At 68.4% G+C, this 54,827-nt stretch carries 54 protein-coding genes and 1 tRNA gene (1 of these 55 only partly in view); 31 read left to right on the forward strand and 24 right to left on the reverse strand.

All coding sequences use genetic code 11. The annotated features are described in order from the left end of the window. Both AC5YGJ_RS08580 and AC5YGJ_RS08585 read left to right on the forward strand, forming a co-directional pair. Window positions 1-1,559, forward strand: partial view of a TonB-dependent receptor gene (locus tag AC5YGJ_RS08580; RefSeq protein WP_249843287.1) — the 3' portion only. 1,237 nt of this gene lie to the left of the window's left edge; 1,559 of the gene's 2,796 nt are visible here — the last part of the coding sequence; its start codon lies off the left edge, out of view; it ends in the stop codon at window positions 1,557-1,559. A gap of 106 nt (window positions 1,560-1,665) precedes the next feature. Then, window positions 1,666-3,087, forward strand: coding sequence for a basic amino acid/polyamine antiporter (locus tag AC5YGJ_RS08585; protein ID WP_496186275.1), 1,422 nt, complete (start codon window positions 1,666-1,668; stop codon window positions 3,085-3,087). A gap of 88 nt (window positions 3,088-3,175) precedes the next feature. Here the strand turns inward: AC5YGJ_RS08585 and AC5YGJ_RS08590 are convergent, their stop codons facing one another. The 8 genes from AC5YGJ_RS08590 to leuS all read right to left on the reverse strand — a co-directional run bounded on the left by AC5YGJ_RS08590 (window position 3,176) and on the right by leuS (window position 10,464). Beyond that, entirely contained in the window at window positions 3,176-4,186 is a 1,011-nt protein-coding gene (locus tag AC5YGJ_RS08590) for an alpha/beta hydrolase (protein WP_496186276.1), read from the reverse strand. Between the two features lie 89 nt (window positions 4,187-4,275). Beyond that, window positions 4,276-4,352: transfer RNA gene (locus AC5YGJ_RS08595), tRNA-Asn, on the reverse strand. A gap of 22 nt (window positions 4,353-4,374) precedes the next feature. Continuing rightward, window positions 4,375-4,845, reverse strand: a complete 471-nt coding sequence (gene rlmH, locus AC5YGJ_RS08600; RefSeq protein WP_005418108.1) for a 23S rRNA (pseudouridine(1915)-N(3))-methyltransferase RlmH — start codon at window positions 4,843-4,845, stop codon at window positions 4,375-4,377. A gap of 64 nt (window positions 4,846-4,909) precedes the next feature. Next, window positions 4,910-5,323 carry a ribosome silencing factor gene (rsfS, locus tag AC5YGJ_RS08605; RefSeq protein WP_107231122.1) on the reverse strand — a complete coding sequence of 138 codons (414 nt, stop codon included), beginning with the start codon at window positions 5,321-5,323 and terminating at the stop codon, window positions 4,910-4,912. Window positions 5,324-5,381: 58 nt separating this feature from the next. Next, window positions 5,382-6,047 carry a nicotinate-nucleotide adenylyltransferase gene (gene nadD / locus AC5YGJ_RS08610; protein ID WP_107231123.1) on the reverse strand — a complete coding sequence of 222 codons (666 nt, stop codon included), beginning with the start codon at window positions 6,045-6,047 and terminating at the stop codon, window positions 5,382-5,384. 3 nt (window positions 6,048-6,050) lie between these two features. Then, window positions 6,051-7,088 (reverse strand): DNA polymerase III subunit delta, encoded by a 1,038-nt coding sequence (holA, locus tag AC5YGJ_RS08615; RefSeq protein ID WP_496186277.1) that lies wholly within the window; start codon window positions 7,086-7,088, stop codon window positions 6,051-6,053. A gap of 12 nt (window positions 7,089-7,100) precedes the next feature. Further along, window positions 7,101-7,685: an LPS-assembly lipoprotein LptE gene (locus tag AC5YGJ_RS08620; protein ID WP_249843282.1), complete on the reverse strand. Its 585-nt coding sequence runs from the start codon at window positions 7,683-7,685 to the stop codon at window positions 7,101-7,103. Window positions 7,686-7,821: 136 nt separating this feature from the next. Beyond that, a complete protein-coding gene (leuS, locus tag AC5YGJ_RS08625) occupies window positions 7,822-10,464 on the reverse strand; it encodes a leucine--tRNA ligase (protein WP_409460316.1) in 2,643 nt (880 codons plus the stop codon). Between the two features lie 312 nt (window positions 10,465-10,776). On the opposite strand from leuS, the gene AC5YGJ_RS08630 reads away from it, so the two are divergent. Further along, window positions 10,777-11,013 carry a hypothetical protein gene (locus AC5YGJ_RS08630; protein ID WP_496186278.1) on the forward strand — a complete coding sequence of 79 codons (237 nt, stop codon included), beginning with the start codon at window positions 10,777-10,779 and terminating at the stop codon, window positions 11,011-11,013. 36 nt (window positions 11,014-11,049) lie between these two features. On the opposite strand, the gene AC5YGJ_RS08635 is transcribed toward AC5YGJ_RS08630, so the two are convergent. After that, a complete protein-coding gene (locus tag AC5YGJ_RS08635) occupies window positions 11,050-11,640 on the reverse strand; it encodes a DUF998 domain-containing protein (RefSeq protein ID WP_496186279.1) in 591 nt (196 codons plus the stop codon). Window positions 11,641-11,764: 124 nt separating this feature from the next. Here AC5YGJ_RS08635 and trxA point away from each other — a divergent pair, with 124 nt between their 5' ends. The 5 genes from trxA (at window position 11,765) to AC5YGJ_RS08660 (ending at window position 17,443) form a co-directional block, all read left to right on the forward strand. Then, window positions 11,765-12,622 (forward strand): thioredoxin, encoded by an 858-nt coding sequence (gene trxA, locus AC5YGJ_RS08640; RefSeq protein WP_249843278.1) that lies wholly within the window; start codon window positions 11,765-11,767, stop codon window positions 12,620-12,622. 107 nt (window positions 12,623-12,729) lie between these two features. Then, window positions 12,730-14,430: a FecR family protein gene (locus AC5YGJ_RS08645; RefSeq protein ID WP_496186280.1), complete on the forward strand. Its 1,701-nt coding sequence runs from the start codon at window positions 12,730-12,732 to the stop codon at window positions 14,428-14,430. Further along, window positions 14,427-16,049: a CHASE2 domain-containing protein gene (locus AC5YGJ_RS08650; RefSeq protein ID WP_496186281.1), complete on the forward strand. Its 1,623-nt coding sequence runs from the start codon at window positions 14,427-14,429 to the stop codon at window positions 16,047-16,049. Before AC5YGJ_RS08645 ends, AC5YGJ_RS08650 begins: the two co-directional genes overlap by 4 nt. 178 nt (window positions 16,050-16,227) lie before the next feature. After that, a complete protein-coding gene (locus AC5YGJ_RS08655; protein ID WP_107231131.1) occupies window positions 16,228-16,680 on the forward strand; it encodes a DUF4442 domain-containing protein in 453 nt (150 codons plus the stop codon). 46 nt (window positions 16,681-16,726) lie between these two features. Beyond that, on the forward strand, window positions 16,727-17,443 hold the full coding sequence (locus AC5YGJ_RS08660; RefSeq protein WP_496186282.1) for a hypothetical protein: 717 nt from the start codon (window positions 16,727-16,729) through the stop codon (window positions 17,441-17,443). An 8-nt stretch (window positions 17,444-17,451) separates the two neighbouring features. Here AC5YGJ_RS08660 and AC5YGJ_RS08665 read toward each other — a convergent pair whose 3' ends face one another. Next, the gene (locus AC5YGJ_RS08665; RefSeq protein WP_496186283.1) at window positions 17,452-18,765 is read right to left on the reverse strand and encodes a hypothetical protein; all 1,314 of its coding nucleotides are present in this window, start codon (window positions 18,763-18,765) and stop codon (window positions 17,452-17,454) included. Between the two features lie 76 nt (window positions 18,766-18,841). Here AC5YGJ_RS08665 and AC5YGJ_RS08670 point away from each other — a divergent pair, with 76 nt between their 5' ends. From AC5YGJ_RS08670 to rnfB, 9 genes are all read left to right on the forward strand, one after another. After that, window positions 18,842-19,525: a DUF502 domain-containing protein gene (locus AC5YGJ_RS08670; RefSeq protein ID WP_111204456.1), complete on the forward strand. Its 684-nt coding sequence runs from the start codon at window positions 18,842-18,844 to the stop codon at window positions 19,523-19,525. After that, window positions 19,522-20,307 (forward strand): queuosine precursor transporter, encoded by a 786-nt coding sequence (locus AC5YGJ_RS08675; RefSeq protein ID WP_249843272.1) that lies wholly within the window; start codon window positions 19,522-19,524, stop codon window positions 20,305-20,307. The genes AC5YGJ_RS08670 and AC5YGJ_RS08675 overlap by 4 nt, the downstream gene beginning before the upstream one ends. Before the next feature lie 94 nt (window positions 20,308-20,401). Beyond that, window positions 20,402-22,342 (forward strand): DUF885 domain-containing protein, encoded by a 1,941-nt coding sequence (locus AC5YGJ_RS08680; RefSeq protein WP_496186284.1) that lies wholly within the window; start codon window positions 20,402-20,404, stop codon window positions 22,340-22,342. 16 nt (window positions 22,343-22,358) lie between these two features. Further along, window positions 22,359-23,429: a serine hydrolase domain-containing protein gene (locus AC5YGJ_RS08685; RefSeq protein ID WP_496186285.1), complete on the forward strand. Its 1,071-nt coding sequence runs from the start codon at window positions 22,359-22,361 to the stop codon at window positions 23,427-23,429. Continuing rightward, window positions 23,426-23,830, forward strand: coding sequence for an SMU1112c/YaeR family gloxylase I-like metalloprotein (gene gloA2 / locus AC5YGJ_RS08690; protein WP_496186286.1), 405 nt, complete (start codon window positions 23,426-23,428; stop codon window positions 23,828-23,830). The genes AC5YGJ_RS08685 and gloA2 overlap by 4 nt, the downstream gene beginning before the upstream one ends. 139 nt (window positions 23,831-23,969) lie before the next feature. Next, window positions 23,970-24,413: a DUF2147 domain-containing protein gene (locus AC5YGJ_RS08695; protein ID WP_107231139.1), complete on the forward strand. Its 444-nt coding sequence runs from the start codon at window positions 23,970-23,972 to the stop codon at window positions 24,411-24,413. A 102-nt stretch (window positions 24,414-24,515) separates the two neighbouring features. Beyond that, complete coding sequence (gene metG / locus AC5YGJ_RS08700; protein ID WP_496186287.1) at window positions 24,516-26,582, forward strand: methionine--tRNA ligase; 2,067 nt, start codon at window positions 24,516-24,518, stop codon at window positions 26,580-26,582. 70 nt (window positions 26,583-26,652) lie between these two features. Further along, window positions 26,653-27,243 (forward strand): HAD family hydrolase, encoded by a 591-nt coding sequence (locus AC5YGJ_RS08705; RefSeq protein WP_107231141.1) that lies wholly within the window; start codon window positions 26,653-26,655, stop codon window positions 27,241-27,243. 25 nt (window positions 27,244-27,268) lie between these two features. Further along, a complete protein-coding gene (rnfB, locus tag AC5YGJ_RS08710; protein ID WP_249843267.1) occupies window positions 27,269-27,682 on the forward strand; it encodes an Rnf electron transport complex subunit RnfB in 414 nt (137 codons plus the stop codon). Window positions 27,683-27,751: 69 nt separating this feature from the next. Here rnfB and AC5YGJ_RS08715 read toward each other — a convergent pair whose 3' ends face one another. Continuing rightward, on the reverse strand, window positions 27,752-28,099 hold the full coding sequence (locus tag AC5YGJ_RS08715; RefSeq protein ID WP_049426796.1) for a RidA family protein: 348 nt from the start codon (window positions 28,097-28,099) through the stop codon (window positions 27,752-27,754). Window positions 28,100-28,291: 192 nt separating this feature from the next. Here AC5YGJ_RS08715 and mprF point away from each other — a divergent pair, with 192 nt between their 5' ends. Continuing rightward, window positions 28,292-30,856: a bifunctional lysylphosphatidylglycerol flippase/synthetase MprF gene (gene mprF, locus AC5YGJ_RS08720; protein WP_249843266.1), complete on the forward strand. Its 2,565-nt coding sequence runs from the start codon at window positions 28,292-28,294 to the stop codon at window positions 30,854-30,856. Window positions 30,857-30,938: 82 nt separating this feature from the next. Here the strand turns inward: mprF and AC5YGJ_RS08725 are convergent, their stop codons facing one another. The 4 genes from AC5YGJ_RS08725 to AC5YGJ_RS08740 all read right to left on the reverse strand — a co-directional run bounded on the left by AC5YGJ_RS08725 (window position 30,939) and on the right by AC5YGJ_RS08740 (window position 33,807). Then, complete coding sequence (locus tag AC5YGJ_RS08725) at window positions 30,939-32,285, reverse strand: virulence factor family protein (RefSeq protein ID WP_496186288.1); 1,347 nt, start codon at window positions 32,283-32,285, stop codon at window positions 30,939-30,941. Window positions 32,286-32,363: 78 nt separating this feature from the next. After that, complete coding sequence (locus AC5YGJ_RS08730; RefSeq protein ID WP_309334543.1) at window positions 32,364-32,981, reverse strand: DUF998 domain-containing protein; 618 nt, start codon at window positions 32,979-32,981, stop codon at window positions 32,364-32,366. Beyond that, entirely contained in the window at window positions 32,978-33,172 is a 195-nt protein-coding gene (locus AC5YGJ_RS08735; RefSeq protein ID WP_249843264.1) for an oxidoreductase-like domain-containing protein, read from the reverse strand. The genes AC5YGJ_RS08730 and AC5YGJ_RS08735 overlap by 4 nt, the downstream gene beginning before the upstream one ends. A 32-nt stretch (window positions 33,173-33,204) precedes the next feature. Then, a complete protein-coding gene (locus AC5YGJ_RS08740) occupies window positions 33,205-33,807 on the reverse strand; it encodes an HD domain-containing protein (RefSeq protein WP_249843263.1) in 603 nt (200 codons plus the stop codon). 228 nt (window positions 33,808-34,035) lie between these two features. On the opposite strand from AC5YGJ_RS08740, the gene AC5YGJ_RS08745 reads away from it, so the two are divergent. After that, window positions 34,036-35,178, forward strand: a complete 1,143-nt coding sequence (locus tag AC5YGJ_RS08745; protein ID WP_496186289.1) for a transglutaminase domain-containing protein — start codon at window positions 34,036-34,038, stop codon at window positions 35,176-35,178. A 6-nt stretch (window positions 35,179-35,184) separates the two neighbouring features. Here AC5YGJ_RS08745 and AC5YGJ_RS08750 read toward each other — a convergent pair whose 3' ends face one another. Next, window positions 35,185-35,520, reverse strand: a complete 336-nt coding sequence (locus tag AC5YGJ_RS08750; RefSeq protein ID WP_249843261.1) for a zinc ribbon domain-containing protein YjdM — start codon at window positions 35,518-35,520, stop codon at window positions 35,185-35,187. A 180-nt stretch (window positions 35,521-35,700) separates the two neighbouring features. On the opposite strand from AC5YGJ_RS08750, the gene AC5YGJ_RS08755 reads away from it, so the two are divergent. The 3 genes from AC5YGJ_RS08755 (at window position 35,701) to AC5YGJ_RS08765 (ending at window position 37,779) form a co-directional block, all read left to right on the forward strand. Next, window positions 35,701-37,062, forward strand: coding sequence for an Hsp70 family protein (locus tag AC5YGJ_RS08755; RefSeq protein WP_249843260.1), 1,362 nt, complete (start codon window positions 35,701-35,703; stop codon window positions 37,060-37,062). Between the two features lie 229 nt (window positions 37,063-37,291). Continuing rightward, the gene (locus AC5YGJ_RS08760) at window positions 37,292-37,585 is read left to right on the forward strand and encodes a YkgJ family cysteine cluster protein (RefSeq protein ID WP_106551109.1); all 294 of its coding nucleotides are present in this window, start codon (window positions 37,292-37,294) and stop codon (window positions 37,583-37,585) included. A gap of 11 nt (window positions 37,586-37,596) precedes the next feature. Next, complete coding sequence (locus AC5YGJ_RS08765; protein ID WP_005410566.1) at window positions 37,597-37,779, forward strand: hypothetical protein; 183 nt, start codon at window positions 37,597-37,599, stop codon at window positions 37,777-37,779. Between the two features lie 49 nt (window positions 37,780-37,828). Here the strand turns inward: AC5YGJ_RS08765 and AC5YGJ_RS08770 are convergent, their stop codons facing one another. From AC5YGJ_RS08770 to AC5YGJ_RS08780, 3 genes are read right to left on the reverse strand one after another with little or no spacing between them, the layout of a single operon-like run. Beyond that, on the reverse strand, window positions 37,829-38,710 hold the full coding sequence (locus AC5YGJ_RS08770) for a DUF4097 family beta strand repeat-containing protein (RefSeq protein ID WP_496186290.1): 882 nt from the start codon (window positions 38,708-38,710) through the stop codon (window positions 37,829-37,831). 11 nt (window positions 38,711-38,721) lie between these two features. Beyond that, window positions 38,722-39,255 carry a hypothetical protein gene (locus tag AC5YGJ_RS08775; RefSeq protein WP_496186291.1) on the reverse strand — a complete coding sequence of 178 codons (534 nt, stop codon included), beginning with the start codon at window positions 39,253-39,255 and terminating at the stop codon, window positions 38,722-38,724. Beyond that, window positions 39,252-39,830: an RNA polymerase sigma factor gene (locus AC5YGJ_RS08780; RefSeq protein WP_032965935.1), complete on the reverse strand. Its 579-nt coding sequence runs from the start codon at window positions 39,828-39,830 to the stop codon at window positions 39,252-39,254. Before AC5YGJ_RS08780 ends, AC5YGJ_RS08775 begins: the two co-directional genes overlap by 4 nt. Window positions 39,831-39,955: 125 nt before the next feature. On the opposite strand from AC5YGJ_RS08780, the gene AC5YGJ_RS08785 reads away from it, so the two are divergent. Both AC5YGJ_RS08785 and AC5YGJ_RS08790 read left to right on the forward strand, forming a co-directional pair. After that, entirely contained in the window at window positions 39,956-40,135 is a 180-nt protein-coding gene (locus tag AC5YGJ_RS08785; protein ID WP_309334577.1) for a hypothetical protein, read from the forward strand. A 36-nt stretch (window positions 40,136-40,171) separates the two neighbouring features. After that, window positions 40,172-40,765, forward strand: coding sequence for a mechanosensitive ion channel family protein (locus tag AC5YGJ_RS08790; RefSeq protein WP_249843256.1), 594 nt, complete (start codon window positions 40,172-40,174; stop codon window positions 40,763-40,765). 512 nt (window positions 40,766-41,277) lie between these two features. Here the strand turns inward: AC5YGJ_RS08790 and AC5YGJ_RS08795 are convergent. Together AC5YGJ_RS08795 and AC5YGJ_RS08800 are read right to left on the reverse strand one after the other, a co-directional pair. Next, entirely contained in the window at window positions 41,278-41,544 is a 267-nt protein-coding gene (locus AC5YGJ_RS08795) for a DksA/TraR family C4-type zinc finger protein (protein WP_496186292.1), read from the reverse strand. A gap of 106 nt (window positions 41,545-41,650) precedes the next feature. Beyond that, window positions 41,651-42,208: a DUF2058 domain-containing protein gene (locus tag AC5YGJ_RS08800; RefSeq protein ID WP_309340155.1), complete on the reverse strand. Its 558-nt coding sequence runs from the start codon at window positions 42,206-42,208 to the stop codon at window positions 41,651-41,653. 61 nt (window positions 42,209-42,269) lie between these two features. Here AC5YGJ_RS08800 and AC5YGJ_RS08805 point away from each other — a divergent pair, with 61 nt between their 5' ends. The 3 genes from AC5YGJ_RS08805 to AC5YGJ_RS08815 are packed head-to-tail and all read left to right on the forward strand — an operon-like array spanning window position 42,270 to window position 45,139. After that, complete coding sequence (locus AC5YGJ_RS08805) at window positions 42,270-42,770, forward strand: M48 metallopeptidase family protein (protein ID WP_309340153.1); 501 nt, start codon at window positions 42,270-42,272, stop codon at window positions 42,768-42,770. A gap of 47 nt (window positions 42,771-42,817) precedes the next feature. Then, on the forward strand, window positions 42,818-43,516 hold the full coding sequence (locus AC5YGJ_RS08810) for an RNA pseudouridine synthase (protein WP_496186293.1): 699 nt from the start codon (window positions 42,818-42,820) through the stop codon (window positions 43,514-43,516). A gap of 33 nt (window positions 43,517-43,549) precedes the next feature. Continuing rightward, entirely contained in the window at window positions 43,550-45,139 is a 1,590-nt protein-coding gene (locus tag AC5YGJ_RS08815) for a phospholipase D family protein (protein WP_496186294.1), read from the forward strand. A 3-nt stretch (window positions 45,140-45,142) separates the two neighbouring features. Here AC5YGJ_RS08815 and AC5YGJ_RS08820 read toward each other — a convergent pair whose 3' ends face one another. Then, window positions 45,143-46,219, reverse strand: a complete 1,077-nt coding sequence (locus AC5YGJ_RS08820; protein ID WP_496186308.1) for an HDOD domain-containing protein — start codon at window positions 46,217-46,219, stop codon at window positions 45,143-45,145. A gap of 277 nt (window positions 46,220-46,496) precedes the next feature. Between AC5YGJ_RS08820 and AC5YGJ_RS08825 the strand changes: the two genes are divergently transcribed. After that, window positions 46,497-47,594, forward strand: coding sequence for a Glu/Leu/Phe/Val dehydrogenase dimerization domain-containing protein (locus AC5YGJ_RS08825; RefSeq protein WP_107231160.1), 1,098 nt, complete (start codon window positions 46,497-46,499; stop codon window positions 47,592-47,594). Between the two features lie 44 nt (window positions 47,595-47,638). Here AC5YGJ_RS08825 and AC5YGJ_RS08830 read toward each other — a convergent pair whose 3' ends face one another. Next, entirely contained in the window at window positions 47,639-50,485 is a 2,847-nt protein-coding gene (locus tag AC5YGJ_RS08830) for a S8 family serine peptidase (RefSeq protein WP_496186295.1), read from the reverse strand. Window positions 50,486-50,667: 182 nt separating this feature from the next. Here AC5YGJ_RS08830 and AC5YGJ_RS08835 point away from each other — a divergent pair, with 182 nt between their 5' ends. From AC5YGJ_RS08835 to AC5YGJ_RS08845, 3 genes are all read left to right on the forward strand, one after another. Beyond that, a complete protein-coding gene (locus AC5YGJ_RS08835; RefSeq protein WP_249843249.1) occupies window positions 50,668-51,843 on the forward strand; it encodes a thiolase family protein in 1,176 nt (391 codons plus the stop codon). A 122-nt stretch (window positions 51,844-51,965) separates the two neighbouring features. After that, window positions 51,966-52,307, forward strand: coding sequence for a hypothetical protein (locus tag AC5YGJ_RS08840; protein ID WP_004153024.1), 342 nt, complete (start codon window positions 51,966-51,968; stop codon window positions 52,305-52,307). A gap of 123 nt (window positions 52,308-52,430) precedes the next feature. Continuing rightward, window positions 52,431-52,841, forward strand: coding sequence for a hypothetical protein (locus tag AC5YGJ_RS08845; RefSeq protein WP_496186296.1), 411 nt, complete (start codon window positions 52,431-52,433; stop codon window positions 52,839-52,841). Window positions 52,842-53,123: 282 nt separating this feature from the next. Here the strand turns inward: AC5YGJ_RS08845 and AC5YGJ_RS08850 are convergent, their stop codons facing one another. Continuing rightward, on the reverse strand, window positions 53,124-54,761 hold the full coding sequence (locus tag AC5YGJ_RS08850) for an acyl-CoA dehydrogenase family protein (protein WP_249843247.1): 1,638 nt from the start codon (window positions 54,759-54,761) through the stop codon (window positions 53,124-53,126). Between the last annotated feature and the right edge of the window lie 66 nt (window positions 54,762-54,827).

A 54,827-nucleotide genomic window follows, 5' to 3' on the forward strand; every position in this document is an offset into this window, starting at 1 on the left:
GCCTGCGCTACAGCGCGTGGGACGTCGGCCCGCGCGTGACCGACAACACCAACGAGTTCAACCGCTTCCTGGTGGGTGCCAAGGGCAACTGGGGCGACTGGAGCTACGACACCGCCTACCTGCATTCGGGCACCGACCTGGTCAACAAGCGCACCGGCTTCCTGCGTTACAGCTCGGTGCTGTGCGCGCTGGGCAACCCGAACTGCGCCGGCGGTACCTGGCGAATCGGCGACAACGCCAACCTGAACTCGCAGGCACTGTACGACTACATCTCGCCGACCATCAGCGCGCGCGCCAAGTCCAGCCTGGACATGTTCGACTTCACCGTGTCGCGCAGCCTGGCCGACCTCAAGGGTGGCCCGCTGGGCCTGGCCATCGGTACCGAGTGGCGCAAGACCAGCAACAGCCTGACCCCGCAGACCTACACCGACCAGGGTGACATCATCGGCCTGGGCTACTCGGCCTACGACGGCACCCAGAACGTGTACGCCGGCTACGTCGAGTTGTCCGCGCCAGTGCTGGAACAGCTGGAACTGTCCGGCGCGGTGCGTTACGACAAGTACGAAAGTGGTGAAGGCAAGGCCACGCCGAAGCTGGGCGTGAAGTGGACCCCGGCCGACTGGATCGCACTGCGCGCCAGCTATGCCGAAGGCTTCCGCGCGCCGAACCCGGCCGAGAACGGTGACGGTGGCCTGGCTGCCTTCTCCAACGCCCGCGATCCGGTGCGCTGCGCCATCAGTGCCGACGAGTGCACCCCGCGCTCGATCGCGATCATCACCCGCCCGAACAAGGACCTGAAGCCGGAAGAGTCCAAGAGCTACTCGGTGGGCCTGGTGCTGCAGCCGACCTCGACCACCTCGATGACCGTCGATGCCTGGCAGATCAAGCGCACCAACGAGATCGTGCAGGGCAACACCGCAGCCGCCATCCTCGCCGGCAACGTGCTGCGCGACTCCAACAACATCGGTGGCGTGCCCAACTCCGGCAGCATCCTGGCCGTCAACACCGGCTATGTGAACGCCAGTTCGTCGCGGGTCCGCGGTATCGATACCGATATCCGCCAGACCTTCGATATGGGCCCGGGCCAGCTGGAGCTGGACCTGCAGTGGAGCCACATCCTGAAGTTCGAGCGCACCGAAGGCGGTGAGACCGTTGACTATGCCGGCACGCACGGCAACTGCGACGTGACCAACTGCATCGGCACGCCGAAGGACAAGATCAACTTCGGCACCACCTGGAAGCAGGGTGCGTGGAGCGTGAGCGGTGTTGCCAACTACATCAGCAAGATGGACAACACCGACAAGCGTGGCGGCGACTACCAGGCGTTCTATGAGGATGGCACGCCGGTGACGAAGATCTCTTCGTTCACCACCTTCGATCTGTCCGGCCGCTGGAACATCACCGACGCCTTCGAGCTCAATGCCTCGGTGGCCAACGTGTTCGACCGCATCGCACCGCTCGATCCGACCACCTACGGCGGCGTGAACTACAACCCGATGCACTTCTCCGGTGCACTGGGCCGTTACTTCACCGTGGGCGCCAAGTACACCTTCCGCTGATCCATCGCGGCGCGTCACCTGCAAAGGCCCGGGTTCATCCCCGGGCCTTTGCTTTTGTACACACGCGGCAACAGCGATGATGCAGTCCCTGACCGGAGCTCCGCCCATGCCCGCTTCCACCCAACGTCTCGGCCTGGCCGCACTGACCGCACTGGTAGTGGGTTCGATGGTGGGTGCGGGCATCTTCTCGCTGCCACAGAACGTGGCCCGCAGTGCCGGCCCGGCCGCTGCGATGATCGGCTGGGCGCTGAGCGGTGCCGGCATGCTGATGCTGGCCTTCGTGTTCCAGGCCCTGGCCAACCGCCGTCCGGACCTGGACACCGGCATCTATGCCTACGCCCGTGAGGGCTTCGGCAACTACATCGGCTTTTCCGCGGCCTGGGGCTACTGGGTGGCTTCGGTGCTGGGCAACGCCAGCTTCTTCGTGCTGATCTTCAGCGGGCTGGGCCATTTCCTGCCGGTCTTCGGCGAAGGCAACACGACCGCTGCGGTAGCTGCGTCGTCGGTGCTGCTGTGGACCGTGCACCTGCTGGTGCTGCGCGGCCTGCGCACCGCCGCCATCATCAACGGCCTGGTGACCGTGGCCAAGCTGCTGCCGATCGCGCTGTTCCTGGTGCTGGCCGCCGGCGCGTTCCGCATGGAAGTATTCCGTGCCGATTTCTTCGGCACGCCTGCACTCGGCGACCTCGGCCAGCAACTGCGCGGCATGATGCTGGTCACCGTGTGGGTGTTCATCGGCATCGAAGGCGCCAGCATCTATTCGCGCCGCGCGGCGCGCCGCGCCGACGTCGGCCGTGCCACGGTGATCGGCTTCCTCGGCGTCTGGCTGCTGCTGGTCCTGGTCAGCCTGTTGTCGATGGGCGTGCTGTCGCAGGCCGAACTGGCCGGGCTGCCCAACCCGTCGATGGCCTACGTGCTGCGCGCCATCGTCGGCGAATGGGGCGCGACGGTGATCATCGCCGGTTCGATCATTTCGGTGCTGGGCGCGCTGCTGGCCTGGGTGCTGCTGTGCGCCGAAGTGCTGTATGCCGCCGCTGGCGACGGCACCATGCCGGCCTTCCTGGGGCGCGAGAATGCGCGCGGCGTGCCTGCCAATGCGTTGTGGCTGAGCAACGGGCTGATCCAGCTGTTCCTGCTGCTGGTGCTGTTCAATGCGGGAAGCTATACCGGCCTGGTGCTGCTGGCCGCCTCGATGAGCCTGGTGCCCTATTTCCTGTCCGCCGCCTTCGCCGTGCAGCTGGCCTGGCGCGGGCAGGCCTACGCCGGTGAGCCGGGCGTGCGTTGGCGCGACTTCGTGGTCGCGCTGCTGGCCAGCGCCTATGCGCTATGGCTGGTGTACGCCGGCGGCCTGGACAACCTGCTGCTGTCGGTGCTGCTGTACGTCCCCGGCGTCGTACTGTTCGCGCTGACCCGGCGCCAGCGCGGCGAGCCGGTGTTCACGCGCTGGGAGTGGGTGCTGTTCGGCGCCATCGTGCTGGTGGCGATCGCCACGCTGATGGCATATGCCAAGGGCACCCTGACCCCGTAGCGTCGAGCGTGTGGCGGCCGCATGCGAATCGTAGCGTCGAGCTTGCTCGACGGATGGATCGCGGTAAAGAAGTCGAGCAAGCTCGACGCTACGGTGCCTGTTCCGGCAGCATGCCGATGTCCCGCATCCAGCGCTCGGCCAGCTGCGGCCATGCTGCGACCGGAGCATTCTTCAGGCGCAGGCCGAAAGCGTGGCCGCCACGGGCGAACAGGTGCATTTCCACCGGCACGCCTTCATCGATCAATGCCTGGTAGTAGGCCAGTGATTCGCGCACGTCATCGGTCGGGTCGTCGCTGGCCTGCACGATGAAGGTCGGCGGCACCGCCGCATCCACGACGATGTCCTTGACCAGCGACAGCCCCTTGCCATGACCGGCCCACAGGTGCCCGGAATACATCACCATCGCGAAATCGGGGCGGCTGGGTTGTGCATCGGCGGCATCCAGCGGCACGTAGCTGCGCCGCGCATGCGTGCTCAATCCGGCCACGACATGGCCACCGGCCGAGAAACCGATCACACCGATCCGCTTCGGATTGATTGACCAGCGCTGCGCCTGCGCGCGCAGCAGGCCCATTGCACGCTGTGCATCCTGCAGCGCCATCGGCACCTTCGGAATATCGCGGCAGTTGCATTCAGGATCCCAGTTCGGGCCGGACGCGGGCACGCGGTACTTCAGCAGTGCACAGGTGACGCCCTGCGCGGTCAGCCAGTCGCAGATCTCGCTGCCTTCCAGGTCCATCGCCAGCACCCGGTAGCCTCCGCCGGGCACCACCATTACCGCGGTGCCATTGGGCGGCCCCTTCGGCGCAAACACGGTGAGCGTGGGCACGGCCACGTTCTGCAGCATCATCCAGCGTTCGCCGCTGGCGTTGGAGGTCACCTCGCTGATCTGCTCGGGGCCCTTCCGTTTCGGCGGCGCCATCACCCTGCCCTGCGGCCACAACGGAAACTCGGTGGTGCCCTGCGGAGGATGCCAGGTGGGAGGTGCCGCATTCGCCGTGATGAACGGCAGCAGTGCAAGCAGCAGAGAGCCCGTGGACAGCAGTGCGCGCACGATCAGCATCCGTAGTCGATGACCCTGGATTGTAGAGTCGAGCATGCTCGACTTCGAGGATGCAGCCGAGCATCGGCTCGGCTCTACAACAAGGCAAAAAAAAACCTGCATCTCGCGATGCAGGTTTCTCAAGGTGGCGCCCGAAGTTGGACTCGAACCAACGACCCCCTGATTAACAGTCAAGTGCTCTAACCGGCTGAGCTATTCGGGCAGACGACTAGTATAACCACTCTTCACGCGCGATGGTAGGGGTGATTGGCGATCATTGCGGCGGCCCGGTACAGCTGCTCAGCCACCACCAGCCGCACCAGCATGTGCGGCAGCGTCAACGGCCCGATCGACCACTTCTCATCGGCCAATGCCGAGACCTCCGGCGAATGCCCTTCCGGGCCACCGATCAGGAACGCCAGGTCCCTGCCCTGCCCACGCCAATGCTCAAGGCGCTGCGCCAGCTGTTCGGAACTGAGCTGGCGGCCCGGCACGTCCAGCGCGACCACGTAGGCATTCTTCGGCAGTGCGGCGATCACCCGCTTGCCTTCGTCTTCTGTGGCGCGGCGCGGATCGCGGCCCTTGCCACGCAGGCCGGGCTCGATCTCCACCAGTTCGAACGGCAGCCAGTGCGACAGCCGCTTCTGGTACTCGGCAAACCCCTGCGCGACCCAGCTGGGCGCGCGTTCACCGGTAGCGATCAGGCGGGCTTTCATCAAGGGATCTCCAAAACGTCGACGGCGCCATCGGCGCCGTCGAAGGGATACAGCAACGTGCGGCTCAGGCCACTTCGTCGTCGTCGCGGGACGGCGGCTGGTCGCCGACGGTCCACAGGCGCTCGAGGGCGTAGAACTCGCGCACGCGCGGCAGCATCACATGGACGATCACGTCACCCAGGTCGACCAGCACCCACTCGGCTTCGCGCTCGCCTTCAACACCCAGCGGCATCACGTCGAGGTTCTTGGCAAAGCGCACGACTTCATCGGCGATCGACTTGACGTGGCGGGTCGAGGTGCCCGAAACGACGATCATGTAATCGGCAACGCTGGACCGGCCGCGCACATCGATCTCGACCAGGTCCTTGGCCTTGAGGTCTTCGGTAGCTTGGCGGACGCTTGCAAGCAGTTCCGGCACGGACGGCGGCGGGCTGGGCAGATCGACCTTGATGGTCTGGGGCTGGGTCTGGTTGCTCAAAGTGGATCGACTCGATAAACGTGGGGGCGATTATACGGGCAAGCCGGGGCGGCGGCATTCACGGCGTTGCCGGGCGGTACAGGCCGTGGGCGGCCACGTAGTCGGCCACGGCGGGGGGCAGCAGCGCGCGCCAGGGCCCAGCGGCGGCGATCTGGGCGCGTGCGGCGCTGGCCGATTCCTCGCGCAGCGGATGGTGCAGGCGCAGGATCCGTCCGGCCGGGCTGGCGAACAAAGCCTGTTCATTGTCGGTCCAACGCCCGTCCAGGGCGCGGCCGAGCTCACCGTCGATCGCCCCCTGCAGCGGGCTGCCGGGACGCTCGGCCACCACAAAATGGGCCAGCCCGAACAGGGCTTCCCATTCGTGCCAGCGCGACAGGCCCAGCAGGCTGTCGGCACCGACCAGCCAGGCCAGGGGCCGGCTCGGGCCAAGCTCGCCACGCAGTTCGCGCAGCGTGTCGACGGTATACGACGGGCGTCCGGGAAAGCGCTGCGCGCGATCCAGCTCATGCCGGTCCAGCAGCAGGCCGGGCTCATCGCCGATGGCCAGCGACAACATGGTGCAGCGTTGTTCGGCTGTGGCGCCGGGGGCGGCGCGATGTGGCGGGTCGGCGGCCGGCAGCAGGCGCACCGCCACCTGCAGTTCGTCGCGAGCGGCGCGGGCAATGGCAAGGTGCCCCAGGTGCACCGGATCGAAGGTGCCCCCGTAATAGATCCGCAGGCTCACGACTCAGGCCCGCGCCAGCAGGCGCACGGCACGCGGTTCGGCCACGGCCACCAGCAGGCGCTCCAGCGCCAGCCAGGCATCGCCATCGGCGCGCCCCTTGGCAATGCGGTCGACCAGCCCGGCTTCGGCCACGAAGCGCTCCCAGCGCTTGCCTTCCGGATGCCGCTGCAACGCACGCTTGTACGGCGCCTGCCGCGATTCCCAGATGCCACGCGATTTCATCTCGGCGGCCAGGTTGCCGCCACGCGCCTGCACCCGCGCCAGGCCGGCCCCGGCCAGCAGCTCGCGGATCACCATCGGCATCAGCGCAGCCACCGCTTCGCCCTCGCCACGCAGGCCAGCCAGCATGCGCAGCACCGCCGGCGGCTGGCCCGAGAACGTGGCTTCCAGCAGCCGGAACACGTCGTAGCGGGCCGCATCGGCCACCAGCGACTCCATCCGCTCCACGTCCAACGGCTGGCCATCGGCCAGCAGCGCCAGCTTGTCGATTTCCTGGGCCGCGGCCAGCAGGTTGCCTTCCACCCGCTCGGCCAGGCGCTGCACCGCGGCCGGGTCGGCACGCAGGCCCTTGCCGCGCAGGCGCCGCTCGATCCAGTCCGGCAGCTCATGCGGCTTGATCGCCCACGCCACCGACAGCACGCCGATACGGCCGACCGCCTCGGCCCACTTGCCCTGGTGGGCCTTGCTCCATTCGTTGGCGGTGATCATCAGCACCACGTCCGGCGCCGGGTCGGCGCAGAACCGGCTGATCACTTCGGCGCCGTCCTTGCCGGGCTTGCCGCTGGGCAGGCGCACCTCGACCAGGCGGCGGGCGCTGAACAGGCTGGGTGCATTGAAACTGGCGTCGAGCTGGTTCCAGTCGAAATCGCGCCCATCGGCGTCGAACACCTCGCGCTCGCCGATGCCGGCAGCACGTGCCCGCGCGCGGATGGCGTCGGCCGCCTCCAGCGCGCGCAGGGTTTCCGGCCCTGCAATCAGGTACACCGGCGCCAACGCGGTATCAGCGCCCTGGCTGGCCAGCTGCTCCGGACGCAGTTCCATCGTCGCTGCAGCTCAGTGCTTGACCGCAGCGGCCGGGTCGGCCGGCACTGCCGGTTCAACCGGGGCGGCCTTCGGCGCGGTCAGGCTGCCGCCCTTCTCGAGTTCACCGCGCACCACGCTGTCGATGCGACGGATGATCGAGGCGGACATTTCCCGGCGCAGTTCATCGGCCAGGATTTCGCGTTCGGTGGTGGTACCGGTGGCGTCGGTCGGCGGCGACACGTAGTCACGCGACAGTTCGATCACCTGCTGCGGCACCAGTTCACTGCCATCCTCGCGGCGGAAGATGAAGATCACGGCGTAACGCAGGCTGTATTCCTGTGCGCGGCCCTGCGAGTCAATGGCGATCGGCAGATCGCCCCAGCGCTCGGACAGCACCTGCAGTTGGGTGCTGGGACCAGTGGTGTCCTCATCGGCCAAGCGCGCACCGGAAGCCAGCAGGCTGCGGTTGAGCAGCTTGACCAGTTCACTGTACGGGGCGGTCGATACCACCTTCACCGGGGCGGTGTCGGTCGGCAGCATCAGCTTGTTGCGCAGATGGAAGCCGCAGCCGGCGAGGCCGAGGACAAGAACGAGGGCAAGCAGGATTCGGGTCATGGAGACAGTCTGGCGGAGCCGGGCGATCACGGCAACACACAGCCTGCCCGAAGCCGCGTGAATGCAGGGCCATCAACCACCGGACCCGCACCCGGAAAACGCACCGGCCACCGTGCGGGTGGCCGGTGCGGGTACATCAGGCGGCGACGATGTTCACGATCTTGCCCGGCACGATGATGATCTTGCGCACGGTCAGGCCTTCCATGAACTTGGCCGCATTCGGCTCGGCCAGGGCGAGCGCTTCAACCTGCTCGCGCGCGGCGTCGGCGGCGACCTCGATGGTGCCGCGCAGCTTGCCGTTGACCTGCACCGCCAGGGTGAGTGCATCGCGCACCAGCGCGCCGCTGTCGGCCTGCGGGAACGGCTGGTCTTCCAGCAGCGTCTCGCCATGGCCCAGCACCTGCCACAGGGCGTGGCTGGCATGCGGGGTGATCGGGTTGAGCAGCAGCACGATGGCCTGCAGCGCTTCCTGACGCACCGCGCGGCCCTGTGCACTGCCGTCCTCGAACTTGGCCAGCGCGTTCATCAGCTCCATCACCGCGGCAATGGCGGTGTTGAAGCTGTGGCGACGGCCGTAGTCGTCGCCGACCTTGCCGATGGTCTCGTGGGTCTTGCGGCGCAGCGCCTTCTGGTTGGCGTCCAGCGCGGCCACGTCCAGCGCCGGGGCGGCGCCATCGGCCGCGTGCTTCTGCACCTGGGCCCACAGGCGGCGCAGGAAGCGGGCCATGCCGTCCACGCCGGCCTCGTTCCACTCCAGCGACTGTTCCGGCGGCGCAGCGAACATCGAGAACAGGCGCACGGTGTCGGCACCGTACTTGTCGACCATCGCCTGCGGGTCAACACCATTGTTCTTCGACTTGGACATCTTCTCGGTGCCACCGACCACCACCGGCTGGCCGTCGGCGATCAGGGTGGCGCCGGTGATGCGGCCGCGCTCGTCGCGCTGCACTTCCACATCGGCCGGGTTGATCCAGTCCTTGGAGCCGTCCGGGTTCGGGCGGTAGTAGGTTTCGGCGATCACCATGCCCTGGCACAGCAGGTTGCGTGCCGGTTCGTTGCTGTCCACCATCCGCGCGTCGCGCAGCAGCTTGTGGTAGAAGCGGAAATACATCAGGTGCAGGATCGCGTGCTCGATGCCGCCGATGTACTGGTCAACCGGCAGCCAGTAGTTGCCGCGCTTGTCGACGGCATCGCGGGCACCCGGCGAGGTGTAGCGCGCGTAGTACCAGCTCGACTCCATGAAGGTGTCGAAGGTGTCGGTCTCGCGCTCGGCGGCGCCGCCGCAGTCCGGGCAGGTGGTCTTGCGCCATTCCGGGTCGGTCTTGATCGGCGAACCGGTGCCCGAGAACGCCACGTCCTCCGGCAGCACAACCGGCAGTTGTTCTTCCGGCACCGGCACCGCGCCGCACTTGGCGCAGTAGATCACCGGGATCGGGCAGCCCCAGTAGCGCTGGCGGCTCACGCCCCAGTCGCGCAGGCGGTAATTGACGCGGCGCTGGCCCTGGGCCTTGCGCTCGAAGCGTTCGGCCAGGGCTTCGAAGGCGCCCTGGAAATCCAGGCCATCGAACTCGGCCGAGTTGACCAGTTCGGTCTGCCGGCTCTTGTCGCTGTACCAGTCCTGCCAGCGCGCGCCGTCCCAGCTGCGCTCGTCGTCGTTGCGCGGGTCCTTCAGCGCGATCACCTGCACGATCGGCAGGCCGTACTTGTTGGCCACTTCGTTGTCGCGCTGGTCATGGCCGGGAACAGCCATCACCGCACCGGTGCCGTAGCCCATCAGCACGAAGTTGGCCACCCACACCGGCACCTTCTCGCCGGTGACCGGATGGATGGCGCGCAGGCCGGTATCCATGCCGCGCTTTTCCTGGGTTTCCAGCTCGGCCTCGGACACGCCGCCCTGCTTCATTTCCGACAGCAGCGCCGCCAGCTCCGGGTTGTTCTTCGCCGCGTGCAGCGCCAGCGGATGCTCGGCGGCGATCGACACGAAGGTCACGCCCATCACGGTGTCCGGGCGGGTGGTGAACACGCGCAGCGGATCCAGCACGCCGCCATCGACGTCACGCACGTCGAACTGGATTTCCAGGCCTTCGGAGCGGCCGATCCAGTTGCGCTGCATGGTCTTGACCGAATCGGGCCAGCCGTCCAGTTCATCCAGGCCGTCCAGCAGTTCCTGGGCATAGTCGGTGATGCGCAGGAACCACTGCGGGATCTCGCGCTTCTCCACCAGCGCGCCGGAGCGCCAGCCGCGGCCGTCGATGACCTGCTCGTTGGCCAGCACGGTCTGGTCGACCGGGTCCCAGTTCACCACCGCGTTGCGGCGGTAGGCCAGGCCCTTGCGCATCAGGCGGGTGAACATGCGCTGCTCGTGGACGTAGTAGTCCGGGCGGCAGGTGGCGAACTCGCGCGACCAGTCCACCGCATAGCCCATGGCCTTGAACTGGCCACGCATGTGCTCGATGTTCTTGTAGGTCCACGCCGCCGGGGCGGTCTTGTTCTTGATCGCGGCGTTTTCCGCCGGCAGGCCGAACGCGTCCCAGCCCATCGGCTGCAGCACGTTGTGGCCAGTCATGCGCTTGTAGCGGCTGATCACGTCGCCGATCGTGTAGTTGCGCACGTGGCCCATGTGCAGTGCACCGGACGGGTACGGAAGCATCGACAGGCAGTAGTACTTCGGCTTGTCCGAGGTCTCGTCGACTTCGAAGGCGCGGGTGGCATCCCAGAACTGCTGGGCGGCGGATTCAACCTGCTGCGGGTCGTAGGCGTTGGTTTCAGCGCTGGTCATGGAACACGCGGATGCGGCGGCAAAGCGGTACAGCGTACCGCAGTGCGGCATATGGCTCCAATCCTGCCCCGCAAAGGCCGCCGGCGCGGTCCCGGCCGCCCGCGCAACACGGCCGGACGCGCGGGCCCGGGAGCGCGGGGGTGCGGCCCTACCCCACAACGGCAGCCGCACCTACCCCACGTGCCGGCACGGGCCTACGGCGCCCGCCGGCTCCGGCGGCGAAGCTGTAAGCCTGATCCCGCCGCCCCCGGGGTCAGGTAGTCCCAGCAACGTTCAGGGGCCTTTGCCATCCATACACAGGGAAGATCAACCATGTCGATCCGCACCACCTGCGCCGCCAGCCTCCTCGTACTGCTTGGCGCGACCAGTGTCGCCCACGCCGCAAGCTACTCCTGTGCCTATCAGATCCGGAGTGGCGAACAGGCCGGAACCTCTGATGCCTATGTCATCGAGGCCGATTCCGACGTCGACGCCACCAACCAGGCGCTGTCACGGCTCAATGACGAGTACGGCCCGGTGGCCTTCTCATTGCAGTGCACCGCCCTCTGACCCGGCACGCAGGGACGGCACTGCCGTCCCTGCAGTTCAGCGTCGGGCCGACAGCGGCAGCGCCAGTGCCAGCCACACCGCCCAGCAGGCAAAGGCCAGACGCTGCGCCAGTGGAGCCGACAGCACGCCCTGCAGGGCAAAGGCCGCCACCGCCGCCAACACGCCGCAGGACACCGCCGCCAGCCCCTGCGCCTGGCGCAGCTGGGAGATACCCAGCAACAGGGTACCGGCGACGAAGCCCAGCACCCAGATCATCCAGGCGCTGGCGTGCAGCTGGCTGGCCGGCCCGTGCAGGTCATCCACATCCAGCGGCAGCAGGCCCATCGCGGCGAATGCGAGCCCGGCCAGCAGCAGCATCTGGCTGCCGACCCGTGGCGCCCAGCCGGAAGTGGCCGGCAGCCGGCGGCGCAGGCGCTCGGCCACCACCGCCGCCAGCAGGCCCGGCAGCACGAAGCCCAGCAGGTTGAAGGCCAGCGCGTGCGGCACGCCGTGTGCGCCCAGCAGGGCCACCGGGTGGCGGGCCTGTGCATAGCCATCCAGGCCGGCGCCGAAGCCCAGCACCGCTAGCACGAACAGCAGCGCGGCCATCAGGCCGGACAGGCGCAACAGCGGGGACAGGAACGACATGCAGACTCCGGGAACAGCGGCGGCGGGAAAGGCGCATTGTCAGGCATTTGCCGCAGTCCGGGTTGAGACCGGCAGCGATCGTCACCATAGAATCGGTCTCCAGATGCCAACCGATGCCTCCCCCATGACCGAGACGACCTACGTATTCGACGCCACCACTGCGACCTTCGAGGCCGAAGTCCTGCAGAAGTCGCTGCAGACGCCGGTGCTGGTCGATTTCTGGGCCACCTGGTGCGGCCCGTGCAAGACCCTGGGCCCGATGCTGGAAAAGCTGGCCGCCGAGTACAATGGCGCCTTCGAGCTGGCCAAGGTCGATGTCGACAAGGAACAGCAGATCGCCGCCGCCTTCCAGATCCGCTCGGTGCCCACCGTGTTCCTGGTCAAGGGCGGCCAGCTGGTGGACGGCTTCCCCGGCGCCATCCCGGAAGGCCAGCTGCGTGAATTCCTGGCCCAGCACGGCATCGTGCCGGCCGATGTCGGCGACACCGCCACCGAGGACGAGGCGCCGCTGGACCCGCAGGCGCAGGTAGACGTGCTGCGCGCCCAGATCGCCGCCGAACCGGACAAGGACGAACTGAAACTCGACTTGGCGCTGGCGCTGCTGCAGATCGGCGGGGTCGACGAAGCCGGCACCCTGATCGACGGCCTGCCGGCCAACCTGGCCACTGACGACCGCGCCGTGCGCGCCCGCGCCCGCCTGGCGTTCGCCGCTGCACTGAAGGATGCGCCGGCCGCCGACGTGCTGGAGGCGCGCATCGCCGCCGACGGCCAGGATCTCAAGGCCCGCCACCTGCGCGGCGTGCAGCTGCTGCTCGGCGGCCATGACGAGGCCGCCCTGGCGCAGTTCCTGGAAATGCTGCGGATCGACCGCGGCTTCGAGGACGGGTTGCCGCGCAAGGCGCTGATCGACGCCTTCAATGTGATCTCCGACGAGGACCTGGTCGGCCAGTACCGACGCCGGATGGCCTCCCTGCTGTTCTGAACGGGAACCCGCTTCGTTCAGAATCCCTGCACTGAGCACGGGCAATAATGCGCGCGATGGCGGCCATGCGGCCGCCACGATCCGTTCGGGGGGATGAGGTCGGGGCCATGAGGTCTTGCAGCTGCACCCCCGCTTTGCCGGGATTGCAAACTGTGACCTTCGTCCGCTCGCTGTCGTTCGCCATGCGCTTCAAGGGCGCCCTGCTGTGCGTCCTGCTTCTGCTGCCGGCCATCGCCGGCGCCCAGGACTGGAATTACCGGGTCCGTCCCGGCGATACCCTGTGGGACCTCGGCGGGCTGTACCTGAAACCCTCTGTGCGCTGGCAGCAGCTGCAGCAGCACAACCGCATCGACAATCCCTACCAGCTGCCACCTGGCCAGCTGCTGCGCTTCCCGATCCGCTGGCTGCGCACCGAGCCGGCGCCGGCGCGGGTGCTGTCGGTACGTGGCACGGTCGAGCTGGCCGGTGCCGATGGCAGCGCGACACGCGCGATCCGCGCCGGCGAGCAGCTGCATATCGGCGACACCGTGGCCACTGAAGGCGACTCCAGCGTCACCCTTGAATTCGCCGATGCCTCGCGCCTGCAGCTGCGTGAATACTCGCGCCTGCGCCTGGACCAGCTCAGCCGCTACGGCCACACCGGCATGGTCGATACCCGCCTGCGCCTGCAACAGGGCCGGGCCAGCAACCGGGTGACTCCGGCACGCGGCCCCGCCTCGCGCTACATCATCGATGCCCCCACCGCGACCAGCAGCGTGCGCGGCACCGTGTTCCGGGTCAGTGCCGGCGACAGTGGCCAGATCGCGGCCACCGAAGTCCTGCAGGGCAAGGTGCAGGTCGGCAACCCCCATGGCCAGCGCATGGTCCAGCCGGGGCAGGCCAGCCGCAGCGGCAGCGCCGATACGGCGCCGGAGGCGGTCTCCGCCCTGCTGCCGGCGCCACAGCTGCGCAGCGATGAACTGCGCCTGGCACCATTGCCGACGCTGCTGGCCTGGGAACCGGTCAGCGGCGCCGCGCACTACCGTGTCGAAGTGGTGCAGGCGGAGACGCCGGAAATCCTGCTGTTTGCCGCCACCACCCGCGACACCCGGCTGGCGATCGGCGACCTGCCGCCCGGCCAGCTGCGCATCCTGCTGCGCGCAGTGGATGCACAGGGCGTGGAAGGCCTCGACGCCAGCGCCGATTTCGAACTCGGCGATCAGCCCGCGCCGCCGATCACGCTGTCCCCGCTGCACGGGCAGACCGTCAACAGCGACCGCCCCCGCTTCCGCTGGACCCAGGCCCCCGGCGCGCGCAGCAGCGTGCTGCAGATCGCCGCCGAGCCGACCTTCCTGCAGCCGCTGCAGGAGCAGGCCGGCCAGGGCACCGACCTGCGCCTGGCGCAACCGCTGCCGCCGGGCCAGTACTTCTGGCGGGTGGCCTCGCGCGATGGCAATGGCCACCAGGGCCGCTTCGGCCAGGCACTGCCGCTGCAGCTGAGCAACGAACCGGTCGATCCCGCCCTGCAGCCGCCGCACGCCGCACACGGTGAACTGACCCTGCGCTGGCAGGCCGGCAGCGACGGCCAGCGCTACCGGGTGCAGGTCGACCGCCGCGGCGATTTCAAGGCACCGCTGGTGGACGAAACCGTGCTCGAACCGCAGGTCAGCTTCAAGCGCCCGTGGCGCGGCACGCTGCATGTGCGCGTGCAGTACATCGATGATGACGGCCACGCCGGCGAGTTCTCCCCGGCACAGCAGGTCACCCTGCCCTGCCGCCTGTGCTACGGCGCCGGCGGTGGCGCCCTGCTGCTCTGGTTGTTGTTGTGAGGCGCTCGCCGCTGCCCTGGCCGAAACGGATCGTGCTGGCGCTGCTGGCCGGCGTGCTGACCGCACTGGCCAGCCAGGGCCAATGGCTGTGGCGCCAGGACGAAGCGGCCTACGATGCACTGGTCGGCAGCTGGGACTACCGTCCCGACCCCAGCGTGCTGATCGTGGCCATCGACGAAGGCAGCCTGCAGCGCATCGGCCAGTGGCCCTGGCCGCGCTCGGTGCATGCGCGCCTGCTGGACCGGCTGACCGACGCCGGCGCAGAGCGTGTCGCGCTGGACCTGGTGCTGTCCGAGCCGGACCGTCGCGACAGCCGTCAGGACGATCAGCTGGCAGCGGCAATCCGTCGCAATGGCCGGGTGGTGCTGCCGGTACTGGCGGCGCCGGCGGCCGGCGACCGCATGGCCGAGGAAATGCTGCCGATCCCGCAGATCGCAGCCAGCGCGGCGGCCATCGGCCACACCGATGTTGAAATGGATGGCGACGGCGTCGCCCGCGGCGTGTACCTGCATGCGGGCATCGGCCGGGCGCACTGGCCGGCGCTGGGCCTGGCCCTGGCCGGCCTGCCGGCGGACGCGGTGCGCGGCCTGCCCGACCCCGAACCGTCGCTGGATTCCCCTTACCAGTGGCGACGCGACGACTACGTGCGCGTGCGCTACGCCGGTCCGCCGGAGCGGCTGCCGCAGGTGTCCTATGCCGATGTGCTCGACGGCCATGTCGACATGGCGATGCTGCACGGCCGCCGCATCGTGGTCGGCATGACCGCCAGCGGCATCGCCCCGCGCCTGCTGACCCCGACCACCCGCGAATTCTGGATGAGTGGCAGCGAGTACCAGGCCAACATCACCTCGATGCTGTTGCAGCACAAGCAGATTGACGTCATGCCGCCGGCCTGGCAGCACGCCCTCAGCGGCGTGCTGGCAGCGCTGTGCGTGATCCTGCTCGGCCTGCGCCTGCCCTGGCTTGTGGCACTGTGCTCGCTGCCGGCCGCCCACCTGCTGAGCTGGCTGCTGCTGCGTGCCACCGATCTGTGGTGGGCGCCGGCCAGCGCGATGCTCGGCATCGTGCTGGTGCTGCTGGTCTGGGCGATCTGGCGGATCTCGGCCTGGCACCGCCAGGCCAACCGCGATGCCCTGACCGGGCTGGGTAACCGCCTGCGCTTCGAGCAGTCGCTGCAGCAGGAGTGCGATGCTGCGCGACGCAGCGGCAAGCCGCTCAGCCTGGCACTGATCGATGTCGATCACTTCAAGCGCCACAACGATCGTCACGGCCATCAGGTTGGAGACCGCGTGCTGCGCGATGTCGCGCGGCTGATCGGTGCGCATGCCCGGCGCCCACGCGACATGGCCGCACGCTACGGCGGCGATGAGTTCGCTCTGGTGCTGCCGGATACGCCCGCCGCCGGAGCGCGGCAGGTGATCGAGGACCTCATCGATTGCGTGCGTGCGCTGCCGGCCTCGGGCGCAGGCAACGACGACCAGGTCACGCTGACCGTCGGCGTGTTTACCCGCATCCCCGACAGCGAGCTGCAACCCCATCACTTCGTCGAGGGCGCCGACACCGCCCTCTACCAGGCCAAGGCCAATGGCCGCGACGGGTTCGTGATCGACGGCGCATGACCGGCGCCGAAGGCCATCGTCCACGCCGGTCGCCCGTAGCGTCGAGCTTGCTCGATTGCGCAAACGCTGAAAGCCGTCGAGCAAGCTCGACGCTACATGCCCTGCCCGTTCGCCCGGGGTGCAACATACGCATGCGAATGGTTAGACTGAGGCCCTCGCCCCGCGCCTCCGGATCCATATGAAAGCCAGCACGTTCCGCTTCGGCCTCAACCTCTGGCCGCCGTTCCTGTTCACCGGCATCCATGTCACCCGCATCACGCCGGACTATCGGCAGATCGACGTGGAACTGCGCCTGCGGCCCTGGAACCGCAATTACGTCGGCACGCATTTCGGCGGCAGCCTGTTCGCAATGACCGATCCGTTCTGGATGCTCGGCCTCATGCACACCCTGGGGCGCGACTACTACGTGTGGGACCGCGCTGGCGCCATCGACTTCCTCAAGCCCGGCCGCGGCACCGTGCGCACCTCGTTCCGCATCGACGACGCGCTGCTTGACGAGCTGCGCGCCGAGGCGGCCAGCGGTGAGAAGGTGCTGCGCTGGTTCAGCAACGATGTGGTCGATGAAAGCGGCGAGGTGGTTGCCCAGGTGCGCAAGCAGGTCTACCTGCGCCTGAAACCGCACGCACGCTGATCGCCGCGCAGGCGCTATCCTCTGCTCCCTTGCCATGGAGGCTCCGATGCGCCGTTACGCCTTTGCCGCAGTGCTGGTTGCGCTGCCCTGCGCAGCGCACGCTCTGGATCTACCGCCAACGCAGTACCCGGTGCTGCCGGCACAGGCCGCCGATGCGGCCGGCTTCGTGCCCACTGGCTGGACCCTGGAATCAAGCCGCGAGGGCGATCTCGACCAGGACGGCCGCGCGGACCTGGTGCTGGTGCTGCGCCAGCAGGACCTTCGCAATGTCATCGAGCACGATGGCTTCGGTCCCTCGCCCTACGACAGCAACCCGCGCATCCTCGCCATCGCCTGGTCGCGTCCGTCCGGCTACGTGCTTGCGGCGCAGGACCACCAGCTGATTCCACGCCCGGACAACCCGGCGATGAGCGACCCGCTTGAAGACGGTGGCGTCAGCATCCAGCGCGGCACGCTGAAGGTGGCGTTGTTCTCCTTCTCCAGCGCAGGCAGCTGGTCGATGGGCACCACCACGTTCACCTTCCGCTGGCAGGACGGTGCGTTCGTGCTGATCGGCTACGACCAGGATTCGGTGATGCGCAACTCCGGCCAGGCCACGTCGCTGAGCGTGAATTTCTCCACGCGCAAGGTGAAGCGGGTCGAAGGCAGCATCGAGGACGACAAGGAACACGTGCGCTGGGAGCCGCTGCGCGGCCGCCAACGCTGGACGCTGCAGACCGTCGGCGACGGCTGGAGCTTCGATCCCATGGTTGCGGGCCGCTGAGCCCGGCCTCAGTCGGCGGCGACGGTTGAACCCGCGTCCGCCAGCAGCGGAACCGACAACCAGGCGCCCTCCTCAGCGCTATGTGCAGGGGATCGACGGGGCACCTGCAGGCGTCGGCCATCGGCCGACAGCTGCGGCGCCCGGGTCGGCGAGCGCAACTGCGCAGGCAACCGCTGCAAAGCATCCAGCGCATCGCCCGCCTGCTGCCGCAGCCAACGCTGTGCCAGCAGCAGTCGCAGCATCGCAGCGGCGTCCTGTGTGCGCGACGCATAGGCCGGATAGGCCGGCGCGGCGATCTCGGTCAGCACGCAGCCCAGCATGTTCGACAGGCAACCGAAGTCACGCTGTGGCGGTGCGGGCAGCGGCAACGGTCGATCCGCATCCAGCGCGGCCGTCGCCGCCGCACCGCAGGCCCACCCGAGGTTGCCGGCCACGCGCGCCAGGGTGCTGCTGCGATCCAGCACCAGCACGCCGCCGAATTCCCCCGCCGAGGTCTCGATGGCGGCCCGGCTCATCGCATACTCGCCCTGCATCGCCCGGCACAGGCTCTGTTCGTCGGCGCGCATCGGCTGCATCGCCCGCTCGCACTGCGCGGGCAGCGGATAGTCAGCCGGAAGCTCAACCAGCATGTCCGCCAGCAGCTGTGCATTGGCCTGCACCAGGCTGGCGCCGAGGATGCTCTCGACCAGGTAGCTGCCGCCGGGCAGCAGCCTGCGTCCCAGTTGCAGCCCCTGGCAGCTGCCACGCAAGGCCCCGTCGATGTCACCCTGCACATAGGCCAGCGCGTGGGCGCTGGTGGCGTCCACCACCAGGCCATAGGTCGGCAACGGGACGAGGATGCCATCGCCCTTGGGCGGGAACGGCGACGCGAAATGATCCGCCTCGGCCAGCTGGTCCAAGCGTGCGTGCAGCTGCTGGTGCCCGGCATGCGCGTCGATGAAGCGCTGCGGATCGGCACGCACCTGGGCCAGGCAGTTGCCGGCCATCGGCCCGCAGCTGGCGCCCGGCCGCGAGCGGACCTCGCGATGGCGGGTGGTCAGATGCGTAGCGCTGCTGCCAGCCCTCCGTGGATCGGCATTCCAGCGCCGCGCGTCCTCGGCCAGCGCCCGCTCGCGCTGGCCCGCATCCAGTCCGTCAAACGGCAGCGTCCACAACAGTGCGTAACCGTTGTGGCCATGCGCCGGCAACCGCGCCTCCAGCCGCTGCTGCGCCTGCACCCTCGATTCGGGCACCGGCCACAGGCGCGAGGCACACCACACCACGATGACCAGCACCAGCAGGGCGGCCCCGGCCCAGCCCAGTCCGCGCAGGATCTTCAACACAGCGTCCCTTCCATGTGCCATGGCCACCTTCGACATTCCAGCGTAATCGACCGGCGCTGCCCGCTACAATGCGCCCATGTCGCTCGAAGCCCCCGCCCTGGTTCCCCGCCCCTCCTTGCAGCGCCTGTTCCTGACCGGCCTGCTGACCCTGCTGCCGATATGGCTGACCTGGGTGGTGGTCAAGTTCGTGTTCGTGCTGCTGTCGGGCATTTCCAGCCCACTGGTGGTGCCGCTGTCGGAGCAGATCGCGACCAGCTTCCCGCATTACCTCGGCTGGGTCCGCGCCGAATGGATCCAGGACACCATCGCTCTGCTGGCCACCCTGCTGGTAATCCTGGCGGTGGGCGTGGCCAGCCGCCGCGTGCTCGGCCAGCGCCTGCTGCGCTGGGTCGGCGCGGTCATCAAGCGCATTCCGCTGGCCAGCATCATCTACGACAGCGCCAAGAAGCTGCTGGACATGCTGCAGACCGAACCGGGCAGCACCCAGCGTGTGGTGCTGATCGACTTCCCGCACCGCGACATGAAGTCGGTCGGCCTGGTCACCCGCGTCATCAAGGAGCACGGCACCGATCGTGAGCTGGCGGCGGTATACGTGCCGACCACGCCGAACCCGACCTCCGGCTATCTGGAAATCGTGCCGGTGGAGCTGCTGACGCCAACCGACTGGACCGTCGACCAGGCCATGAGCTTCATCATTTCCGGTGGCGCGGTGGCACCGTCCAGCGTGCCGTTCACCCGCGCCGGCGAACGCAGCGAATGACCCCCGCCCCGATCGAGCGCCCGCTGCAGGATCGCGCGGTCCTGCTGTTCATCGTGCTGGCCGCGTTCTTCTGCGGCAACGCGGTGCTGGCCGAGCTGATCGGGGTGAAGATCTTCGCCCTGGAAGACACCCTGGGCATCGACCCGCTGAACTGGAACCTGTTCGGCCAGACCGGCTCGCTCAGCTTCACCGCCGGTACCCTGCTGTGGCCGGTGGTGTTCATCATGACCGACACCATCAACGAGTTCTTCGGCAAGCGCGGTGTGCGCTTCATCTCGTGGCTGGCGGTGGTGCTGATCGCCTATGGCTTCCTGTTTGCCTTCGCGGCGATCTCACTGGCGCCGGCCAGCTGGTGGGTCACCTCGATGGACCACCATGGCGTGCCGGATTACCAGGCCGCGTTCGCGGCGGTGTTCGGCCAGGGCATGTGGACCATCGGCGGTTCACTGGTGGCCTTCCTGCTCGGCCAGCTGATCGACGTGGCGGTGTTCCATCGCATCCGCCAGGCCACCGGCGAACGCCATGTGTGGCTGCGCGCCACCGGTTCGACGGCAGTCTCGCAGGTGGTGGACAGCTTCGTGGTGATCTGGATCGCCTTCGTGCTGGGCCCGCAGCATTGGCCGACCTCGTTGTTCCTGGCGGTCAGCAGCGTCAACTACCTCTACAAGATGGGCTTTGCGATTGCCCTCATTCCCTTGCTGTACCTGATGCGGCGCGCGATCACACGCTATCTGGGGGCCGAGCGCGCCGCCGCGCTGCGTGCCGCTGCGTCGGCTGACTGAAGGCCCAGCAGCGGTAACCTGACTGCGCCTTCACGCTGGCCGTACGCGGTCGGATCGTGCAAGCTCCACGGTCTGTGTTCCACGGAAGCTCCTGATGCCGCATCCCACCCGCGTCCTGGCCGCCGCCATCGCCGCGTTGTTCCTGTTCAGTGCCGTGCCGTCGGCCGAAGCAGCGAAGAAGAAGGCCAGCCGCCCTGCCGCCGCGCAGACCCGCCAGGCGGCCAAGCCCAAAGCCAAGCCCGCCCGCGCCACCGCGCCCGCCCGTGGCAGCAGCGCGCGCCGCGCCGCCGCACGTCCGGTCGCCCCGGCCCGCGCCGTACCCAAGCAGGTGCAGCTGGAACGCCTGTATGACGAGTACTGGGATGCCTCGATGCGGTTGAACCCGCTGCAGGCCACGTTCCAGGGCGAAGCGCGCTACAACGATCAGCTGCCCAACATCCTGTCGGCCGCCTGGCGCCAGCAGTCCCATGACTTCACCACCCAATGGCTGGGCAAGGTCGAGAAGGTCGGCAGTGACGGCCTGCAGGGCCAGGATCTGCTCAGCTACGAGATCTTCGTGCGAGATGCACGCGCCTCGCTGGCAGCCGAGCGCTACCCGAGCTGGATGATGCCGATCAGCCAGTACTACAACATCGGCAGCATCATGGCGATCCTCGGTGCCGGTGCCGGCGCGCAGCCGTTCAACACGGTGCAGGACTACGACACCTGGTCGCGCCGTTCGCTGGGTATTCCTGAGCTTTTCGACCAGGCCATCGACAACATGCGCCAGGGCATGAAGGCCGGCGTCGTGCAGCCGCGCGACCTGATGGAAAAGGTTCTGCCGCAGCTGGATGCGGTGATCAAGCCGACCGCCGAAGAGAGCATCTTCTGGTCGCCGATCCGCACCATGCCCACGACCATCGCGGCCGAAGACAAGGCGCGCATCAGCGCCGAATACAAGCGCATGATCGAACTACGCATCATGCCGGCCTACCGGGCCCTGCGCGGTTTCATCGCCACCGAATACCTGCCGGCCACGCGCGCCAGCAGCGGCCTGGGCGCACTGCCCGATGGCCAGGCCTGGTATGCCAACCTGATCGTGCAGACCACTGCCAGCGATCAGACCGCCGCACAGCTGCACGCACTGGGCGAGCAGCGCGTGCAGGAACTGCAGGCGCAGATCGCTGCGGTGATGAAGGATGCCAAGCTGCGTGGCACGCCGGCCAAGCTGCTGCGCAGCATGCGCAACGACCGCCAGTTCCAGTACAGCGATGCCAACGCACTGCTCAACCGTTACCGCCAGGTGCAGCAACAGGTCAACGCGCGCCTGCCGCAGGTGCTCGATACGCTGCCCAGGTCCGCACTGGAGGTGCGTGCGGTGGAACCGGAGCGTGCATTGACCGCCGCCGCTGCCGCCTACCAGCCGTCGCCGGCGGGGCAGCCGGGCGTGCTCTACATCAACACCCGCGACCTGCCCAGCCGCAAGCGCTGGAATGTGCCGGTGCAATACCTGCATGAAGCGATCCCCGGCCACCATGTACAGCTGGGCCTGCAGCAGGAACTGGCCAAGCTGCCACGCTTCCGCCGCCGGGGCGGCGATCTTGCGTTCGTCGAAGGCTGGGGCCTGTACGCCGAAACGCTGGGCGAGGACCTGGGCGTCTACACCGACCCCTATGACCGCATCGGTTACCTGTACTCGCGCCTGCTGCGCGCCACGCGCGTGGTGGCCGACACCGGCGTCAACGCCCAAGGCTGGAGCAAGCAGCAGGCGGTGGCCTACCTGCAGAAGACCGTGGACATGAGCAGCGATGATGCCAACGCCGAAGTCGAGCGGATCATGGCCCAGCCCGGCCAGGCGCTGTCCAACGTGGCCGGCCTGACCACCATCGTCGCCCTGCGCGACAAGGCCAAGGCCCGCCAGGGAGCCGCCTTCGATCTGCGCCGCTTCCACGCCGAACTGCTGAAGGACGGCTCGATGCCGCTGGATGTGCTGGACCGCAAGATGGAACGCTGGATGGCCGAGCCGGCCAGCGCCGCGACCGCCCCATCCCCCTGACCCTGCCGGAGCCGCCATGCGCCCTGCCGTCGCCCTGTTTGCCGCCGTGCTGGGCCTGCTGCCCCTGGCGGGCGCCGCCGCTCCGGTGCTGACCCCGCCGGATGCGGGCATCGACGGCCTGATGCAGGCCTACGACGGCCAGGTGCCGGGCGCCGCCGTGCTGGTGCTGCACGACGGGCAAGCGGTGTTCCGCCGCGGCTACGGCCTGGCGGTGCTGGAAGACAGCACGGCGGTGACGCCGGCCAGCAATTTCCGGCTGGCCTCGGTCAGCAAGCAGTTCACCGCCGCGGCGGTGCTGCTGCTGGTCGAGGACGGCCGGCTCGGGCTGGACCAGACCGCACGGCACTGGCTGCCCGAACTGCCGCCGGCCGCCGCAGCCATCACCCTGCGCCAGCTGCTCTCGCACACCAGCGGCCTGCTCGACTACGAAGACCTGATGGATCCAGCCGACAGCCGCCAGGTGCACGACGCCGACGTGCTGGCCCTGCTCTCACGCCAGGACCGCCTGGACTTCGCGCCCGGCACCCAGTACCGCTACAGCAACAGCGGCTACGCGCTGCTGGCACTGATCGTGGGCCGCGCATCCGGCCAGGATTTCGCCACCTTCCTGCAGCGGCGCATCTTCCTTCCGCTGGGCATGGTCCATACCGTGGCCCACCAGGACGGCGTCGATACGGTGGCCGCGCGCGCCTACGGCTACAGCCTGATCGACGGCCGCTGGCAGCGGACCGACCAGAGCACCACCAGCGCCGTGCTCGGCGATGGCGGCCTCTATTCCTCGCTCGATGACCTGGCCCGCTGGGATGCCGCGCTGTACGACGACCGCCTGTTGTCGAAGGCCTCGCGCGATGCGATGTTCAGCCCGGCTACCCGTACCCCGGAACGCGACGTACCGCATTACGGTTTCGGCTGGCGCCTGCTGGGACCGGTGCAATGGCACAGCGGCGAGAGCATCGGCTTCCGCAACGTGATCGTGCGCCATCCGGAAAAGCACCTGACCGTGATCGTGCTGACCAACCGCAACGACCCTGAACCCTATCCGCTGGCGCAGAAGATCGCCCAGCGCTGGCTGGATACCCTGCAATGACTGCCGCCCCCGACACCCTGCTGGGTTTCCACCACGCTGCGCTGATCTGCAGCGACTATGCACGTTCGAAGGACTTCTACGTGCGCATCCTCGGCCTGCGCGTGCTGGCCGAGAACCACCGCGCCGCGCGCCATTCGTGGAAACTGGACCTGGCCCTGCCCGATGGCGGCCAGCTGGAACTGTTCTCCTTCCCCTCGCCACCGCCGCGGCCCAGCCGCCCGGAGGCCCAGGGCCTGCGCCACCTCGCGTTCCGGGTGGCTGCGCTGGAGCCGTTCATCCAGCGTCTGGCGGAGCACGGCGTGGACTGCGAACCGATCCGGGTGGATGAATACACCGGCGCTCGCTTCACCTTCTTCGCCGACCCCGACGGCCTGCCGCTGGAGCTGTACGAAGCCGGTTGAGGGCCTCGCCGGCCAGCGGCCGGCACGACCGTGTGTGCAGGGCGCAGCCCTGCAACGCCCCTCTTCCCCATACTCCGCCGAATGGGTATACAGTCGGCGTGTACCGGCATCGTGCCGGAATGAACCCTGGGAGGGGACCATGCGCAAGACCTTCAAGACCCTGCTGTTGGCACTGCCGCTGTGCCTGGCCGCGCTTTCGGCACAGGCGTCCGACAGCCCGGCCGGCCGCTGGAAGACCATCGACGACAAGACCGGCAAGGTGAAGTCGATCGTCGAAATCACCCAGGCCGCCAACGGTTCGCTGTCCGGCAAGGTGCTGGACGTGCTGCAGTCGGACAAGGGTCCCAACCCGGTCTGCGACGGCTGCGAGGGCGCCAACAAGAACAAGCCGGTGAAGGGCATGACCATCCTCTGGAGCCTGAAGCCCGACGGCGCCAGCAAGTGGGCCGGCGGCCAGATCCTCGACCCGGCTACCGGCAAGGTCTACAAATCCAAGATGGAACTGCAGCCCGGCGGCAACAAGCTGGACGTGGCCGGCTGCATCGCCTTCATCTGCCGCACCCAGACCTGGATCCGCGACTAAGCCCGGCGGCCCGCGCAATCCCCCCGTGACCCGGCCCCGGCCGGGTCACCTCGTTGCGGGCATGCGATACTCTGCGGTTCCCCTCGGCTTCACCCCGCGACCATGACCCGTACCGCGCTCGTCACCACCGCCCTGCCCTACGCCAACGGCCCGCTGCATCTGGGCCACCTGGTCGGCTACATCCAGGCCGACATCTGGGTGCGTGCGCGGCGAATGAGTGGCGGCAAGGCCTGGTTCGTCTGCGCCGACGATACCCACGGCACGCCGATCATGCTGGCGGCCGAGAAGGCCGGAGTCACCCCGGAAACCTTCATCGCCAACATCCAGGCCAGCCACGAGCGTGACTTCGCCGCGTTCGGCGTCGCCTTCGATCACTACGACTCGACCAACTCGGCGGCCAACAAGGCGCTGACCGAGCAGTTCTACCTGAAGCTGGAAGCGGCCGGCCACATCAGCCGCCGTTCGGTGGCGCAGTTCTACGACCCGGCCAAGGGCATGTTCCTGCCCGACCGCTACGTCAAGGGCATCTGCCCGAACTGCGGCAGCCCCGACCAGTACGGCGACAACTGCGAAGTGTGCGGCGCCACCTATGCGCCGACCGACCTGAAGGAGCCGCGTTCGGTGATCTCCGGTGCCACGCCGGAAATGCGCGATTCAGAGCACTTCTTCTTCGAGGTCGGCCACTTCGATGCGTTCCTGCGCGAATGGCTGGCCGGCGACGTCGCGCTGCCGGGCGTGAAGGCCAAGCTCGGTGAGTGGCTCAATGCCGAAGGTGGCCTGCGCGCGTGGGACATCTCGCGCGATGCGCCGTACTTCGGCTTCCAGATTCCCGGCCAGCCGGGCAAGTACTTCTATGTCTGGCTGGACGCGCCGATCGGCTACCTGTCCAGCTTCCAGACCCTGTGCGGCAAGCTGGGCGAAGACTTCGACGCGCACCTGCGCGCCGGCACCAGCACCGAACTGCACCACTTCATCGGCAAGGACATCGTCAACTTCCACGGCCTGTTCTGGCCAGCGGTGCTGCACGGTACCGGTCACCGCGCGCCGACCCGCCTTCACGTGAACGGCTATCTGACCGTGGACGGCGCCAAGATGAGCAAGTCGCGCGGTACCTTCGTGATGGCCCGTACCTTCCTCGACGCCGGGCTGGAACCGGAAGCGCTGCGCTACTACTACGCGGCCAAGTCCGGCGGCGGCGTCGACGATCTCGACCTGAACCTGGGTGACTTCATCGCCCGCGTCAACGCCGACCTGGTCGGCAAGTTCGTCAACCTGGCCAGCCGTTGCGCCGGCTTCATCAGCAAGCGTTTCGACGGCCAGCTCGCCGCGCAGCTGCCCGATGCGGCGCAGTACCAGCGCTTCATCGATGGCCTGGCGCCGATCCGTGAAGCCTACGAGCGCAACGACCCGGCCGCGGCGATCCGCCTGACCATGACCCTGGCCGACGAAGCCAACCGCTACATCGACGACGTCAAGCCGTGGGTGATCGCCAAGCAGGACGGCGCCGACGCGCAGCTGCAGGCGGTGTGCAGCCAGGGCCTGAACCTGTTCCGCGTGCTGGTGACCGCGCTGAAGCCGGTGCTGCCGGCCACGGCCGCGCAGGCCGAGGCCTTCCTGGCCGCGCCGGTGAACGACTGGACCGAGCTGGCACAACCGCTGCTGGGCCACCGCATCACCGAGTACACCCCACTGTTCACCCGTATCGACCCGAAGAAGATTGACGCCATGATCGACGCCTCCAAGGACACCCTGCAGCCGGCCGCCGCTGCCACTCCCGCCGCCAAGCCGGCTGCCCCGGCCCCGGCCAAGGACGACGCTAAGAGCACCGACGCTCCGGCCTACATCGGCATCGATGATTTCGCCAAGCTCGACCTGCGCATCGGCAAGGTGCTGGTGTGCGAGTTCGTGGAAGGCTCGGACAAGCTGCTGCGCTTCGAACTGGATGCCGGCGAGCTGGGCAAGCGCCAGATCTTCTCCGGCATCCGCGGCAGCTACGGCGAACCGGAGCAGCTGGTCGGCCGCAGCGTGGTGTTCATCGCCAACCTGGCCCCGCGCAAGATGCGCTTCGGCCTGAGCGAAGGCATGATCCTGTCGGCCGGTTTCGACGGCGGCGCGCTGGCGCTGCTGGACGCCGACAGCGGTGCACAGCCGGGCATGCCGGTCCGCTGATGCCCACTGCGGGCGTGGCCACCGGCCGCGCCCGCCGGCACCGGAACGCACTGCGATGGGAGGGAACGGAATGGAACTGGCGCTGTTCGACTTCGACCACACCGTGACCACCTGCGATACCTATGGCCGTTTCCTGCGCCGTGTGGCTACCGCCGAACAGCTGGCGCAGGCGTGGTGGAAGGTCGGCCCGTGGCTGCTGGCGTACAAGCTGAAGCTGATCTCGGCCGAACGCATCCGTGCGCGCGTCACCCGCCTGACCTTCAGCGACCGCCACAGCGACGACATCGCCACGCTGGCCACCGGCTTTTCGCGTGAGTTCCTGCCCGAGGTGGTGCGCCCGGAAATGCTGGAGCAGATCCGCTGGCACAAGGAACAGCAGCACACCGTGGTGATCGTGTCCGGCTCGCTGGACCTGTACCTGCGGCCATGGTGCGAACAGCTGGGCCTGCAGTTGATCTGCAACCGCCTGGAAAGCCAGGACGGCCGCCTGACCGGTCGTTACGCCGGTGGCGACTGCGGCCCGCGCAAGGTCGAGCACATCCGCCGCCAGTTCGACCTGTCGCGCTACGTTCGCATCCATGCCTACGGTGACAGTTCCGAAGACAAGCCGATGCTGGCGCTGGCCCACGAGCGCTGGTTCCGCGGCAAACCCCTGAAGTGACCCCAACGCGCAGCCTTCGCCACGCATGAGCCTGATCCCGCCCCTGACCGAACGCCTCGACCGCCTGCTGCCGCAGACCCAATGCGGGCAGTGCGGCTACGACGGCTGCCGCCCGTACGCCCAGGCAATGGCGCGGGGCGAGGCCACGGTGGACCGCTGCCCGCCGGGCGGCGATGCCGGTGCGCGTGCACTGGCGCAGGTGCTGGGCGTGCCGGCGCTGCCGTATGACCGTTCGCGCGGCGAGCACAAGGCGCCGCAGGTGGCGCTGATCGTGGAAGCCGACTGCATCGGCTGCACCAAGTGCATCCAGGCCTGCCCGGTCGACGCCATCGTCGGCGGTGCCAAGTACATGCACACGGTGATCGCCGATCTGTGCACCGGCTGCGAGCTGTGCATCCCGCCGTGCCCGGTGGACTGCATCGAGATGCTGCCCCTGTAAGGGATCCGATCCCGCGGCACAGAAGGGTCAGAGCCTTTTCGCAGAAAACGACTCTGACCCTAAACAGGATTACGGCACCGCCGCCGTCACTACGATCTCGACCTTCCATTCGGCATGGGCCAGCTTGGCCTCGACCGTGGCACGGGCCGGGGTCGCACCTTCCACCACCCACTCATCCCACGCCTTGTTCATGCCGTCGAAGTCGGCCATGTCGGCCAGGAACACTTCGGCGCGCAGCACGTGCTGGCGATCGCTGGCCACCAGCGCCAGCAGCTTGTCGATCTCGGCCAGCACCTGCCGGGTCTGCCCGGTGATGTCCTGGCTGGTGTCCTCCGGAATCTGGCCGGAGAGGTAGGCAACCTTGTTGTACACGGTCATTTCGGACATGCGCGGTCCGACGTCGTAACGCTCCATCATGGGCGTGGCTCCTGCGGGTGATCAGGCCTGCATTGTCCTCCAAACCGGTCAACGGTGGGTGCAGGACACCCCTGCACACGCGGTCACTACCCGCTTCCGACACCGCCGCTGGTCAAATGCCGAAGACAGGCGCACGATGCGCCACGCCTGCATTGACACTGCCCTCGCCCTCCCTGACGCACGCTTGCGCCGATGACCGAAACCACCGACCCCGCCACCGCTCCCTCCACCCCGGCATGGAAGCGGGTGCTGACCATCGTCGTCCCGCTGCTGATCCTCGCCCTGGCGCTGCACGGCCTGGCCAACGAGTTCGACGAGAATGGCTACCGTGCCATCCGCCACGCCTTCCACCAGCTCAGCGGCACGCAGATCGCGCTCACCGTGGTGCTGGGCCTGGCCAGCTACGCCTGCCTGATCGGTTTCGATGCCATCGGCCTGCGCCGCAGCGGCATCCGCGTGCATCCGGCGCGCATCGGCATCACCGCGTTCCTGGCGCACACCCTGGGCCAGACCGTGGGCTTTGCTGCACTGACCGGTGGCGCGGTGCGCCTGCGCGGCTATCGCACGGCCGGCCTGGACCTGGCGCAGATCGGCCAGGTGGTGCTGATGAGCACGCTGGGCTTCGTGTTCGGTGCGTGGCTGCTGATCAGCGTGGCACTGTGCATGGAACCGGCGGCTGCGGCGCTGGCACTGCCGTTGGATCCCGATGCGGTGCGCGTGGTCGGCATCGTCGCCCTGCTCGCCTACGCGGCCACCCTGCTGCTGGTGGGTCGCGAGGGACGCCAGTTCAGCGTGTTCGGCCATGCGTTGTGGCTGCCCGACCGCCGCACCATGATCGGCGTCACCGTGCTGAGCGTCATCGAACTGGTGCTGGCCAGCGCCGCGTTCTACGTGCTGCTGCCCGATTCGACACCGACCGGCCTGCCCGGCTTCGTCGGCCTTTACCTGGTGGCGGTGCTGGCCGGCCTGGTGTCGACCGTGCCGGCCGGCCTGGGCGTGTTCGAATGGAGCCTGCTGAAGCTGCTGCCGCAGGTGGCGCCGGCTGCGGTGCTGGCGGCCGCGCTGATCTACCGCGTCACCTATTACGTGCTGCCGCTGCTGCTGGCCACCCTGCTGGCGCTGGCACCGGCCCTGCGCCAACCGCTGCAGGCCAGCGCCGGTGCCACCCGTGCGGGTTGGAACGCGCTTCGCCCCTGGTTGCCGCAGATCATCGCGCTGGCGGTGTTCAGTGTCGGTGCTGCGCTGGTCATCGACGGCACCCTGCCGACCCCACGCCGCCACCTGCTCAATGCGTCGCTGCCGATCCTGGAAACCTCGCACCTGATCGGCAGCCTCAGCGGCGTCGCCTTGTTGCTGATCGGCCAGGGCCTGGCCCGGCGCAGCCACGCGGCGTGGATGCTGGCGATGGCGGTGTGCGTGATCACGCCGCTGCCGCTGTGGTTGCGTGGCGGCCAACCGCTGATCGCGGTCTCGGCACTGCTGGTGGCGATGGCGCTGTGGGCCGCGCGCCGCGAGTTCTACCGCCAGGGCGCGTTGCTGGATGAAGCCTGGTCCTGGCCCTGGCTGCGCAACCTGGGCCTGGTGCTGGTGGCAGTCACCTGGCTGCTGTTCTTCACCTACAGCCATGTCGAATACCAGAACGAGCTGTGGTGGCAGTTCGCGCTGTCCGGCAACGCACCGCGCGCGCTGCGTGCGCTGCTGGTGGTGGCCATTGCGCTGGTGATGTTCGGCCTGGCGCGGCTGCTGCACAGCACGCGCAGCCCGTTGCCCGCCGCCGATGAGGCCACGTTGCAGGCGCTGGCACCGGTGCTGGCCGGCGCCACCGATACCCAGGCCTGCCTGGTGCTGACCGCCGACAAGGCGGTGCTGCGCGATGATGCGAAGCAGGGCTTTGTGATGATGCAGCGCTATGGCGGCTCGCTGATCGCGATGGGCGATCCGGTTGGACCGCCGGAGGTCGCGCGCGCGTTGATCTGGCGTTTCCGCGAGGAAGCCGATCGGCTTGGCCTGCGCCCGGTGTTCTACCAGGTGGGCGAAACCTACTGGCAGACCTATCTCGACCTCGGCCTGGGCCTGGTCAAGCTGGGCGAGGAAGCGATGGTGCCGCTGCACGACTTCGGCCTGGAAGGCCGCGAGCGCGCCGACCTGCGCCAGGCCTGGAACCGCGGCAAGCGCAGCGGGCTGTCGTTCCGGGTAGCGCCTGCCGAAGAGATTCCCAGCCTGTTGCCGCGCCTGCACGCGATCTCCAACGCATGGCTGGAAGACAAGGCCGGCGACGAGAAGGGTTTCTCGCTGGGCAGCTACGACCCGGACTACCTGGTGCGCTTCCCGGTGGCCCTGGTCGAGGCCGAAGGGCAGATCGTCGCATTCGCCAACCTGTGGCAGGCACCGGCCGGTGCCGAACTGTCGGTGGACCTGATGCGCCACGTCAACGAAGCACCGAAGGGCACGATGGACTTCCTCTTCATCGAACTGTTCCTGTGGGGGCGCGCGCAGGGCTATGCGCGTTTCTCGCTGGGCATGGCGCCGTTGTCCGGGCTGGCCCAGCATCGCCTGGCCGGGCGCTGGAACCGCCTGGCCGGCCTGCTGGCGCGGCACGGCGAACGCTTCTATGGGTTCAGTGGGCTGCGTCGCTTCAAGTCCAAGTTCGATCCGCAGTGGCGGCCGCGTTACCTCGCCGCGCCGGGCGGCATGCATCTGCCGGCGGCGCTGCTGGATGCCACGCGGTTGATCTCGCTGGATCCGCGGCGGAACTGACGCGCCGCTTGTCGCCGGGCATGGCCCTGCGCTACCGGCTCGCTCTGGTGGATGCGAACCGTTGGTTCGCACGCCCTCCGCTTTACGCGCCGCCCTTGAGGATCACGTCGGCCAGGCGGTCGTAATCGCCATTGAAGTGGTGATCGCCGGGCAGCTTCACCTTCTGCACGCCATCGTTGGCCGGCAGGCCTGGGCACAGCGCGTCATCATCATCCTGCCCATACACGCACAGGGTCTTGGCGGCCGGCAGCTTCGCCACTTCCGGTGCGATCGGCAGCCCGCCGCCGCCGCCGCCCAGCCAGTTGCTGACGTGGAATTCAAAGTCGGCCTTCTTGCCCACCGACAGCAGCACGATGCGCTCCAGCGCCTCCCGGGAAGCGGAATCGAGCTGGTTGATCGTCGCCGGCAACACATCGGCGCCCTGCGAGAAGCCGATCAGCATCACCTTGTCGCGCCGCCACTGCTGCCGGTAGTGATCGATGATCTTCTGCAGGTCGGCGGCGAATCCCTTCGGGGTGCGTTCGCTCCAGAAATAGCGCAGCGAATCGATGCCGACCACGGCCACACCATGCTCGTTGAGCGAAGATGCCACCTCCTTGTCCAGGCCGGCCCAACCGCCATCGCCGGAGACGAACACGGCCAGCGTATCGCCGTTGCCGGTGGCGGGCATTTCCACCACCGGCAGCCCCTTCAATGCCGCCGGCGGTGGCGCCAGGCTGACGCCCGCCTGCGCTCCCATCACCCGCGCCGCCGCGACCAGCCCGGGTGAGGCATCGCCGTGCGCAGTGCGCTTGAATTCGCGCGCCATTGCCACCTGCTGCACGAACCGGCTGGCCTCGCCGACCTTGCAGCCGTGGTCGCCCGCAGCACTCAGCCACGGGAAATTCAACTCGGCGGGCTGCAACGTGTTGTGCTTCACGCCGTCGCCGCAGACCATGCGCTCGTGGCTGTGGTCCGGGCAGAAGCCGGTGGTCAGCAGGCCGGCAAACACCTGGGTGTCGGCCTGCGCGGCGAGCGTGTAGGCCATCTCCGCGCCTTCGCCATCACCACCGACCAGCGGCAGGTGGTAGCCCGGCAGATGCAGCGACGCCTGCAGCCAGCGCGAGAAGTTCTCGACGTCGCCGGCGCCGAACGAACAGGTCGGGTCGCCTTCGCGCTTGAGGACGCCACGCAGGTGCGCGATGTCCACCGCAGCCACCAGTGCGCCGTCGGCGCGAAGGGCTTCGATGGGCAGGCGACTGGTATCTCCGCCGGTGCTGGGTTCATGGAACCAGATCACCACGCGCTGCGGTGTACCGGCCGGCATGTGCACCGGAATCTGGTCGAAACGCCCGTGGCTGAACTGCTGAACGCTGCCTGCTGCCATCGCCGGCAGCGCAGCCAGCGCCAGTACCACACCCATTGCCCTGCCCAGCCCTGCACGCTTCATGTCGCATCCCCGATGGAATGCGCACACGATACGCCGCCGCCACGTGCACGGCACGTACCGGTGCGGGCCGTTGGGGCTTCAGTGGGCCGCAGCGCGGCGGCTGCGCCGGTACAACGTCAACGCCAGGTACAGCAGCCAGCCCACGATCACCGCGATCACCGCCTTCTGCCCCAACCCGCGCGGCGGCCCGGCGCGCCACAGCACGTGTAGCCACAACAGCACGAACGCCAGCCAGGCCCAGCCCCAGAGCAGGCCGGCCGCGGTCTTCCAGCCGGGCTCGCGGCGCAGGTACCAGGCCTGCAGCAGCATGCCGACGCTGGCACACAGGAACGCCGTGTTGGCCGCCAGGCCATGGATGAAGGGCGCCAGCAGCGGGGTCGCCTCAGGCAACCAGCTGTCACCGATGGCGACGGTGGCCAGGCCCAGCGCGGAAACGGTAAACAGCAGGGGGGCGGCGGCGCTGCGGCGTGGGCCGACGCTGGCGCGATACAGCGCGATGCCGAGGACCGAGATGGCCAGCGCCAGCAGGCAGTACGCCGCGCGCAACGCCAACCCCCACGGGCCATGCAGGTACAGGCTGAGCGTGGCCCGTACCCAGTCCAGGTCGGTGCGCGCGAACTGGGTCCACACCGCGGTAGCCACGAACACCAGCAGGGCCACCAGTGCCAGCAGCGCTGCCGGGCGCGCACGGCTCATGGCGCGGCCTCCGGATGTCGTGCCTGCCATTCCGCCAACGCCTTGCGGTAACGCTGCAGTTCGTCGGCATACAGATCCAGCACGCACAGCGGGCAGCCGCTGCCACAGCATTCGTTGGGACCTGGCTCTTCCGGCGGCAGCGGACGGGGATCGAGATCGGGATCGGGAACAGACACAGTGGCACGCGGCATGGGGGAAACAGGCGCCAGTGTAACGGCCCCACTCAGCCGCCCAGCTGGCGGCGCAGGTTCTCGCGGGCCGCCGCATCCAGGCGCAGGTGGAAGAAGTCGCTGAGGAAGATGCGCGGGGTACGCAACAGCCCCTGCAGGAAGCGGCGGCGCCCGGCACGGTACAGGAAGCCGGGCACCACGCCCTTGTACTCCTCGGCAACGCCACGGTCGTAGGCGCTGAACACCGGTTCGGGCGCGGCCAGGATCGCCATGTCGCAATCCAGGAACAGCGCCGCTTCGGCATCGACGTCGTCGGGCCCCAGTTCGCCGTGGCGGGCGGTCAGCAGGATCAGCTGCTCCACCCGCCCGGCATCGATGCCGGCCAGGTCCGGTGCCTGCGCGATCGCGTGCAGTGCCAGCTGTGCCGAACGGGCCTCGTTGTCCTTGCGACCGGCCTGATAGATCGCATCGTGGTAGAGCACGGCCAGATAGACCTCGGCCGGTTGCTGCCATCCGGGGCCGTCGGCCACCTCCTGGCAGTGCTGCAACACGGCGCGCACGTGGCCGAAGTGATGGTAGGCCCGGGGCGGCGTTGCATAACTGTCCTGCAATGCCTGCCACTGCGCCGGGGCAAGTGCCAGCGGTGAGAAGTCCATGCCCGGATCATCCCGCCTGCGCGGGCCCCGGGCAAGCTGGCGAGTTTTTCACCATGCACTCACAACGCTTGCCCTGCGTGGCCCTGGCACGGTTGTCCACAGCTTTGTCGAGTGCTGGTCCACATCCGCTGTGGATGAACGCGCGCGCCGACCAACGGTCGCTGCACCCGTGCAGCGGCGGGTCTACACTCGCCGCAGGCGGGAGCGCCGCCGCTGCCGGGAGCCGTCATGTACCGTCCTGCCGCCCGATGCCTGGTCATGGTGCTGGCCGCGCTGGCCGCAGCGCCCGCCTTCGCGCTGGACGCCCCGGCTGCCGCCTCCGCCACCCGCAGCGCCGCGGTGGTCATTCCAGCGCCGTCGCAGGTCTCGGAAATTCCGCCGGCGATGCGCGAGATGCTGCGCACCCAGGTGATCAGTCGTGGCTTCTCGCGCGAGCAGCGCCTGCAGGGGCTGGTCGAGATGATCTTCGACCGCCATGGACTGGACTTGCAGTACGACGCCGATGCCACCCTCACCGTCGCCGAAATCTGGCAGCAGCGCCGTGCCAACTGCCTGGCGTTCACGCTGATGTTCGTGGCCCTGGCACGCGAAGCCGGCATCCAGGCGCGTGTGCAGGAAGTCGGCCAGGTGGTGTCCTGGTACCAGGACCAGGACCAGGGGTTTGTCTACAGCGTCGGCCACGTCAATGCCGGGGTCGGCTTCGGCGGTCGCTTCGCCACCGTCGACCTGGATCGCAACGTGCTGTACGACCGTCGCGGCCCGCAACCGATCAGCGCGTCGCGGGCGCTGGCGCACTTCTACAACAACCGCGGCGCCGAGCGCATGGCCAGTGGCGATCTGGAGGGCGCACACGCGTTCTTCAACGCTGCGCTGGCGCAGGACAACACCTTCGCTGCCACCTGGAACAACCTGGGCGTGCTGGAAAACCGCAGTGGCGATACCGCTGCGGCACGCCGTGCGCTGGAAATGGCCCTGCACCTGGACGGGCGCCAGGATGCGGCACTGAGCAACGTCAGCGCGTTGTACCGCCGGCTGGGAATGGTGGTGCAGGCACAGGCGCTGGAACAGCGCCTGCGCTCGGTGCAACGCGAGGATCCGTTCGCGCAGTACATGTTCGGCGCACAGGCCGAACGTGCCGGCCGGTTGGACGATGCCATCCGCTACTACCGCCAGGCCGTGCGCCTGTACGAGACCGCCCATCAGTTCCACTTCGGGCTGGCGCGGGTGTACTTCCTGTCCGGCCAGCTCGGGCGCGCCGATCGTGAACTGCTGCGCGCCCAGGAACTGGGCGGTGCGCAGCAGCAGGCGCGCTACCAGGCCAAACTGGACAGCCTGGCCCGCTGGCGCGCGCAGCAGCAGGTGCGGCGCTGAAGGGGCTCAGGCCTTCTTGAGGAAGCAGGTCTTGAGCACCAGCCCCTTGATCTTGTCCGAGTTGCCTTCGATGTGTTCGGCATCGTCCTCGACCAGGCGGATGTTGCGGATCACCGTGCCCTGCTTGAGCGGGATCGAAGAGCCCTTCACCTTCAGGTCCTTGATCACAGTGACGGTGTCACCGGCCTGCAGCGTGTTGCCGTTGCTGTCACGCACGACCAGGGTCGAACCGGCGCCTTCCTCGGCGGTCCATTCGAAGCCGCAGTCGGCGCAGATCCACAGCGCGCCATCGGCGTAGGTGTTTTCAAGGGTGCACTGCGGGCAGGCGGGGACGGAAGACATCGGCAAGTACCTCAAAATGAATCAACAGCTGCCATTGTAACCGCCCGGCCCGCATGCCCATTTTCCGGGCGGGGTCCAGCGGCTCGCAGGCCCAGCCAGGAACGGGGCGGCGTTGGAACTTGCAGTCGGCAGCGAACTGCCGCAGAGTGCGCGGCCCCCGCCCGCCCCCCGGAACGCCCCATGCGCCTCGGCATCGACTTCGGTACCAGCAACTCCGCCGCCGCCATTGTGCATGAGGGCAAGCTGCTGCCGATCCGTTTCGGCGATGCCGAGCAGTTCCGCACCAGCGTGTATTTCCCCGGCGTGGTGCCCGACCCGGACGACTTCCAGCTCGACGATGGGCAGGAACACCAGCTGCAGCAGATGATCGACAGCGCCGCTCGCGCAGCGCGTGCCGCCGGCCAGGAACGCACGCCGCAGGCGCTGCGCCGCGAAGCCCTGCGCGCCCTGCGCCGGGAATGGATGGAAGCGCGCGCCGGCAAGGAACGCAGCGCCAGCGACCTGCTGCAGAACGCCGTCTACGGCGATGAGGCCCTGGAAGCCTATTTCGAGGAGCACGAAGGCAACCTCGTGCAGAGCCCGAAATCAATGCTCGGCTACAACCTGCACCCGCGTGCAAAGCAGACCATTACCGGCATCGCCGCGCACATCCTCGAACACATCCGCCTGACCGCCAGCGCCCAGCTCGGCCAGCCGCTGCGCGCGGCACTGCTGGGCCGTCCGGTGCAGTTCCGCAGCTCGATCGGTGCGGCCGGCAACGACCAGGCGCTGGACATCCTGCGCGAAGCGGCCACCCAGGCCGGCTTCGATCACATCGACTTCCTCGAAGAACCCGCTGCGGCGGCCATGCATTACCACGCTGAAAGCCGCGAGCGGCACCAAGCGGTCATCGTCGACATCGGCGGCGGCACCACCGACATTGCCCACGCCGAAGTCGGCGGCGACGACGCCCCGCGCATCCATCGCGCCTGGGGTATCGCCCGCGGCGGTACCGATATCGACCTTGCGCTGAGCCTGTCCAGCTACATGCCACTGTTCGGCCGCGGCATCACCCGCGTGCCCGCCCACCACTACGTGGAAGCGGCCACCGTGCAGGACATGACCCGCCAGCGCGATTTCCGCCAGCACAAGTACGATCATGTGGACGCACCGTGGGGCGACCGCCTGCAGGCGCTGCAGGATACCGGCAACACCGCGCGCCTGTACCGCGACGTCGAGCGCGCCAAGATCGCGCTCAGCGCTGCCAGCGAACACCGCAGCACGCTGGACTACATCGCCCGCGACCTGCATGCCGACAGCAGCGCCGAGGGCCTGGCCACGGCCGCCCATGGCTACCTGGAGCAGATCCGCGAACTGCTGGCCCAGGTCCGCAGTGACATCGGTGGCGACCCGGATGCGGTGTTCCTGACCGGCGGCATGTCCCGCGCCGGCTACCTGCGCCAGGTTGTGGCGGCGGCCTTCCCGGGCGCCCGCATGGTCCACGGCGAGCCCTCGCTGGGCGTGGTGCAGGGCCTGGCGCTGGCGGCAGCCAGCCAGGATTAACAAAACGTTACGCGACCTAAGTTACTCTTGGTCGGCTAGAACTCCGCTGCACCTTCCATCGGCCACGCCGGTGTGTGTCTACCGTGCAGCCCGGCCCGCCCTGCGGGCCTAGCGGCCATGCCTTCCTGGCTCGTTCATGGTCCGCGTACCACCGGAGCCGCCATCGAGACCCGCTTTGGGCACCCGCCAGGCCCCAGAGGCCTTACAACCTGACGCAGCACCTGCACCCATCGACTGCCGCCGTTGTGACGCGGTCTGTTGCCGGCTGCCCGTGCTGCTGCAGCCCGGCGACCAGGTGCCCGGCCAGTTCCTTTCGCGCGACGCGCACGGCCGTGCCGTGATGGCGCGCAACGAAGAAGGCTGGTGCGCGGCGATCGATCCCTATCACCTGCGCTGCACGATCTATTCGCAGCGCCCGGCGATCTGCCGCCAGTTTTCGATGGGCGGCGATGACTGCCGCCGCGAGCGGCAGGACTACCTGCGCCAGGCCGATGCCTGGGCGCTTTCCTCCCCTTCCACCTGACAGGAGCAACCATGCCCCGCAAGGCAAAGACCCCCGCGAAGGCCAGCAACAGCATCCGCAGCGAACGCAAGGGCGCGGCCGCCAGCACCGTGGTCAGCAGTGATTCGATCGCTTCGGACCTGGCTGCGTTCCGCAAGGCCGGTGGCAAGATCGAAGTCCTCGGCACCACCTGGGCGCTGAAGAAAGCCAGCTGACCCCGCTCCGACCGCGGCGGCGCTGCCGCCGCGGCCTGCCCGATCGCGCTCAGCGGTCCAGGCGAACCTGCACGCTGCCCGAATGCGACTGGATGCGGATGTCGCCATCACCGCCGCCCAGCCGCGTATCCAGATGGCTGCCCGGGCCATAGCGCGGCCGCTCCACCTGGCCGGCATCGCTGTTGATCGAACCGCTGAAGCTGTTCACCGACAGCTGTGCCGACACCGTGCGCGGCAGCCGCAGATTGACCGAGGCACTCACCGATTCAACGCTGATACGGCCCCCCGGCGCCAGTCCGGCCGCGGCCAGATCGATGCTGCCCGACACCGTTTCCACCGCCAGCCGCTGCACGCGACCGGCGTCGACCTCGACCCGGCCGGACACCGTCTGCGCCCCGATATCGCCCGACACGCCGCCCCCGGCCTCGATCCGGCCGCTGACGGTATTCACGTCCAGCTTCGGCGTCTGCAACCGCGCATTGACGCTGCCGCTGACCGTATTGAGCTTGCTGTCGCCACTGCGCCCGGACGCGGACAGGCTGCCGCTGACCGTGTCGGCCTGCAGGCGGCGTACGTCGATGCCCGCGATGTCCTGGCTGGCACTGACCGTGTTCAGCAGCAGTTCCACCGAACGCGGCACGTTCAGCACCAGCGTCGCCCCCCCATTGTTGTTGCGACGCGGGTACTCGATCTCCCAGCGCACACGGTTGGCACTCTTCTCCTGGCGCAGCTGCAGGCCGTCACTGAGCGTGCCGGTGAGCTGCACGTCATTGCGATCCCAGCCGCGCACGGTCACCTTGCCGGCCACGTTGCTCAGTTCAATGCGCCCTCCTGTGGCCAGGGTGTGGCGTTCATCGATGCGGGTGTCGGCCAGCGCCACGGCAGGCACCAGCAGCAGCGCGACGCAGCAGGACATCAGGGTTCGGGTCATGGGGGGTCTCCTCAGGTCGTCAGGCCGGACTCGACGGCATAGGCCGCCTGCCGGGTCAGTTCCAGCCGCAGCGCATAGGTGCGCTTGAGCTGGCCAAGCAGGTGCGGGGCGCGCGGATCCTGCGCCAGCGCGGCCCGGATCTGCGCCGCACTTTCATCCAGTTCATGCAGCGCCGGCTGCCATTCCGGTGCGCGCCCATCGGGCAGCGCCGCAACGGCCTGCTGGTACTGCTCGGTCATCGCCGCCGCCTGCAGCTGCAGGGGGGACGGCGCCGGCGCGTCCGGCGGCGCATGGCGCCACGGCGCCACCGCATACAGCGCCAGGCTGGCCGCCAGCGCTGCGCCCAACGGCAACCAGACGCGGCTCGGTGAACGTCGCGGCAGCGCCACCACGTTGCCGGTGGTCACCGGAGCCGCCTGCGCTTGGCGTGGCGGCAGCCGGGCCGACAGGCGTGCCCAGCCATCGGCCGGCACATCGCGCTCGTTGGGCAGCGCGCGCAGCCGGGCCTGCAGGTCGGAGTCGGAATCGTGGTCGTGCGTACTCATGTCATGTCTCCCAGCCGTGCGCGCAACAGGCCGCGCGCACGATGCAACTGTGCTTTGGAACTGCCGACAGCCATCTGCAGCTGCTCGGCGATTTCCTGGTGTTTCCAGCCTTCGATATCGTGCAACACCAGTACCGCACGCGCCCGTGGTGGCAGTGTCGACAATGCGCGCTCCAGGTCACGCTCGGTGCCCGCGCAACGGTCATGCACCGCCAGTTCCTGCAGGCCGCCGTCGACATCCTCCAGACTGTCGTGGTCCTGCCCGGCGGCGCGACCGCGCAGTTCCATCAGTGCGGCGTTGACCCCCAGCCGGTGCAGCCAGGTCGACAGGCTGCTCTCGAAACGGAACCCCGGCAGCGCCTTCCACGCCTGCAGGAAGGCTTCCTGCAATGCATCCTCGGCACGTGCCTGCTGGCCGCCACACAGCCGCCACAGCACGGCGAACACGCGTGGCGCGTGGCGCCGGTACAGCAGTTCATAGGCGGCCGTATCGCCGGCGGCGGCCGCCCGAACCAAAGCGGGTTCATCGACGGCATCGTTGGCGGCAGGCGGCGCGGGCATGGTGGTGTCGAGCATATCGCTTGGATGCAACGAGCCGGGAAAAGGTTTAGAGCCGATCCTCGCGTGAAGCGATGCAACCTTTCCGGTGGTTGCTGCATCCATGGGAAGTCCCTGCTGAAAACCTCCTGTGGAGTCCTGTCATGTCCAGCCCAACCTGCGCCGCCCTGCTGGTGATCGCGGCCTGCGTCGTGCTGCAGGCCCTGGGCCTGTCGCTGCATCTGCGGACCGACGCCGGCCGCGCCTGCCTGCACCAGCATCGCCAGGCGCTGGTCTGCCTGGCTTGGACACCAATGGTCGAAACACCGGCACGCGGCGGGTAACATCGAGGGCCGTTATCGCCACCTGTTGTCGCCCCCATGATGTTGTCGCTGAAGGATCACCTGCCGGCCTGGACCCACCCGTGGCTGAACTACGCAGGCGTCGCCCTGCAGATCGTGCTGGTGCTGCTGGTGGCCTGGCTGCTGCGGGTGCTCGCCCGTCACCTGATCCGGCGCTTCGCCGAGCACTACACACTGCCACCGGAAATGGTGATGGGCGCGCGCCGCATCATCAGCTTCGTGGTCTATTTCAGCGCCCTGCTGTACATCCTCAGCCTGCTCGGGGCATCGCCGTCAGTGCTGTGGACCGCCTTCACCGGCTTCGCCGCGGTGGGTGCGGTGGCCTTCTTCGCAGCCTGGAGCGTGCTGTCCAACATCTTCTGCACGCTGCTGATCTTCACCACCCGCCCGTTCCGCCTGCACGATTACATCGAGGTGCTGGAAAACGGCGAAAAGCCGGGCCTGAAGGGCCGGGTGATCGACGTCAACCTGATCTACACCACGCTGCAGGAGACCGGCGACGGCCACGAAGGCACGGTGCTGCAGTTACCGAACAACCTGTTCTTCCAACGCACGGTGCGCCGCTGGCGCGACCCGGCGCAGGCCCCCGGCGGCATCCAGGGCGACGGCTGAGGGTGGGGTTTTCGGCAGGGCTGCGCCCTGCACCTGCTCGGAGCAACGGCAATGGCAAAAGCATGCTATCGGTGGGATGGCGGGGTGGGTCCGGTTGAGGGGGACGCTGCAAGTACGTCCATGTAAGCTCGGTCGCCGCATCCATGCGGCTCACGCCCCCTCAACCGGACCCACCCCGCCTTCGACAGATTTCCGCGAGCTGTCCGTTCTTCTGTAGAGCCGAGCCATGCTCGGCTCAAATCATTCCGATATCGAAATTTTCGATTTCGATGGAAATTTATCCACGCACGGCGGGATGTACCCGATCGCGGAAATCTGTCGGAGGTGGGGCGGTGTCGGAGTGCGGGGTGTCAGCCGCATGGATGCGGCTGCCAAGCCTACAAGGACGTACTTGCGGCGTCCCCGCACTCCGACACCGCCCCGCCACCCCACGGAATGCCAGCTTTTGCTGTTGCTGCTGCCTTGGCTTGAAGGCTTCGGCGGGTGCAGGGCGCAGCCCTGCCGAACAACCTTTACCTCAACTGGCTGTCCTTGCTGCCACGCCGGTTGTAGCCGGCATGCGCCTGTTCTTCGTCGTCACGCGCCTGCTGGCACGCCACGCACAGCCGGACACCGGGCACGGCCTGACGCCGCGCCAACGGGATCGGCGCGTCGCATTCCTCACAGTGTTCCAGACCCGGACCGTGGCGCAGCTGGCGCCGCGCACGGGCAATCGCATCGTCAACGGTGGCGTCGATCTGGTCCTGGACCGCGCCGTCTCCCGCCCAACCGGTGGCCATGGCCATCCTCCGCAGGTGTGTCGCCCGATATGGGGACGATACACCGCGCCGCAATTGGTAGCGCCGGGCCATGCCCGGCGGGCGTAGCGGCCGGTTCAGCCGCGCCTTACCAGACCAGGTCGTCGGGTACCTGGAACTGGGCGTAGTAGGCGTCGTCCTCGGCGTTGCCGGTGGAGATCTCGGCGCTCGAGCCCGGCTGGCCGTGGTCAACGATGATCGCCTCCGGGGCGCGCTCGCGCACCTTCTCTGCGGCGGCGCGCGGCAGCAGCGCGTAGCCGTCACCGTGGGCCACGATCACCAGCACCCCCACCGACAGCGCCTTGCGCAGCTTGGGGTCGATCAACAGGGTGCGGATCGCCGCGCCGTCGCTGAAGCGGTACTCGTCATCGCCCTTGTGAGGCACGGCGTGGGCGCTGATGATCTGCCGGGCCTGCGCCTTCTGTTCAGCCTGGCGGACCTGGGCGTTGCGCTCGGCCGCCAGCGTGCGGTCACGCTCGACCTTCTCGGCCCGGGCACGTTCAGCCTCGCGCTGGACCTCGGCCGACGCCGACTCGGCCTTGCCCTGGCGGGCCTTGGCCTGCTCGCGCGCGGCGGCGCTGGCCTGCGACTTCCTGGCCAGGCCGGCCTTGAGCAATTGTTCCTGCAGCGCGTTGGGCTTTGCCATGGTCGATGCGTACCGCGTGTAATCTGGATGCCCCATTCTACCGACGCCCCGCCGCCCCTGCATGGCAGTCCTGAAGTACCTCACCGGCTATCCCGACCCCCTGGTCGCCCAGGTCAGCGAACTGCTGGCACAGGGCAGGCTCGGCCCCTGGCTGCAGCAGCGCTACCCCGACCCGCACGAGGTGCGCAGCGATCGCCAGCTGTACGACTACACCCAGGATCTGAAGGACCGCTACCTGCGCAAATCGGTGCCGCTGAACAAGGTCTGCTACGACAACACGCTGGAGGTCATCAAGCACGCGCTGGGCACCCACACCGCCATTTCGCGCGTGCACGGCGGCCGCCTCAAGGCCAGCCGCGAAATCCGCATCGCCACCGTGTTCCGCCAGGCACCGGCCGCGTTCCTGCGCATGATCGTGGTGCACGAGCTGGCGCACCTGAAGGAAGCCGACCACAACAAGGCCTTCTACCAGCTGTGCCAGCACATGGAACCGGATTACCTGCAGCTGGAGTTCGATACCCGCCTGTACCTGACCGAGCTGGCCAACCGCGGCCAGCGCTGACCCGCCGCAGCAGCTACACTGCGCGCCCCCTGCCCGACCTGCCCGCCATGGAACCGACCCGTCTCGACAAACACCTGTCCGCCCTGCTCGGGATCCCGCGCGGCGAGGCGCGGCGCTACATCGAGGGCGGCTGGGTTTCGGTCAACGGCGAGGTGGTGGAGCAACCGCAGCGGCCGGTCGATGACAGCGCGGTGATCGTGGTGGCCGAGCAGGCCAGCGACGACAAGGCCGAACGGGTCAGCATGCTGCTGCACAAGCCGGCCGGCGTCGCCGCCGAAACGCTGTGCGCGCTGGTCAGCAGTGACAGCCGCAGCGAACTCGATGCCAGCGGCACCCGCGCATTGCAACGGCATTTCCATGGCCTGCGGCTGGCCGCCGCGCTTCCGGCCAGCGACAGCGGGCTGGTGGTGGTCAGCCAGGATCCGGCCACGCTGGCGCACCTGCAGCGCAACCTGGGCCGTACCGAGCAGGAGTACCTGATCGAAGTGGCCGAAGGCGGGCCCGAGCGCGGGCCGTGGCTGCTGGCGCGCCTGCAGCAGGAATCCGGCGGTGCCAAGGTGAGCTGGCAGAGCGAGCTGCGCCTGCGTTTTGCCGGCAAGGGGCTGACCGCCAAAGGCCTGCGCGTGGCGGTGACCGCTGCCGGCCTGCAGGTCATGGCGGTGCGCCGCCTGCGGATCGGACGCGTGGCGCTGGGGCCGCTGCCGCCGGGACAGTGGCGTTACCTGGGCAGCGACGAGCGGTTCTGACCCCGGATCGATCCTGCAGACATTCCTCCACGCATGGCGTGGCTCTACCATCGGGGCATGAGCCTACCCAAGCCCCTGTGGCGACGCCTGCTGCGCATCGCCGCACTCCTCCTCGCCGCACTGTTGCTGCTGGTGTTGTCCGGCCTGCTGCTGGCCGACCATCTCACGCCGCAGGCGCAGGGCGCGCCCTCGCAGGTGCTGCCGTTGCAGCCGGCGCAGACCCGCATCGACCGGGAGATCGTGCCACTGCAGGATGCCCATCCCGGCAAGTCCGGCGTGGCCTTCCTCAGTGATGGCATGGACGCGTTCGCCGCGCGCGCGATGATCACCGCACACGCCGGCCGCAGCCTGGACCTGCAGTACTACATCTGGCACGACGACCTGATCGGCCACCTGATGGCCAAGGCGCTGTATGACGCTGCCGAGCGCGGTGTACGCGTGCGCATCCTGCTGGATGACATGAATGCCAAGGACAAGGACGCGCTGATGATGGCGCTCGATGCGCACCCCAACATCGAGATCCGCCTGTACAACCCGTTCCGCAACCGCAGCGGCATCGCCCGCACGCTGGAACTGGTGCAACGCGCCTTCAGCGTGAACCACCGCATGCACAACAAGAGCTGGATCGCCGATGGCCGCATCGCCATCGTCGGCGGCCGCAACATCGGCGAGGAATACTTCAGTGCGCGCGATGATGTGAACTTCCAGGACCTGGACCTGGTGGTGGCCGGGCCGGCGGTACAGCAGGCCAACCGGATCTTCGACGACTACTGGAACAGCCGCGCGGCGATTCCGATTTCCGCACTGGCGTCCTACACCGATGCGCAGCTGCGGCAACTGGTGCGCCAATCGGACCTGGATGCGATGCAGGCCAAGGCCCAGCCCTACCTGCAGCGCGTGGCAGCCTCGCGCCTGCTGCAGCGGCCCAGCCCGGAACCACTGCACTGGAGCGCCGAGGTCCGCATCGCCTCCGATCCGCCGATGAAGCATCGCGACGATGACCGCCGCAGCTGGCTGGTCAGCACGCTCAGCGAGGAACTGCGCAGCACCCGCCGCAGCGCGCTGCTGATCTCGCCCTACTTCGTGCCCGGCGACGATGGCGTGCATGCGCTGTCGACACTGGCCGCCACTGGCGCGCAGGTCGGTGTGGTCACCAATTCGCTGGCCGCCAACGATGTGGCCGCCGTGCATGGGGGTTACATGGGCTACCGCGTTGCGCTGCTGCAGGCCGGGGTGCAGCTGTACGAACTGAAGGCGCACGGCCGTCCCGATACCAGCCTGTTCGGCAGCAGTGGCGCCAGCCTGCATACCAAGGCATTCGTGGTCGACGACCGGCGCGGCTTCGTCGGCTCGTTCAACCTCGACCCGCGCTCGGCCTACCTCAACACCGAGATGGGCGTGCTGTTCGATGATCCGGTACTCGGGGCGCAGCTGCGCGAGGAGTACCTGCGCCTGGCCGACCCTGCGCACAGCTGGTGGCTGGCCCTGGGCCACAACGACAGGCTGCGCTGGCTGGAACGGCAGCCGCCACCGCACTGGGTGGAGGCCGAGCCCGGTGCCAGCCTGGGCAAGCGCTGGACCGCGCGGGTGATCAGCTGGCTGCCGGTGGAATCGCAGCTGTAGGTGTCAAGGGGCTGGGCCGGCCTCTTCCTGCCCGGCTTCATCCAGCGTTTCCACGCTGCGCCCGTGCAGGCGCCGCCAGATCCAGCGCAGTGCATGCGGCGGGGCCGACGGCAGTTGCTCCAGCAGGGCCAGCATGCGGCTCTGGCTGGCGTGGCCATGGCGGCACAGCAGGCTGGCCGCTGCGGCGGCACTGGCCAGGCGCAGGCTGTCGGCCAGTGGCCCCTCGGCCTCCGGCGCCAGCGCCTGATGCACCGGTTCGGGCAGCTCCCAGGCCGCAGCCACGCGTTGGGCCAGCGGCAACGACCATTGCTGCAGCAACTGCAGGGCCAATGCCGGCTCCACGCTTTCGCCGCGCGCCTGTGCCTCCTGCAGCAGCTGGCGCATCACCAGTGCCGAACCCAACCCCTGCACCAGGCCCAGCCATTGCGCGGCGAATGCATCGCCGAAGGTGACCGTGCGCGCGTGGTCGGCGGCGGCGCGCGAGGCCAGCAGGGCGTGCTCCCAGATGATCGCGCTGAACTGCGGAAACACCTCGCACTGCACCTGCATCACCGGCTGTACCAGCACGGCGCTGATGATCTGGCGCACGCCTTCGGTGCCGACCAGGGTCACCGCCCGCTGCAGGCTCTCCACCGGGCGTTCGTGCACCTTGTAGGCCGGGCTGTTGGCGATGCGCAGCAGGTTGCCGGTCAGCACCGGGTCCTGGCCGATGATCGCCGCCATCACCCGTGCAGACGCAGCGTCATCGTTGACGGTCTGGATCAGCTGAGGCAGCAGTTGCGGCCGGCGTGGCAACTGCCGGGCCGCCCAGTCGCGGGCCTGCAGCGCGCGCGCCACCGCATCGGCCAGCCCGGCGTTCTGCGCCGGTTCCGGCTCGCCGGCCAGCCGCGGGTACAACGCCAGCGCGTGCAGGCCACGCTGCAGGTGCCCGGCGATCTCGCCCGCAGGCAAGGCCTCGCCCTGCAGGCTGGCCGCTGCGGCGGCCACCGCCTGTCGCGAAACGGCCGCCAGACGCGACGGTGCGGCCCCGGTCGAACGCGCCAGCCAGCCGCGCAGGCGTCGCCACCACGCCGCGGTCATCGCTGCCTGCCCTGTTGTTGTGGTGCCCTTGCCGTCACTGACCGCCTGCCTCTTCACGCCGATCCGGCCGCCGGCCGTCGTCGCAGCATCGGCCGCACTTTCATCTTCTTTAACCGGACCGCCGCCGTTGTCGACGGCAAGCGCCGGGGGAATGGACTAGAATGGCGCCGCGCGACCCGTCCCCCTGCACCGACGACGTCGCTTTTTTTGTTTTGGGACCCTACCGTTCATTGGCCGTTCGCTGCAATTCGCCGCTGTTCGTGCCATCGGAGACGCCATGCTATTCGAAACCCTCGCCACCACCGGCCACGAACAAGTGGTGTTCTGCCACAACCACGATGCCGGCCTGAAGGCGATCATCGCCATCCACAACACCACCCTGGGCCCGGCCCTGGGCGGCGTGCGCATGCGCCCCTACGCCAGCACCGACGAGGCGCTGGCCGACGTGCTGCGGCTGAGCCGGACGATGACCTACAAGAATGCGCTGGCCGGCCTCAACGTCGGTGGTGGCAAGGCGGTGATCATCGGCGACCCCAAGACCGACAAGACCGAAGTGCTGTTCCGCGCCTTCGGCCGCTATGTGGATTCGCTGGGCGGGCGCTACATCACCGCCGAGGACGTCGGCACCGACGTCAACGACATGGAGAACATCTACCTGGAGAGCCAGTTCGTGACCGGCGTGCACCAGGTCCACGGCGGCTCGGGTGATCCGGCACCGTTCACCGCCTACGGTGCGCTGCAGGCGCTGATGGCCTCGATGCGCTTCAAGTTCGGCCACGAGGAAGTGGGCAAGACCAGCATCGCCGTGCAGGGCCTGGGCCACATCGGCATGGAACTGGTGAAGCTGCTGCGCGACCGCGGTGCCAAGCTGTACGTGACCGACCTGGACAGCACCCTGGTCGATCGCGCGGTCAGCGATTTCGGCGCCGAAGCGGTCAAGCCCGATGAGATCCACGAAGTGAACGCCGACGTGTTCGCACCGTGTGCGCTGGAAGGCGCGATCAATGCCGACACCGTGCCGCGGATCAAGGCGAAGATCATCTGCGGCACCGCCAACAACCAGCTGTCGAGCCTGGACATCGGCGACCAGCTGCACGCACGCGGCATCCTGTATGCACCGGACTATGCGGTCAACGCCGGTGGCGTGATGAACGTGTCGCTGGAAATCGACGGCTACAACCGCGAACGCGCGATGCGCCTGATCCGCAGCATCTATCACAACCTCACCCGCATCTTCGAACTGTCGCAGCGCGAGAACATCGCACCGCAGCGCGCCGCCGACCGCATCGCCGAAAGCCGCATCCTGTCCATCGGCAAGCTGAAGATGCCGTTGGGCCGCAGCACGCCGCGCCTCGGTAACCTGCGCGGCGGCTGAGGCTGAAGGCGTCGCGCCGGGCATTACCCGGCGCGACCGTTGCATCAGAACCCGGTGCTGTAGCGCAATGCGGCCTGGCGCGCGCCCTCGCCGCCGACGCGCTGGTCGAAGCCCACACTCAGGCGGCCATTGCGGCCCCACCACGACTCCAGCGCCACGCCCAGCAGCGCACTGCCACGCGGCGCGTTGCTGCCTGCCAGCGGCGCCCAGGCATCGACGCCGACAAAGCTGGCCTGCCAATCGGCGTCACCGCCGTCCAGCCGTTGCTGCCACTCGGCATGTCCACGCAGCGTCCAGCGCCCCCAGCCACGCTCGCCACGGATGCCGGCCAGCATCTGGCTGCGCTGCACGCGGTTGGCATCACCGCGCAGACCGAAGCCGAATCCACCCAGCTCGTTGAACGCATCGGTATCCACGCGCGTGGTGCTGGCCCCCAGATACGGTGTCATCGAAGCACCGGCGCGGCCCAGGCGATAACCGCTTTCCACGCTGGCGCTGCTGAAACGACCGCCATAACGCGCGGAGACCCCATAGGCGCCGGCGCCCAGCAGCAGCTGGCGATCCAGCGCGCGGGTGAACTGGCCGCTGCCGACCTGGGCCAGCGCATAGCCGCGCCCCAGGTTCCAGCCGGCATACAGCTGCGCCTGCGCCTGGCGATCACGCCCGCGATCACCACCGAAGTCGCTGCCGCCGTTGCTGCGGGTCTCGCCGAAGGCCACGCCCATCAGGCCGGTGCTGCCCAGCGGCAGGTCCTGGCCGGCCATCCAGCCACGGCTGTCGGCACTGTTGCCGGCGAAACTGCCCTGCCCGGCTTCGCCCAGCGCGCTCTGCCAGCTTCCGCGCAGCTGCGGCGTGGCCTGCACGCGATCAAAGCGCTCGGCAATCGCGCGCCGCGACATGTCGATGCTGTCGAACGTGGCGGCCTCGGCGCGCGCATGCGCCTGCCCGGACAGGCTCTGCAGGCTGGCCACCAGGCCCTCACGGCCGCCACCGGTCCATTGCAGCGCACCGGCGGCCGCACCGAACGGCGTCGCCTGCAGTCCGCTGTTGCCATCAAGCGTAGTGAACGCGCTGTCCAGCCGCTGCGCGGCGGCCTGCGCCGAGGCCCCCAGCCCGGAGGCGGCGGCGGTGACGCTGACCCGGGTCAGGTTCAACCAGGCGTTGGTGCTGTCGTAGCCATAGCTGGTCTGCAGCAACGACAGACCCTGCAGCCCAGTGGAGGTGGCTGCGGTGCTGAACGTACCTGACAGCCCGCCCGCGGCATGGATCAGGTCCTGCCGGCTGCCATCCTGCGGCACATAGCCGGACACGAAACCATGCACGCGCACGCCGCCATCGATCGCCGCCGTGCCGGTGACCTGCAGCGCGCTGGCGCCGAGCGCGATCATCAGCTGCGCGCCGGCCTGCTGGGTGTAGTTGCCCTCGATGGTGCCGGTGGTGTTGCCGGTGGTCAGGAACACGCTGCTGCCATTGACCACGTTGCCGACCACGCGCGGCGTGCCACCGTTGAACTGCAGGCCGGTGGAATCCGGGTCAGGCTGGCCGAGGATGGTCACGTTGGAGCGGATCACACCGCCATCGCGCAGCGACAGGATGCCGCGTTCGATGCGGGTGGCGCCGGTGTAGCCATTGTTGCCGCTCAGTACCAGCGTTCCGCCGCCGCGCTTGACCAGGCCACCGCTGCCGGCGATGTCGTTGCTCCACACCGATCCGGTCGAGGCGGTGTCCACGTCGGCCACCACGTCACCCCAGTCGAAGCGGCCGGGGCCGTTGATCGCACGGCCGATGTCCAGCAGGCCATACCCGAACACCGGATCGACACCGGCCGCGCCGATGTCCTTGGCCGTGCCCAGCAGGGTCTGCCGCACCAGGTTGTTGTCGAAGTACGGGAAGCGCTGCCAGACCAGTGCGGCCGCGCCGGAGACCAGCGGCGCCGCGAACGAGGTGCCGTAGTTCCAGTAGTAGGAGCCCCCCGAGGCATCGGGATAGACCGCACTGCCCGGTGCTGCCAGGCAGTAGCGTGCCGCCTGTCCGCAGGCATTGGCGTAGCTGGCCAGGGAGCCGGGCGAATACGGGTCCACCGCAGTCGCCACCAGCCAGCCCCGCTCCAGGTCGGCTGCCGGCAGCGAACCGGCCACACCCTGCTGGCTGGGCAGTGCGGCCAGGCTGCTCGGCTCGCTGCGGCCGTCGTTGCCGGCAGCAAATACCACCAGCCCACCCTGGTTGATCACGAACGGGCGGTACTCGGCAGCCACCTGCGCGGTGGTCGGCAGGTCGGTCCAGTACAGGCCGCCCCACGAATTGTTCATCACCTTCACGTTGTAGTTGATCAGATCCTGGTGGACCTGGGCCACGCCCAGCGGGCCGCTGAACGCGTTGCCCTTGCCGCTGCCATCATCGGCCGGCGGCTTGTCGGAGATGATCCGTGCCGAGACGATCTGCGCCCCCGGCGCGATGCCGCCCGGCCACGAACCCACGGCGGCACCCGCGGCCAGACTGGCCACAGCGGTGCCGTGGCCGACCACGTCATCGACGCCGAGATTGTTGCGGGCCGGGTCGATGTAGTTGAGGTTGCCGATCACCCGGCCGTTCAATGCAGCGGCGTTGCGCTGCACGCCCGAGTCGACGATGCCGATGCGCACGCCCTGGCCGTTCAGCCCCGCCGCCTGTGCCGGCCGTGCATTGGTCACTGCCAGATGCGCGTCGAAGGTGGGCTCCTGCGGCTTGGCCGGCGCCGGGGGTGTCGGCGTGGGTGTGGTCGGTGGCGTCGGCGTGGTCGGCGGTGGGTCGACGCGTACATTGCTGCCGCCGCCCCCGCCACCTCCACAGGCCGTGAGCGCCATCGTCAGCGCGGTTGCCAGGACAGTCTTGACCGTTGTCGTGCGTTCCATCGAATCCTTCCCATGAACGTTGGCCTGCCTTCATCCCGGCAGGTAACCGGCGCTGCCCAGCGGCAGCCCTCCCCGACCCTCTATACTTGGGCCGACCCCCACGCAGTCTGCCGGGAAACCAGGGCGCTTCCAACGTCCGCGGTCTCCTTTCCGAACTTTGCTTACGCATCAACGAGATTGCCATGTCCAACATCGTCATCGCCGCCGCCAAGCGCACCGCCATCGGCTCCTTCCTCGGCCAGTTCACCGGCGTGCCGACCCCCACCCTCGGCGCGGCCGCCATCGCTGCAGCCCTGGAACAGTCGGGTGTTCCTGCCGGCGACGTTTCTGAAGTCCTCATGGGCTGCGTGCTGCCGGCCAACCTCGGCCAGGCGCCCGCCCGCCAGGCCGCGATTGCCGCCGGCATTCCGCTGTCGGCCGGTGCCACCACGCTCAACAAGGTGTGCGGCTCGGGCATGAAGACCATCATGCTCGGCCATGACCTGATCAAGGCCGGTTCGGCCAGCATCGTGGTCGCCGGCGGCATGGAATCGATGTCCAACGCCCCGCACATGCTGCCCAATTCGCGCACCGGCAACCGCTTCGGCAACTTCCAGGCGGTCGACCACATGGCCCACGACGGCCTGGTCAATGCCTACGACGGCAAGGCGATGGGCGAATTCGCCGAATGCGCGGTGGACAAGTACCAGTTCACCCGCGAGGAACAGGACGCCTACGCCATCGAGTCGGTCAAGCGCGCACAGGCCGCGCAGGCCAATGGCGCCTTCGCCGACGAGATCGTCGCGGTGAAGGTCGCCACCCGCAAGGGTGAGGTCGAGTTCGCCACCGACGAACAGCCCGGCCGTTCGGACATCGCCAAGATTCCGACCCTGCGTCCGGCGTTCAAGAAGGATGGCAGCGTGACCGCCGCCAGCTCCTCCAGCATTTCCGACGGCGCCGCCGCCGTGGTGCTGCTGACCGAGGAAGACGCCGCTGCGCGTGGCATCACCCCGCTGGCGCGGATTGTCGGCCATGCCACCCACTCGCAGGAACCGGAGTGGTTCACCACCGCCCCGATCGGCGCGATCCACGCGCTGCTGGCCAAGACCGGCTGGTCGCTGGAGCAGATCGATCTGTTCGAAATCAACGAAGCGTTCGCCGTGGTCGCCATGGCGCCGATGCGCGAGCTGGGCATCCCGCATGACAAGCTCAACGTGAATGGCGGTGCCTGCGCACTGGGCCATCCGATCGGTGCCTCCGGTGCCCGTCTGGTGGTGACCCTGGTCAACGCCCTGCGCACGCGCGGTGGCAAGCGCGGCATTGCCACCTTGTGCATCGGTGGCGGCGAAGCGACGGCAATCGCCATCGAATTGATTTGAAAAGATTTAACGATGATTTCGCAAAAATGAATGCGGGATCGCTTGACACCCAATCTTGGCTTGTCATCATGTTGTCGGCGCGCAGTTGCGCGTTGCCTAATCTAACGACGAGGATTCACACAATGAGCATCAACAAGCTGCTGGTCGCGATGTCCCTGGCTCTGGCCCTGGCCGCCTGCTCGAAGCAGGAAGCTGCCCAGGACGCCGCTGCTTCGGCCAACGAAGCCGCCACCGAAGCCCAGGCTGCTGCCGACCAGGCCGCCGCTGCCGGCGCCCAGACCGCCGACGCTGCCCAGCAGGCCGCTGACACCGCCGCCACCGCTGCTGACGCTTCGGTCGACGCCGCTGCCCAGGCTGGCGCTGCTGCCACCGACGCTGCTGCCGGCGCTGCTGCCGACGCTGCCAAGGCTGCCGAAGGCACCGCCGAGAAGGCCAAGGACGCTGCTGAAGAAGCCAAGAAGTAATCACTTCTTTCTTCATGCTGTTCTGGAAAAGCCGCTGGTTCGCCAGCGGCTTTTTCTTTGCCCGGTCTTCACAACGGCATGAATAGGCTGGCGTCCCCATCCATTGCAGCAGCGGAGACCGCCATGAAGATTCGTCCGATCACCACCACCGTGCTGGCCGCCTCCCTGCTGCTGGCCCTGGCCGCCTGCAAGGGCCCGGAAGCCGAACAGGCCAAGCAGGACGCGCAGCAGGCCGCCGACAGCGCCGGCGCTGCCGCCCGCGACGCCGTAGACAAGGCCGCCGCTGCCACCCGCGACGCCGCCGACAAGACCGCAGCTGCCTCTGAACAGGCCGCCGTCGACACCCAGCAGGCCCTGGACAAGGCCGCTGATGCCACGGCCAATGCCGCCGACAAGGCCAAGGACGCAGCGACCGATGCCGCCGCGCACGCCAGCGACGCTACCGCCAACGCCGCGCAGAAGGTTGCCGACAAGGCGCGCGATGTCGCAAACGAGGCAAAGGCGAATGCCGCCAAGGAAGAAGCCAAGCACTAAGCCCTACCGGCAGCCGAGCATGGGCTCGGCGCTACAGGAAAAGCCGCGGCACTGGCGCGGCTTTTCTGTATTCTGCTTTTCGCTTCTTCTCTTGATTCCGTGGTGGACGCGCACGGAAAGTGTCCAAGGCCGCGCGGGTAGGTTGCGCAGGGGCGTAAGCGCCATGGATGGCGCGCCCGAGCCTACACGGACGTATTCACGGCGCCCCCTGCGCAACCTACCCGCGCGGCCCATCCATACGCATCAGCGCCCACCCCGGGGGGCTCCGCCGTTGGCCGCCCGTTACGGCAACGCGCGCGCCAGCATCGTCGCCAGATCCACCCCCGCCGGCAGCGTCCCGAACGCCAGCCCATGCTCACCGTGCAGCCGGCTGCGCACGAACGCCTCGGCCATCGGGCTGCGCGCGCGCAGCAGCAACGCCGCCTGCAACAGCAGCGCGGTGCGCTCGCAGAAGATCCGCGCCTGCGATTCTTCCGGTGGCGGCGCCGCTGCCCAGCGCTGCAAGGCCGCTGCATAACGCGCATCCCGGTCGGCCACGGCCGCCAGCTCACCGCGCAATGCCGCCAGCGCCTCCGGCTCGCGCGACAGCGTGCGCAGCACGTCCAGGCACTGGATGTTGCCGCTGCCCTCCCAGATCGAGTTCAACGGTGCCTGCCGGTACAGCCGCGGCAACATCGACTCCTCCACATAACCGGCACCGCCCAGGCATTCCTGCGCTTCGTTGACGAACACCGCCGCACGCTTGCACACCCAGTACTTGCCCAGCGCGGTCCCCAGCCGCGCCAGCGCTGCTTCATTGGCATCCACGCCGGCACGGTCGACCGCACGGGCGATGCGCATCGCCAGCACCGTGGCCGCTTCAGACTCCAGCGCCAGATCGGCCAACACGTTGGCCATCAGTGCATGTTCCACCAGCAGCTTGCCGAAGGTGCGGCGGTGCCGCGCATGGTGCAGCGCCTGCGCCAGCGCCATGCGCATCTCTGCCGCTGCGCCGAGCATGCAGTCCAGGCGGGTCATCATCACCATGCCGATGATGGTGGCCACGCCGCGTCCTTCCTCGCCCACGCGCCATGCCTGTGCCCCGCAGAACTCGACCTCGCTGGAGGCATTGGCCCAGTCGCCCAGCTTGTCCTTCAGCCGCATCAGCCGGAACGCGTTGCGGTCGCCATCGGCGAGCCGGCGTGGCATCAGCAGGCAGGTCATTCCCGCCGGCGCCTGCGCCAGCACCAGGAAGCCATCGCACATGGGGGCGGAAAAGAACCATTTGTGCCCTACCAGGCGATAGCGCTCGCCGTCGATCGGCTCGGCACGCGTGCTGTTGGCGCGAACGTCCGAGCCGCCCTGTTTCTCGGTCATGCCCATGCCCAGGGTGATGCCGGCCTTGTCCGCCACCGGCACGTCGCGCGGGTCATACACCGGCGCGGCGGCCTTGCGCGCCCAGTCGGCCAGGTGCGGCTGCGACTGCAGCACCGCCACCGCCGCATGGGTCATGGTCAACGGACAGCTGGTGCCGGCTTCGGCCTGATGGTGCAGGTAGCTCAGCGCCGCACGCGCAACATGCGCGCCAGGCTGCGGCTCGTGCCAGGACAGCCCCGCCACGCCATGCGTCTTCGCCGCGTCCATCAACTGGTGATAGGCCGGGTGGAACTCCACGGTGTCGATGCGATGGCCCTGCGCGTCATGCGTGCGCAGGCGCGGGCGGTCACGATTGGCATCAAAGCCCAGGGTGTACAGCTCATCGCCGGCCAGCGCACCGTACACGCTCAGTCGTGGCGAGAAATGCGCGGCGCCCTCGCGCTGCACCGCGTCCATCAGCGCCACGTCGTCGGTCCACAGCGGGTGCCCGGCGAACGGCGGTGGCTGGTTCAGCACCACATGGGTTTCAAACGGAACAACGCTGCTGAAACTGGGTCCACTCATCCGGTCCGTCCTGGTGGCAACAGAGGCGCGCTGCGATTGTGCCGCATCGCCCGCCAAGCCCGCGTT

The organism is Stenotrophomonas sp. CS3K5, from assembly GCF_059515225.1.

Bases quoted from the DNA above. Each gene is read 5' to 3' on its own strand.
- rlmH (WP_005418108.1), bottom strand. From the start codon at position 4,845: ATGAAAGCCCGCCTGATCGCTACCGGTGAACGCGCGCCCAGCTGGGTC.
- AC5YGJ_RS08770 (WP_496186290.1), bottom strand. From the start codon at position 38,710: ATGACCCGAACCCTGATGTCCTGCTGCGTCGCGCTGCTGCTGGTGCCT.
- AC5YGJ_RS08715 (WP_049426796.1), bottom strand. From the start codon at position 28,099: ATGATGGAGCGTTACGACGTCGGACCGCGCATGTCCGAAATGACCGTG.
- AC5YGJ_RS08585 (WP_496186275.1), top strand. From the start codon at position 1,666: ATGCCCGCTTCCACCCAACGTCTCGGCCTGGCCGCACTGACCGCACTG.
- rnfB (WP_249843267.1), top strand. From the start codon at position 27,269: ATGAGCCTGATCCCGCCCCTGACCGAACGCCTCGACCGCCTGCTGCCG.
- AC5YGJ_RS08765 (WP_005410566.1), top strand. From the start codon at position 37,597: ATGCCCCGCAAGGCAAAGACCCCCGCGAAGGCCAGCAACAGCATCCGC.
- AC5YGJ_RS08685 (WP_496186285.1), top strand. From the start codon at position 22,359: ATGCGCCCTGCCGTCGCCCTGTTTGCCGCCGTGCTGGGCCTGCTGCCC.
- metG (WP_496186287.1), top strand. From the start codon at position 24,516: ATGACCCGTACCGCGCTCGTCACCACCGCCCTGCCCTACGCCAACGGC.
- AC5YGJ_RS08780 (WP_032965935.1), bottom strand. From the start codon at position 39,830: ATGCTCGACACCACCATGCCCGCGCCGCCTGCCGCCAACGATGCCGTC.
- AC5YGJ_RS08750 (WP_249843261.1), bottom strand. From the start codon at position 35,520: ATGTCTTCCGTCCCCGCCTGCCCGCAGTGCACCCTTGAAAACACCTAC.
- AC5YGJ_RS08850 (WP_249843247.1), bottom strand. From the start codon at position 54,761: ATGAGTGGACCCAGTTTCAGCAGCGTTGTTCCGTTTGAAACCCATGTG.
- AC5YGJ_RS08695 (WP_107231139.1), top strand. From the start codon at position 23,970: ATGCGCAAGACCTTCAAGACCCTGCTGTTGGCACTGCCGCTGTGCCTG.
- AC5YGJ_RS08590 (WP_496186276.1), bottom strand. From the start codon at position 4,186: ATGCTCGACTCTACAATCCAGGGTCATCGACTACGGATGCTGATCGTG.
- AC5YGJ_RS08815 (WP_496186294.1), top strand. From the start codon at position 43,550: ATGGCGTGGCTCTACCATCGGGGCATGAGCCTACCCAAGCCCCTGTGG.
- AC5YGJ_RS08680 (WP_496186284.1), top strand. From the start codon at position 20,402: ATGCCGCATCCCACCCGCGTCCTGGCCGCCGCCATCGCCGCGTTGTTC.
- AC5YGJ_RS08745 (WP_496186289.1), top strand. From the start codon at position 34,036: ATGTACCGTCCTGCCGCCCGATGCCTGGTCATGGTGCTGGCCGCGCTG.
- AC5YGJ_RS08835 (WP_249843249.1), top strand. From the start codon at position 50,668: ATGTCCAACATCGTCATCGCCGCCGCCAAGCGCACCGCCATCGGCTCC.
- AC5YGJ_RS08775 (WP_496186291.1), bottom strand. From the start codon at position 39,255: ATGAGTACGCACGACCACGATTCCGACTCCGACCTGCAGGCCCGGCTG.
- AC5YGJ_RS08755 (WP_249843260.1), top strand. From the start codon at position 35,701: ATGCGCCTCGGCATCGACTTCGGTACCAGCAACTCCGCCGCCGCCATT.
- AC5YGJ_RS08675 (WP_249843272.1), top strand. From the start codon at position 19,522: ATGACCCCCGCCCCGATCGAGCGCCCGCTGCAGGATCGCGCGGTCCTG.
- AC5YGJ_RS08795 (WP_496186292.1), bottom strand. From the start codon at position 41,544: ATGGCCACCGGTTGGGCGGGAGACGGCGCGGTCCAGGACCAGATCGAC.
- AC5YGJ_RS08840 (WP_004153024.1), top strand. From the start codon at position 51,966: ATGAGCATCAACAAGCTGCTGGTCGCGATGTCCCTGGCTCTGGCCCTG.
- AC5YGJ_RS08790 (WP_249843256.1), top strand. From the start codon at position 40,172: ATGATGTTGTCGCTGAAGGATCACCTGCCGGCCTGGACCCACCCGTGG.
- AC5YGJ_RS08805 (WP_309340153.1), top strand. From the start codon at position 42,270: ATGGCAGTCCTGAAGTACCTCACCGGCTATCCCGACCCCCTGGTCGCC.
- mprF (WP_249843266.1), top strand. From the start codon at position 28,292: ATGACCGAAACCACCGACCCCGCCACCGCTCCCTCCACCCCGGCATGG.
- AC5YGJ_RS08785 (WP_309334577.1), top strand. From the start codon at position 39,956: ATGTCCAGCCCAACCTGCGCCGCCCTGCTGGTGATCGCGGCCTGCGTC.
- AC5YGJ_RS08635 (WP_496186279.1), bottom strand. From the start codon at position 11,640: ATGTCGTTCCTGTCCCCGCTGTTGCGCCTGTCCGGCCTGATGGCCGCG.
- AC5YGJ_RS08725 (WP_496186288.1), bottom strand. From the start codon at position 32,285: ATGAAGCGTGCAGGGCTGGGCAGGGCAATGGGTGTGGTACTGGCGCTG.
- AC5YGJ_RS08655 (WP_107231131.1), top strand. From the start codon at position 16,228: ATGAAAGCCAGCACGTTCCGCTTCGGCCTCAACCTCTGGCCGCCGTTC.
- AC5YGJ_RS08820 (WP_496186308.1), bottom strand. From the start codon at position 46,219: ATGACCGCGGCGTGGTGGCGACGCCTGCGCGGCTGGCTGGCGCGTTCG.
- AC5YGJ_RS08645 (WP_496186280.1), top strand. From the start codon at position 12,730: ATGAGGTCTTGCAGCTGCACCCCCGCTTTGCCGGGATTGCAAACTGTG.
- AC5YGJ_RS08845 (WP_496186296.1), top strand. From the start codon at position 52,431: ATGAAGATTCGTCCGATCACCACCACCGTGCTGGCCGCCTCCCTGCTG.
- AC5YGJ_RS08735 (WP_249843264.1), bottom strand. From the start codon at position 33,172: ATGCCGCGTGCCACTGTGTCTGTTCCCGATCCCGATCTCGATCCCCGT.
- AC5YGJ_RS08660 (WP_496186282.1), top strand. From the start codon at position 16,727: ATGCGCCGTTACGCCTTTGCCGCAGTGCTGGTTGCGCTGCCCTGCGCA.
- AC5YGJ_RS08620 (WP_249843282.1), bottom strand. From the start codon at position 7,685: ATGACCCGAATCCTGCTTGCCCTCGTTCTTGTCCTCGGCCTCGCCGGC.
- leuS (WP_409460316.1), bottom strand. From the start codon at position 10,464: ATGACCAGCGCTGAAACCAACGCCTACGACCCGCAGCAGGTTGAATCC.
- AC5YGJ_RS08830 (WP_496186295.1), bottom strand. From the start codon at position 50,485: ATGGAACGCACGACAACGGTCAAGACTGTCCTGGCAACCGCGCTGACG.
- trxA (WP_249843278.1), top strand. From the start codon at position 11,765: ATGACCGAGACGACCTACGTATTCGACGCCACCACTGCGACCTTCGAG.
- gloA2 (WP_496186286.1), top strand. From the start codon at position 23,426: ATGACTGCCGCCCCCGACACCCTGCTGGGTTTCCACCACGCTGCGCTG.
- AC5YGJ_RS08630 (WP_496186278.1), top strand. From the start codon at position 10,777: ATGTCGATCCGCACCACCTGCGCCGCCAGCCTCCTCGTACTGCTTGGC.
- AC5YGJ_RS08730 (WP_309334543.1), bottom strand. From the start codon at position 32,981: ATGAGCCGTGCGCGCCCGGCAGCGCTGCTGGCACTGGTGGCCCTGCTG.
- AC5YGJ_RS08705 (WP_107231141.1), top strand. From the start codon at position 26,653: ATGGAACTGGCGCTGTTCGACTTCGACCACACCGTGACCACCTGCGAT.
- AC5YGJ_RS08825 (WP_107231160.1), top strand. From the start codon at position 46,497: ATGCTATTCGAAACCCTCGCCACCACCGGCCACGAACAAGTGGTGTTC.
- AC5YGJ_RS08670 (WP_111204456.1), top strand. From the start codon at position 18,842: ATGTCGCTCGAAGCCCCCGCCCTGGTTCCCCGCCCCTCCTTGCAGCGC.
- AC5YGJ_RS08800 (WP_309340155.1), bottom strand. From the start codon at position 42,208: ATGGCAAAGCCCAACGCGCTGCAGGAACAATTGCTCAAGGCCGGCCTG.
- AC5YGJ_RS08740 (WP_249843263.1), bottom strand. From the start codon at position 33,807: ATGGACTTCTCACCGCTGGCACTTGCCCCGGCGCAGTGGCAGGCATTG.
- AC5YGJ_RS08810 (WP_496186293.1), top strand. From the start codon at position 42,818: ATGGAACCGACCCGTCTCGACAAACACCTGTCCGCCCTGCTCGGGATC.
- holA (WP_496186277.1), bottom strand. From the start codon at position 7,088: ATGGAACTGCGTCCGGAGCAGCTGGCCAGCCAGGGCGCTGATACCGCG.